Consider the following 57671-nt stretch of genomic DNA (forward strand, 5'->3'; position numbering starts at 1 on the left):
GACACCACGAGAGCGGAACAGCCAGGCGGAATAAGCCCGGCTGTTCACAGCGTCCTCGCTGTGTTTTCTTCAAAGGAACCTCGCCACCGGAAGAATCCGATGGACGGGGTATCAACATATCTGGCGTTGACTTTTGGCACGCTGTTGAGTTCTCAAGGAACGGACGCTTCCTTTGTACACACCCTCTCGGGCTTTCCTCCGGGCGCTTCCCTTCGCTGTCCCAAACTCTATCAGTGTTTTTCCGACCCTCTGACCACCGTCCTGCAGGCATGCAGAAGATGACCCCGAGATAGGATCTGACAAGTTGGGTGCTGCCGGGCAAGGACGCCAGGTGCGTCGCTCAGCCCCGAGCAGGAGTACGACTGTACACGGGCCCGCGGAGTCGGTGCAAATCGATTGGAGATGTGGTCTAGACCTCTAATCGTGAGCTTCGTGCGGAACCGGTACTTCATATGACATACCCTGCTGATCAGTGCGCCGTCCGGAACAGACAGTGACGGTGTCCATATAGATCTCCATCCCCGGGAGGCTTCCCATGACCACCGTGATGTCCCCTCTTGCCGGACGTGCCATCGGACTGGCAGCAGTGCCCGATCCGGTCTTCTCCGGGGCCATGGTCGGCCCGGGCACGGCCATCGACCCCGTGCGTGAACCTTCCGAGGCTGTCGCGCCCGTGGATGGAGTCATCGTCTCGCTGCACCCGCACGCCTTCGTCGTCGTCGACGAGACGGGGCACGGCGTACTCACCCACCTCGGCATCGACACGGTGCAGCTCAACGGTCAGGGGTTCGAGCTGCTCGTGAACAAGGGCGACACCGTCACCCGTGGGCAGAGCGTGGTGCGCTGGGACCCGGCGGCTGTCGAGGCCGCCGGTAAGTCTCCGATCTGCCCGGTCGTGGCGCTTGAGGCCACGGCCGAGGCACTCGCCGAGCTCCGTGAGGACGGCGACGTGAAGTCGGGCGACACTCTCTTCGTCTGGAAGTGACGTCGGCGCCGTCGTACGACGGCAAGTAGGGACAACCACCGCGGCGGCGGGACCCGCCGCACTATCGGAGACGGTGAGATGGAGACAACGCTGCGAGGCGTCGGTGTGAGCCACGGTGTGGCGATCGGCGAGGTTCGGCACATGGGAACGGCGGTTCTCGAACCGCCTGCCAAGCAGATCCCGGCGGAGGACGCGGAGCGCGAACAGGGTCGCGCCCGCAAGGCCGTGGAGGCTGTGGCGGCCGACCTTATGGCGCGCGGCAATCTGGCAGGGGGCGAAGCCCAGGCGGTGCTCGAGGCGCAGGCCATGATGGCCCTGGACCCCGAGCTGATGTCGGACGTGGAGCGACGCATCGCCGTCGGGAGTACGGCGGAGCGTGCCGTGTACGACGCCTTCGCCGCGTACCGCGCCCTGCTCGCCGGGGCCGGTGAGTACCTGGCCGGTCGGGTGGCCGACCTCGATGACGTGCGGAATCGTATCGTCGCTCGCTTGCTCGGGGTACCGATGCCGGGTGTCCCGGACAGCGACGAGCCGTATGTCCTCATTGCTCGGGACCTTGCGCCGGCCGACACCGCTCTTCTGGACCCGACGCTGGTCCTCGGTTTCGTCACCGAGGAGGGCGGGCCGACCAGCCACAGCGCGATTCTGGCTCGTGCTCTCGGGGTGCCGGCCGTGGTGGCGCTGCCCGGTGCGGGCGAGCTGGCCGAGGGCACGGTGATCGCCGTGGACGGGAGCACCGGCGAGATCTTCGTGAACCCCACTGAGGCGAGGAAGACACGGCTTACGGTCGAGGCCGCCGAGCGCAAGGCCGCGCTGGCCGCCTCGACGGGACCGGGTGTCACCTCCGACGGTCACAAGGTGCCGCTGCTGGCCAATGTCGGCGGTCCGGCCGACGTGCCGGCGGCCGTCGAGGCCGGGGCCGAGGGTGTCGGTCTGTTCCGTACCGAGTTCCTGTTCCTCGACGACAGCAAGAACGCTCCGTCGGAGGAGAAGCAGGTCGACGCCTACCGCCAGGTGCTCGAGGCGTTCCCCGAGGGGCGTGTCGTGGTGCGTGTGCTGGACGCGGGTGCGGACAAGCCGCTGGACTTCCTGACGCCGGCCGACGAGCCGAACCCGGCGTTGGGTGTGCGTGGTCTGCGGACACTGCTCGACCACCCAGAGGTGCTGCGCACGCAGCTGACCGCGCTGGCCAAGGCTGCCGAAGGGCTGCCGGTCTACCTCGAGGTCATGGCTCCGATGGTGGCGGACCGTGCCGATGCGAAGGCGTTCGCCGACGCATGTCGTGAGGCGGGGTTGCAGGCGAAGTTCGGCGCGATGGTGGAGATTCCGTCGGCCGCGCTGCGGGCGCGCTCGATTCTGCAGGAAGTCGAGTTCCTGTCCCTGGGGACCAACGACCTCGCGCAGTACACCTTCGCCGCGGACCGTCAGGTGGGTGCGGTGTCCCGGCTGCAGGATCCCTGGCAGCCCGCGCTGCTCGACCTGGTCGCGCTGTCCGCCGAGGCGGCGAGGGCCGAGGGTAAGAGCTGTGGTGTTTGCGGCGAGGCCGCGTCCGACCCGCTGCTCGCATGTGTGCTGACCGGTCTCGGTGTCACCTCTCTTTCCATGGGTGCGGCGTCGATTCCTTATGTCCGGGGTTCGCTGGCGAAGTACACACTGGCGCAGTGTGAGCGGGCCGCGGCGGCCGCCCGGGCTGCGGACAGTGCCGAGGAGGCGCGCAACGCGGCTCAGGCGGTGCTGTCCGGCGAGTAGTGGCCGGGCCGACCGGCCGTCGGCTGGGTCGAGGGGCGCTCAACCTGCGGGTGGAGCGCCCCTCACGCGTTCAGTGGTGGTGTCCCGGCGTCTGCCCCGTGTCGCCGAGGTCCGGCGGCACGCAGTAGTCGACGTCCGATTCCGGGGAGATGAGGTCTCCGGAGTCGATGTCCGTGCAGTAGGCGTCGAAGACCTCTCCGGCAGTGAGGGGTTCGAGGCCTTCTCCGCGCATGCGCCAGCCGTAGATACGGTCCGGGGCACCAGGGGTGCTGGTGCGCATCACGAGGCCGCCTGGGCCCTGGGTTGCGAGGCCGAGGGCCAGGACGGTGGTGAATTCGAGAGCTTCGGCTTCGTCGAGGTGGGTGGCCCCGTCGGTGTCTTCCTCTGTGTGGAGCACCGACACCAGCGCTTCCGGAGTGCCGGTGACACTGCAGACGAGGTGTCGATCTCCCTGCTGGGCCGTTTCGAGGATGCGGACGAGGAAGTGGGAGGCGCGGACGAACGCCGCGCGGCCGATGTCCTCGCCGCAGGAGGCACAGGCACCGAGGCGGGCCAGCAGGGTGCTCGCGTACTCCCAGGTGGCCTGCCGGACGGCTTCGTCCACCAAGGCCGGTACGAGGTCGGCCAAGGGCTGACCGTCGTAGGGGATGGTCGGGCCCGTTGTCGCGAGCTCGGCTGTGAAGCGTGTGCGGCTGGACTGGATGTCCGGGTCGAGGCCCGCGTCCGTGCAGTACTCGGCGTACTCCTGCGGGTCGAAGAGGGCGACCGTGGTGTGGCTGCCCTGGGCGGCGCGGGTTTTGAGGAGGTCTTCGACCTGTCGTAGATAGGCCGTGTGGTCGTTGAAGGTGAAGCTTCGGTAGCGCCGCATGGCGCGGAAGTCGTGCTCGTCGGTCAGCAGACCGATGGTGCCGGCGATTTCGCGGCGCAGGATGCGTCGCATGGTCTGGTGGTCGGTGTGCGCCATGGTTCCCCCTGTGTGCGGTCGATCAATGCTCACTCACAGTAACCGGGGGCACTGACAATGGCGGCCCGGAGAGGCTGTCACGGACGATCCGGGGCGGTTTATGCAGGTCGCGGCGATGGTGGTGTCGAAGGCGGTCCAGCTGATCGGGCCGGTGGCGACGGCCTCCGTGACGGCGAGTGTTCCGAATCCCCCTTGCCGAGCTCGAGGCTGCCGACGTGGGGTGCAGCCGGCCTCGGACTTCGGCGTCGTACTGGGCGAGTCCGAGGCCGCCTACGGCGGTTGACCGGGGCTGGGGTCAGGCGCGTTTGCGGGCCAGGTCCTCGTAGAAGGGGAGCAGGTCGAGGTTGTCGATGGAGCCCGGGTTGACGGCCTTCTCCAATGGGGTGCCCTGGAGGAGGCGCTTCACAGGCACCTCGATGCGTTTTCCGGTGAGGGTGTGCGGGATGCCGGGTACTTCGATGACCTCGTCGGGGATGTGGCGGGGGGAGAGCTGTTCGCGGATCGTCTGCTTGATGCGGTTCAGGAGGGCCTCGTCGAGGACGGTTCCCGGGACCAGGTGCACGAAGAGGGGCATCCAGTAGCCGCCGTCGGGTTGTTCGATGCCGATGACCAGTGATTCCTTGATCTCGGGGAGGCGTTCGACAGCTTCGTAGATGTCGGCCGAACCCATGCGTACGCCCTGACGGTTGAGCGTCGAGTCGGAGCGGCCGTGGATGACGACCGAGCCGCGTGAGGTCACGGTGATCCAGTCTCCGTGGCGCCACACTCCGGGATAGGTGTCGAAGTAGCTGTCGTGGTAGCGGCTGCCGTCCGGGTCGTTCCAGAAGTGGATCGGCATGGACGGCATGGGGTTGGTGACAACGAGCTCGCCGACCTCGTCGATCAGGGGCTTTCCGCTCGGGTCCCAGGCCTGCAGGTCGGTGCCCAGCCCGGGCGCCTGGAGTTCTCCGATGTACACGGGCAGGGTCGGTACGGCTCCTGCGAAGCAGGAGCAGACGTCCGTGCCGCCACTGACGGACGCGATCCACAGGTCGTCGCGGACCTCGTCGTGCAGCCAGCGGAATCCGTCGGGCGGCAGGGGCGAGCCGGTGGTGGCGACGCACCGCAGCGTGGAGAGGTCGTGGTCGCGGCCGGGGTGCACGCCGGCCTTGCGGCAGGCCATGACGTACGCGGCCGAGGTCCCGCAGAGCGTGGCTCGGGTGCGTTCGGCGACCCGCCACTGGGCGCCGGTGTCGGGATAGCCGGGGCTGCCGTCGTAGAGGACGATCGTGGTGCCCGTGAGGAGGCCGGAGACGAGGAAGTTCCACATCATCCAGCCGGTGGAGGTGTACCAGAAGAAGCGGTCCTCGGGGCCGAGGTCGCAGTGCAGGCCGAGCTGCTTGAGGTGCTCGACAAGGATGCCGCCCTGGGACTGGACGATGGCCTTGGGCAGGCCGGTCGTACCCGAGGAATAGAGCACCCACAGAGGGTGGTCGAAGGACACCTGCTCGAAGACGGGCTCGGTGTCGGCGGCCGTCAGGGCCGACCACTCCAGCGCGCCTTCGGGAGCCTCGGTGCCCAGGAGGGGGATGTGGACGACGACGCGCAGGGTGGGCAGTTCGCGGCGCAGTTCGGCGACCGTGTCGCGGCGGTCGTGCTCCTTGCCCCCGTAGCGGTAGCCGTCGACGGTGAACAGGACCACCGGTTCCACCTGCTGGAAGCGGTCCAGGACGCTGCGGGCGCCGAAGTCAGGCGCACAGGACGTCCAGACGCCGCCCACGGCGGCCGTGGCCAGGAGGGCGACCACCGCCTGCGGGATGTTGGGGAGGTAGCCGCTGACGCGGTCTCCGGGGCGTACGCCGAGGGCGCGGAGTTCTGCGGCCAGGGAGCCGACCTGGCGGCGCAGTTCGGACCAGGTCACCGGGCGCGGGTCGTGGGTCTCGTCGACATGGAGGAGGGCGGGTTCGTCCGCACGGGTCTCGGCGGCGCGCAGGGCGTGCTCGGCGTAGTTCAGGGTGGCTCCGGGGAACCACTGGGTGCCGGGCATCGAGCGGTCGCCGAGCACGCGCGCGTAGGGGGTCGAGAAGCGTACGTCGAACCACTCCGTGACGGCTTTCCAGAACGTGTCCAGTTCGTCGACGGACCAGCGGTGGAGTGCGGGGTAACCGCCCTCTGCGGGAGCGCCGTGCTGTTCGGCGGCCCATGCCTGGAACCTGGTGACCTGTGCCTGGGCGATGTGTTCCGGATCGGGCTGCCAGAGCGGCTGGGGGTTCACGGTCGACATGGGGCGGCTCCCGGACTGTGCGCGTCGTGTGCGTCGTCCGCGCACGGGCTGGGGTGTGCGCGTGACGCGGCTGATATGGACGATGCCATGTGATCAACTCCTACACCAGGGTGTGCCCCACATAGTCCGTGTCGTGAAGATGTGGTCCCAGCACGGGTGAACGGCAGTTGAACGACACGCAATCGTGGGGCAGTCAATGGCAGGCTGAGCAGCATGGACGGTCGTGACCTGGTGCGTTCGATGAAGGCGGTCGGTTCGGTGGGATCGGCCCAGGGGTTGCGTACCGTACGCGCCGCGTGGCGCAGGAGGCGTGCCGATGCCTCCGGGCTGCCACCGCGAGGGGCGGAGCGGGCGCGGGTGCCCGGGCCCGTGCGAGAGGTGGAGCCCGGGCCCGGGGGCGGTGTCGTCCGGTTCAGCCGCTCCGAGCTGCGGGTCACCGTCGCCGTGAACGGGGCCGTGTTCTGGGGGTGGGACGGGGCCGGTCCCGAGCCGTCGTACGCGCTCGCCGGCCGCTGCCCGGAGCCGGACCCGCGGGCGGTGCTGGAGCCGGACAAGGACGGCGGCTGGCGGGTCGTGGCCGAGCGGGTGACAGTCGCCGTCTCGCGGCACGGCGCGGTCGAGGTGCTGACGCCCGGAGGGGTGACGCTGCGCCGGGATCTGCCGCCCCGCTGGTGGGAGCCGGTCGGCGGCGGCCGGGCGCGGTGGATGCAGCGCTCGGAGGTGGCTGCCGACGCGCGCTTCTTCGGGCTCGGTGGGCGCGCTTCGGGGCCCCGGCTGCGCGACGGGACGTACCGGCTGTGGAACACCGATCCCGGCCGCCCCTTCGGGCCTGACGACGACCCGCTGTACGTCACGATGCCGGTGCAACTGGTGGTGGCCGACGCGGCCACGCATCTGGCGTTCCACGACACCTCGTGGGACGGCACGGTCACCCTGCGGGAAGGTGAGGAGGGCGCCGGGTCCGGACACGACCGGGCCGGCACGTGCGAGCTGAGGATGGACGGCGGGCCGCTGCGCTGCTGGGTGATGGTGGGCACCCCCGCGCGCGTGCTGCTCGCCTGGGCCTCGCTCACCGGGGCACCGGCGCTGCCGCCGGCCTGGGCGCTCGGTCACCATCACGCGCGGTGGGGCTTCGGCAGTGAGCAGGAAGTGCGACGGATCGTTTCGGGCTATCAGCAGCGCGGTCTGCTCCTCGACGCGGTCCACCTCGACATCGATCACTATGACGCGCACCAGGTGTTCACCGTCGATCAGGATCGCTTCCCCAAGTTGCCGGTGCTCGCCGAGGAGTTGCGTCGGGACGGGATCCGGCTGGTGTCGATCGTCGATCCCGCGGTCAAGGCCGAACCCGGCAATGCCGTGTTCGACGCCGGGACGGACGAGGAAGCGTTCGTACGGGACGGGGCCGGGCGGCTCGTGCGGGGAGTCGTGTGGCCCGGAGAAGCCGTCCATCCGGACTTCACGCACGCGCGCGTGCGGCAGTGGTGGGGGCGCCTCTATCAGGAGCGGCTCGCGCAGGGTTTCTCAGGCTTCTGGCACGACATGAACGAACCCACCTCGTTCGCCGCCTTCGGGGAGTCGACGCTGCCGCGGTCGGCCGGGCACGCGCTGGAGGGGCGGGGCGGGGACCATCGCGAGGCGCACAACGTGTACGCGCTGTGCATGGCCCGGGCGGCATACGAGGGGCTGCGCGAACTGGCCCCCCAGGAGCGCCCCTTCCTCTTCTCGCGCTCCGGCTGGGCGGGGATGCAGCGCTACGGCGGGACGTGGTCGGGCGACGTCGCCACGGGCTGGCCCGGGCTGCGGGCGTCGCTGTCACTGGTGATGGGGCTGGGGCTGTGCGGAGTGCCGTATTCCGGGCCGGACGTGGGCGGCTACGACGGGAGTCCGTCGCCCGAGCTGTATCTGCGGTGGTTCCAACTGGGTTCGTATCTGCCGCTCTTCCGCACCCACGCGAGTCATCGGGCCGGGCGCCGGGAGCCGTGGGAGTTCGGTGCCGACGTGTTGGAGCACGCGCGCGTGGCGCTCGTCGAACGTCGACGGCTGTTGCCGTACTTCGTGACCCTGGCGCATCTGGCCCGACGTACGGGGGCGCCCTATGTGCGGCCGCTGTGGTGGTCGGCGCCCGAGGATCGCTCGCTGCGTGACTGCGAGGACGCGTTTCTGCTGGGCGACTGCCTGTTGGTGGCGCCGGTGCTCGATCCGGGCGCGGACCGGCGAGCGGTGCAGTTGCCACGGGGACGCTGGTACGACACGGCGACGGGGCAGGCCTACGAGGGGCCGGGGCAGGTCCTCGTGGACGCTCCGTTGTCACGGATTCCGGTGCTCGCGCGGGCGGGCGCCGTCATCCCGGTGCGCGGTGCGGACGGCGGGCTGGAACTGGAGGTCTGGGCGCCGGCCCGGGGACGCGTCGGGGGCGGGCTGGTGGTGCCGGACGCGGGCGACGGCTGGGACGAGCCTGAGGTCGAACGCTACGTCGCCCGCTGGGAGGACTCGCAGGTGGTCGTCGAGCGGGAGGGTGAGGACGGCCTGAGCGAGCCGCCTCACCCCGTGCGCGTGCGGGGCCAGGGGACGGGCTGAGGTCAGACGTACCGGCCTTCGAACCATGCCCGCACGACCAGCGTGTGCAGGGGGAAGGCGAGCTCCTCCGGCCTGCGCAGGAGGTGACAGCCCTCCGTCTCGTCCGTGGCCGCGGACGGCGTGAGCCCGTCCGCGGAGCGCTCGGGCAGGATCCCGAACAGCAGGAGGTGCCCGTCGGAGGAGCTCAGCGCGTCGACGAGCCGTACGTCGCGGCTCGCCGCGTCGATGCCCGTCTCCTCCTTGAGTTCGCGGACGAGGGCCTGCCGCCAGTCCTCGCGGTCGTCGATGTAGCCGCCGGGCAACGCTATGCCTCCGCGCGCGGGGGCGATGGTTCGGGTGATGACCACCAGGGCGGTGCCCTGAGTGTCGTACACGGGTTGGAGGGCCACCGCGACGGGGAGCGGATTGCGGTAGGCGACCGTGCTGCAGGCCGGACAGGTGCGGGGCCAGCCGGAGACGCCCTCTCCGTAGAGAGCTCCGCAGGCCGAACAGTGGGAGCCGGGCGCGGAGTTGGGGATGGAGTGCTGAGTTTCGGACACGCGGCGGACTGTATCCGATCACCGGAAGGGCGTCTTCCGGAGGTGGCCTTCTTGCTGTCGGTCAGCGTTCAGTGGCTGCTGGTCAGCGACTTCGCGGACACCGGGAAGTCGAAGTAGGTGTCCGGGTAGGGCTCGGGCTTGTAGGTGTAGTGCCACCACTCCTCGGCGAGATTCACGAAGCCGAGAGCCTCCAGGGTGCTCTTGAGGAGCAGCCGGTTGGCCCGCTGTTCGCCCTGGATGCGGGGATCGAGGGTGTGCGAGAGGGTGTCGAAGCAGTCGAACCCCGTGCCCATGTCGACGGAGTTGTCGGGGAAACGCTCGCTCTTGGGGGCGTAGCAGGGCACCAGGGGCTCTCCCGGAAGGTAGGGCCTGGTCGGCCTGGCTGGGAGCTTCACGATCGTGAGGTCCATGGTGGAGCCGCGGCTGTGGCCGGATTTTTCGGCGATGTAACCGTCCTCGAACAGACGGGTCTTGTCGACGTCCGGGTAGAACTCGCCCTTCATGGCCTGGTCGTCGAGGTCCTTCGCCCAGCGCACGAAGTGGTTCACGGCGCGCTGCGGCCGGTAGCAGTCGTACACCTTGAGGGTGTAGCCCTGGCGCAGGAGTTCAACCTGCGCCTGGTGGAGCGCTTGGGCAGCGGGGCGGGTGAGGATGCAGACCGGCTGCCGGTAGCCGTCGATGCGCTCGCCGACGAAGTTGTGCGGGGTGAAGTAGCGCATCTCCTGGATGATCGTCGGGTCCACGGTTCTGAGGGCCACGAAGTCCTGCGGCGCCTTGGGTTCGGCGCCGGCCCGGGCAGTGCCGGAGGCCGTGGTCACGGCCAGCAGGGCGGCGAACGCGACGACCAGCCTGCGTACTGCGCTCGTGAGTCGTGTCATGTCTCCTGCATCTATCAGGAGTGTGTTCCGCCAGGGAAGCGATCGGATGCAGTTCGCCTCGAAGGAAGCATCACGACGACGGGCCTGCCCATGTGGCGCCCGCCGTGGCACACTTCTGACGTTCCGTCAGATTTGATGTCGGGAGGGAACGTGTCGCGTACGCCTACACCTGTGGTCGCCGGGTTGTTCGCCGGCGATGGAGACGACTTCACGCTGCTCGGAACCCGCTGCCGCGCCTGCGCCTCGGTCTTCTTCCCTCGCGAGGAGTTCCACTGCCGCAATCCCGGGTGCCAGGGCGGCGATCTGGAGGAGGTCCCGCTCTCCCGGCGCGGACGCATCTGGTCGTACACCGACAGCCGATATCGACCTCCGTCACCCTATGTGACCAATTCGGAACTTCCATGGGAGCCGTGCGCGTTGATCGCTGTGGAGCTGGAGGCAGAGCGGATGGTGGTGCTAGGACAGGCGGTTCCCGGAGTCACCGTCGCCGATCTGGCGGTGGGCATGGAGGTGGAAGCCGTGCCCGGCGTGCTCCATGAGGACGCGGAGACGATCTGGACGACCTGGCAGTGGCGGCCGACGGGGGTGACGGTGTGACAGGTGAGGTGGCCGTGCTCGGCGCGGGCATGCACCCGTGGGGTAAATGGGGGCGGGGCTTTGTCGAGTACGGAGTGGTGGCGGCCCGCGCGGCCCTTGCGGACGCCGGGCTGGACTGGCGGGAGGTCGGCTCGGTCGTCGGCGCGAACACCGTGCGGGGCGGCTATCCGGGGTATGTGGCCGGGGCCACGTTCGCGAAGGCACTGGGCTGGCAGGGGGCACGGGTCACGAGCGTGTACGCGGCGTGCGCGTCGGGGGCGCAGGCGGTCAACACTGCGCGCGGACAGATACTTTCGGGCCTCGCGGAGGTGGTGCTCGTGGTCGGCGCCGACGCCGCACCGAAGGGGTTCTTCCGGCCCGCGGGCGGAGACCGGCCCGACGATCCGGACTGGCTGCGCTTCCGGGTCCTCGGAGCGACCAACCCCGTCTACTTCGGGCTGTACGCGCGTCGGCGGATGGCCGTGCACGGTGACACGACGGAGGACTTCGCGCAGGTCAAGGTGAAGAACGCCGCCTTGGGCGCGCTGAATCCCTACGCCCGCTATCGCAAGCGGGTCACCGCCGAGGAGGTCGCCGCCTCGGCCGTGGTCGCCGATCCGCTGCGGTTGCTCGACATCTGCGCGACCTCGGACGGCGGGGCGGCCGTGGTGCTGTCCAGCATGGAGTTCGCGCGCCGGCACGGGGTGGCGGATCCGGTGCGGATCCGGGCCGTGTCCACGGTGACGCCGCGCTACCCCAACACCGTGCTGGACCTGCCGGACATCGCGACGGACTCCGCGGTGGCGGCCGAGCCGACCGGCGAGCCGTTCCGGTTGTCCATCGCGCGGGCGGCCTACGAGGAGGCGGGCATCGGGCCTGAGGATCTCTCCCTGGCCGAGGTGTACGACCTGTCCACCGCTCTGGAGTTGCAGTGGTACGAGGACCTGGGGCTGTGCGGGGAGGGCGAGGGGACGAAGCTGCTACGGGAAGGCGCGACGACCCTGGGCGGACGCATACCGGTCAACGCGAGCGGTGGGCTCGCCTCGTTCGGAGAGGCCGTGCCGGCCCAGGCGATCGCCCAGGTGTGCGAGGTGACCTGGCAGCTGAGAGGGGCTGCGGGTGACCGGCAGGTCGCGGGCGCGCGAGTGGGAATCACGGCGAACCAAGGGCTGTTCGGGCACGGGTCGGCAGTGATCGCGGTGCGGTGAGGGAGGAGCGGCAGGAGTCCGGTCGGCCCACAGAGACGACCAAGGGCCGCAAGGGCTTTCCCATACGCTGTGTGACCATCCCGGAATCCTGCGTGAACGTCTCATGAACTGGGCCTGGGCGTCCTCCGACAGCGCCATCATGCTCCCGTGCGCTCCTGGACGGATACTCTCCGCTTCGCCTTCCAGCCGGTGGTCAATCTGACGACCGGCGGGGTCGCGGGGCTGGAGATACTCGCCCGCCCGGAGACCGGGGACATCCTGGCCGAGGCCCGCCGGGACCCCGAACTCGACGGTCGGCTGGCGGTGTTGGCGGTCCGCTCGGCGGTTCGCAGGGAGACCCTGCTGCCGCTGCACGTCAACGTGTTCGCCGGCACCCTCGCCGACCTCGGCGGACTCACCCCGCTGCACGACGCCGTGCGCCAGGCTGGGCGGCTGCCGTGGGAGGTGACGATCGACGTCGGACCGCCGTACACCCACGTACCGCAACAAGCGCTGTTGGAGGCACTGGCCGGGCTGCGGGAGCAGGGTTTCCGGATCAGTGCGGACGGTGTCGGCGACGGGGACGTACCGCTGCGACTCCTCACCGACATCGCGCCCGACCTGGTGAAACTCGACGCGTCGCTGCTCGCGCGGCCGGCGGCCGTGCGGGCGATGCGGACCCTGTGCGACGAGCTGGGTGCGCTGCTGTGCGTCGAGGGGGTGGAGACCGAACTGCAGTGCGCCGCGGCGCTGTCGGCCGGGGCTCAGCTCGCGCAGGGCGAGCTGTTCGCGCCGCCGTCGAGGCTGCCGGCCGCGGACGTATACGTTCCGCCCCGCTCCCCCGGTGTCGTCGAGGCGCCGCGTTCGGGGCCGACGGTGCGGGAGTTCGTACGGCCCGCCGCGCTGCTGCCCGCCACCGCGTCGGCGAGCCAGGTGCGGGCGCTGCTGACGGGGTCGCCGGACGTGTCCGGGGTGCTCCTCGTGGACCGGGACGGGGCGCCTGTGCGGTCGGTGCACCGGTCCCGCTTCCTGCTGTCCATGTCGGGCCGCTACGGGCATGCCCTGTACGCCGACCGGCCCGCCGCCAAGCTCGGTGACCCGCCCAGGACGGTGGGCGTCGACGCCACGGCGTGGGAGGTCCTGGACGTGGTGGCCGTCGGGGACCGGGACCGTACGTCGGACGACGTGGCCGTCGTCGACCGGTACGGCCGGTGCGTGGGTGTCGTACGGCTCGCGGACCTCGTGCGAGCCCTGGCCGAGAACCGGGTCGAGGAGGCCGCCGGGCTCAATCCGCTGACACGGCTGCCCGGTTCGGACGCGATCACTGCCGAGGTGGACCGGCGGATCGCGAACGGGCGGACCTTCGCGCTCAGTTGGCTGGACGTGGACCACTTCAAGCAGGTCAACGACGGGGCCGGGTTCGCGGCCGGTGACGAGCTGATCCGGTCCGTGGGCCGGGCGCTGCTGCACGCGGTGTCCGGCAGTGCGCGGGTGGGCCACATCGGCGGGGACGATTTCCTGGTGCTCGCGGAGCCGGAGGGGCTGGAACCGCTCGCCGCCTCGGTGCTGGACGTCCCCTGGTCGGCGGGCGGGCGTCCCGTCACGCTGTCCCTGGCCACGGTCCTGTGCGTGCCGGGCAGCGTGACGGACCACCGGGAAGCGGCAGCCTGTCTGGCACCGCTGAAGCAGGCCGCGAAGTCCCTGGACGGGGCGAGTTGGGTGCTGGGCCGCGCCGGGCTGGCCGGGCACGAGATCCGTCGGGGGTCGGGGGCGACGACTGTGCGGGCGGGGTAGGCGGGGCGGATACCGGGCGGGGAGTCGCCGGCGTGGGCGCGGGCGACCGTAGCACGGGGCGGCACGGCCGGTGCCGTGGACACGGGGCGGGCATTGGCAGGCCCGGAGCCGGTCGACGCGGGGGCAGGCACTGGCCGACGCGGGTCAGGCAGCAGTAGGCGGGGAACAAGCACTGGCCGAAGTGACCGGCCACGTGCGCTGTGGGGCAGAGACGATGTCCTCGGCCGTCGGGTACTTCTCGCCCTGCGCTATCCAGAGGCGGCGCATGCACTGCCGATGCGGGCAGATAGGCGTAGGCGGGAGGGCAGGCACTGGCCGGGCAGCCCGCAACCGTAGGCACGAGGGCAGGCACAGGCCCAGCAACCACACACGCCAAGGCGGCGCAGGCCGACACCCGCATGCCGGACCGGAGAGGACGTTGAGGGCCGCCCGTGACCGTCCCTGCGGCCCAGGCGGATTCCCGGCGGCCCTTTCCGCCCCTCCTCCCCGACCCGGAGGGACAGGTCACTGCTCGGGCTCGGCCACAAGCCCCGCAAACGTTGCCGTCGGCGACCTTGACGCTCCCTGGGCGCCGGTGAACACTTCCGGTGTCAGTCGACATCGCCGTACATTCTCGGCGTATTCAGGCACTGCGCCGCGCGGGTCCACCTGAGCCGAGGCCCGTACCCCCACGGGCGATTCGGCTGCGACGGCACGCTCGTCGCGGACGCCGGGCGGGGCGCGGGACTCTCCCTGCCCTCGGCAGTTCGCCAAGGGAACCGCACCCTGCACGGAGGACCGGGGCCGATCGTCCCGGGCCCAGGGCCTAGGAGCCGCCATGAGCAACGGAGACATTTTCGTCGGCGAGGTCATCGGTACCGCGATTCTGATCTTGTTCGGCGCCGGCGTATGCGCCGCCGTCACCCTGAGATATTCCAAGGCCAGGGCCTCGGGGTGGATCGTGATCGCCTTCGGCTGGGGATTCGGCGTGCTGGCGGGTGCGTACACCGCCGCTCCCCTCTCCGGCGGACACCTCAACCCGGCCGTGACGTTCGGCATCGCCGTCGACACCGGTGAATGGAGCAAGGTCTGGGTCTATGTGCTGGGTCAGATGGTCGGCGCCATGCTCGGCGCCGTCCTGTGCTATCTCACGTACTTCGCCCAGTTCCAGGCCAATGTCAGGGAGACGGGCACCACGGAGGGCACGGCGGAGGAGCCGCTGCCGACGCTCGGTATCTTCTCCACCATCCCCGAGATCCGGAACCGGGTCGCCAACCTCGTCACGGAGATCATCGCGACCGTCGCGCTCGTCCTGCCGATCCTCGCCTTCGGGCTGACCACGGGGCTCGGTGAGTCCGGGACCCTCGTGCTGATCGTCTCGCTGCTGGTGGTCGGTATCGGTCTCTCCCTCGGCGGGCCGACCGGCTATGCCATCAACCCGGCGCGCGACCTCGGCCCACGCATCGTGCACACCTTCCTGCCGATCCCGAACAAGGGCACCTCCGACTGGAAGTACGCCTGGATCCCGGTCGTCGGCCCGCTGATCGGCGGAACGCTCGCGGGTCTCATCTACAACGCAGCCTTCTGAGCAGCTTCCGAGCAGTTCCAAGCAGCTCTGCGCAGCATCCTGAATCCCAGCCCAAGGGGTAGCCATGACGGACAACGCCGCCAAGTACGTCGCCGCAATCGACCAGGGCACCACCTCCAGCCGCTGCATCGTCTTCGACCACAACGGCGCGATCGTCGCCGTCGACCAGCGCGAACACCGCCAGATCTTCCCGAAGCCCGGCTGGGTGGAGCACGACGCCACCGAGATCTGGTCCAAGGTGCAGGCGGTGGTCGCCGGGGCGATCGCCAAGGCCGGTCTGCGCGCCGACCAGCTCAGCGCGCTCGGGATCACCAACCAGCGCGAGACGACGGTTCTGTGGGACCGCGCGACCGGCAAGCCCGTGCACAACGCGATCGTCTGGCAGGACACGCGTACGGCCGCGCTGTGCAACCAGCTGGGCGGCTCGGACGGGCAGGACCGTTTCCGCGAGCAGACCGGGCTGCCGCTGGCCAGCTACTTCTCCGGGCCCAAGGCGGCCTGGCTGCTCGACAACGTGCCCGGCCTCAGGGCGCGCGCCGAGCGCGGCGAGATCGCCTTCGGCACCATCGACTCCTGGCTGATCTGGAACCTCACCGGTGGTACGGACGGCGGGCAGCACGTCACCGACGTGACCAACGCCGGGCGGACCATGCTGATGAACCTGGAAAGCCTCCAGTGGGACGCGTCCATCCTGTCCGCGATGAGCGTGCCTGAGGCCGTGCTGCCCGAGATCAGGTCGTCCGCCGAGGTGTACGGCACGGCGGTCGGCCAGCTCGCGGGCGTACCGGTCGCCTCGGCGCTGGGCGACCAGCAGGCGGCGGTGTTCGGGCAGGCCTGCTATGACGTGGGCACGGCGAAGAACACGTACGGCACCGGCAGCTTCCTGCTGCTCAACACCGGCAACCGCCCGGTGCCGTCGAAGAACGGGCTGCTGACGACGATGGGCTACAAGATCGGGAGTGAGGCGCCGGTCTACTGTCTGGAGGGGTCGATTGCCATAACGGGCGCACTGGTTCAGTGGTTCCGCGACCAGCTCGGCATCATCCGTACCGCCGACGAGATCGAGCCCTTGGCGGCGAGCGTCGAGGACAACGGCGGGGCGTACATCGTGCCCGCGTTCTCCGGTCTGTTCGCGCCGTACTGGCGTTCCGACGCGCGCGGTGTCGTCACCGGCCTCACCCGGTACGTCACCAAGGCACACCTCGCGCGCGCGGTGCTGGAGGCGACGAGCTGGCAGACGCGGGAGGTCGTGGACGCCATGTTCCAGGACTCCGGGGTGCAGATCACCACCCTCAAGGTGGACGGCGGCATGACGAAGAACAACCTCCTCATGCAGCACCAGGCAGACGTGCTCGACGTGCCGGTGATCCGGCCCAAAGTGTCCGAGACGACCTGCCTGGGCGCCGCCTATGCGGCGGGCCTCGCCACCGGTGTGTGGAACGACCTGGACGAACTCAAGGCGCACTGGCAGAAGGACGTCGAGTGGACACCCGCCATGGAAGCGTCGGTGCGCGACCGTGAGTACCACAACTGGCACAAGGCCGTGGAGAAGAGCTTCGGCTGGCAGGAGGACGGCGAGAACTGAGGCTCCACGCGCGCGTGGACGACAACAGCGTCCACGTGCGCGTGCGGTGCGCCCATGGACAGCGGCCCGTACCCCGGTCGGCGGGGGTACGGGCCGCGCCCACGTCACGTCGTGACGGCCTGGCGGCGCTCCGCGGCGTACGCCATCGCATGCTCGACCACGCCGATGAGGACTTCCTTGACGGACTCCCGATCGCGGGCGTCGCACAGCAGCAGTGGCACGCCGTCGTCGAGATCGAGGGCCTGGCGTACGTCCTGGGCGGGATAACGGGCCGCTCCCTCGAAGCAGTTGATGCCGACGACGAAAGGTATGGCGCGCCGCTCGAAGTAGTCGACAGCGGCGAAGCAGTCCTCCAGACGGCGGGTGTCGGCGAGGACGACGGCGCCGAGGGCACCCTCGGAGAGCTCGTCCCACATGAACCAGAACCGCTCCTGGCCGGGCGTGCCGAAGAGGTACAGCACCAGGTCCTCGCGCAGGGTGATGCGGCCGAAGTCCATGGCCACGGTGGTGGTGTGCTTGCCCTCCACGCCGCTTGTGTCGTCGACCGGGCGTCCTGCTTCGGTGAGCAGTTCCTCGGTGCGCAGCGGCCTGATCTCGCTGACCGCGCCGACGAGGGTGGTCTTGCCCACGCCGAATCCGCCGGCCACCAGGATCTTGAGCGTGACGGGCTCGACCGGGGGCTTGCCGCGCTCAGAACGCCCGAAGATCATCGATCTCTTCTCCTGCTTGATGGGGTGCGGGCGACGGAGGTCCGTAGCCTCCGCCACCGGGGGTTTCGATGACGAGTACGTCGTCGGGGCCGACGTCCGCCGCGTCGCTTCCGGCGAGTTCGGTGACCGTGCCGTCCGCGTGTTCCACGCGGTTGGCGCCCAGCGCGCCGGGTTCGCCACCCGCCATACCGTACGGCGGGACGCGGCGGTGCTGCGACAGCGTGGAGACCGTCATCGGCTCGTGGAACCGGATGCGCCGCACCGCGCCGTCCCCGCCGCGCCACCTTCCGGCTCCGCCGCTGCCGGGCCGTACGGCGAACTCGTCGAGCTGCACGGGCAGTCGCCACTCCAGGACCTCGGGGTCGGTGAGCCGCGAGTTGGTCATGTGGGTCTGGACAACGGGCGCGCCGGGGAAGCCCTCGCCCGCGCCGGATCCGGAGGCGACGGTCTCGTAGTACTGGTGGCGGTCGTTGCCGAAGGTGACGTTGTTCATGGTGCCGGAGCCCTCGGCCTGCACGCCCAGCGCCGCGTAGAGCGCACCGGTGATGGCCTGGGAGGTCTCCACGTTGCCGGCGACGACCGCCGCGGGCGGCTCGGGCGCGAGCATGGAGCCCGGCGGGACGACGATGTCGAGGGGGCGCAGACAGCCGTCGTTGAGCGGGATGTCGTCGGCGACCAGGGTGCGGAAGACGTACAGGACAGCCGCGTTGACGACCGCGAAGGGCGCGTTGAAGTTGGTGGTCAGCTGCGGTGACGTGCCCGTGAAGTCGACGGTGGCGGAGCGGTTTGCACGGTCCACGCGCACGCTGACGCGGATGACGGCGCCGGAGTCGGTCTCGTAGGCGTACTCACCGTCGTCGAGGGCGTCGATGACCCGGCGGACGGCTTCTTCGGCGTTGTCCTGGACGTGCTTCATGTAGGCCTGTACGACGTCGAGGCCGAAGTTCTCGATCATGCGGGCGACTTCGTCGACGCCCTTCTGGTTGGCGGCGATCTGGGCGCGGAGGTCGGCGAGGTTGGTCTTGGGGTTGCGGGAGGGGTAGGGCGCCTCGGTGAGCAGGCGCAGCGTCTCCTCCTCGCGGTAGCGGCCGTGCTCGGCGAGCAGCCAGTTGTCGAAGAGGATGCCTTCCTCTTCGATGCTGCGGCTGTTCGCGGGCATGGAGCCGGGGGCGATGCCGCCGATCTCGGCGTGGTGGCCGCGGGCGGCGACGTAGAAGAGGATCTCCGGGTCACTCTCCGTGTCCGTCGGATCCTTGATGTCGAACACGGGGGTGATGACCGTGACGTCGGGCAGGTGGGTGCCGCCGTGGTACGGGTCGTTGACCGCGTACGTGTCTCCCGGCCGCATCGCGGAGCCGCGCCGTCGGATGACCTCCTTGACGCTGGTGCCCATCGAGCCCAGGTGGACGGGGATGTGCGGGGCGTTGGCCACCAGGTTTCCGTCCGGGTCGAAGAGCGCGCAGGAGAAGTCCAGCCGCTCCTTGATGTTGACGGACTGGGCGGTGGACTCCAGGCGGGCGCCCATCTGTTCGGCGATGGACATGAAGAGGTTGTTAAAGACCTCGAGCAGAACCGGGTCGGCTTTCGTGTCGAGATCGGAACTCTGCGTAATCGCCGCGCGTTCCATGACCAGATGCCCGTCGTGGGTCGTCGCGGCCCGCCAGCCGTAGTCGACGACGGTCGTCGCACTGGCCTCGGTGATGATCGCGGGGCCGGTGACGGTCTCGCCGGGGGGCAGTTCCTCGCGGCGGTGGAGGGGTACGTCGCGCCAGGCGCCGCCCGTGTGGAGGCGGGCGGTTTCGGGCGCGGCGGTGTGGCCCTGGTAGGTGGCCAGGGCGGAGAGATCGGGGGGTGCGGTGATGCCGGTGGCTTCGACGGAGAGGGCTTCGACGACGATCGGGCGGTCGAGGGTGAAGGAGTACGTGGCGCGATGACGTTCTTCGAAGGCGTGCCTCATCGTGTCGGGTTCGGTGAGCTCGACGATGAGGGGGGTGTCGGTGCCGTCGTAGCGCAGTTGGGCGCGCCGGGTGATCTGGATGCGGCTCTCCTGGACGTCCTCGGCGAGGAGTTCGGCGCGGGCGGCGCTCTCCAGGTCGTCGGCGGTCTTGCGGACGCCGGGCATGGAGGCGGGCTCCAGGGGTGCTTCCACGGACTGTTCGCGCATGGCCGTGGTGTCGGCGAGGCCGATACCGAGGGCGGAGAGGACACCGGCCATGGGCGGCACGAGGACGGTGCGGATGCCGAGCGAGTCGGCGACCATGCAGGCGTGCTGGCCGCCCGCACCACCGAAGGTGGTGAGGGCGTAGCGGGTGACGTCGTGACCCTTCTGGACGGAGATCCGCTTCACCGCGTTGGCGATGTTGGCGACGGCGATCTGCAGGTAACCCTCGGCGACCTGCTCGGGGGTTCGGTCGTCGCCGGTCCGCTCGCGGATTTCGCGCGCGAGGGCGGCGAAGCGGTCGCGGACGAGTGTGTCGTCGAGGGGCTGGTCGCCGTTCGGGCCGAACACCTTGGGGAAGTGGGCGGGTTGGATACGGCCGAGCATGACGTTGGCATCCGTGACGGCGAGTGGGCCGCCGCCCCGGTAGCAGGCGGGGCCCGGGTCCGCGCCCGCCGAGTCCGGCCCTACGCGGTAGCGGGAGCCGTCGAAGTGGAGGATCGAACCGCCGCCGGCCGCGACGGTGTGGATGTCCAGCATCGGGGCGCGCAGCCGCACGCCGGCGATCTGCGTGGTGAAGACGCGTTCGTACTCGCCCGCGAAGTGCGAGACGTCGGTGGAGGTGCCGCCCATGTCGAAGCCGATGACCCGGTCGAAGCCGGCGAGTTGCGACATGCGGGCCATGCCGACGATGCCGCCGGCCGGGCCGGACAGGATGGCGTCCTTGCCGCGGAACTGCCCCGCTTCGGCGAGGCCTCCGTTGGACTGCATGAACATCAGCCGCACGCCGTCGAGTTCACCGGCGACGCGCTGGACGTAGCGGCGCAGCACCGGCGAGAGGTAGGCGTCGACGACCGCGGTGTCCCCGCGCGGGACGAGTTTCATCAGCGGACTGACCTCGCTGGAGAGCGAGATCTGCGGGAAGCCGGTGCGGGCGGCCAGTTCCCCGACGGCCTGTTCGTGGGCCGGGTGGAGGTGGCTGTGCATGCAGACCACGGCGACGGCCCGGATTCCGTCGTCATAGGCCTGCTGAAGGGGACCGGCGAGGGCGTCCAGGTCGGGGGCGCGCAGGACGGCTCCGTCGGCGGCGATCCGTTCGTCGACCTCGACGACCCGCTCGTACAGCAGCTCGGGGAGTTCGATGCGGCGGGCGAAGATGCGGGGGCGATTCTGATACGCGATGCGCAGGGCGTCGCGGAAGCCGCGCGTGACGACCAGCAGGGTCCGTTCGCCCTTGCGTTCCAGGAGGGCGTTGGTGGCGACGGTCGTCCCCATGCGGACGGCCTCGACGGGCTCCTGGGAGCCGTCCAGCAGATGACGGACACCGGCGACCGCCGCGTCGGAGTACCGCGCCGGATTGTCGGACAGCAGTTTGTGTGTGAGCAGACGGCCGTCCGGGCGACGCGCGACGATGTCGGTGAAAGTGCCGCCTCGGTCGACCCAGAACTGCCAGCCCGTCGTCACATCCGTCTCCCCGATCGCACTGCTCGGCACCGTGTCCACAGCCCGGTGGGGGACCTGCTGCGGATGGTCGTCGACGATGGGTCAGATCATAACGGGAGGGCTGTTTCGGCGCCTGGGCCGCACCTGGTGACGGGGCGCCTCAGTGGGGCTCGTCCTCGCCCTTGGCCCGAAGAGGCGAGTGTTCACATAACGCGACGCCTGCGCGAATGGTGAAATTATGGAGAGGTTGCCAAGTAGGCCCCTCCAGGAGCCGAGGAAGAGATGCGCATGCCGAAGGCCGAGCGCCCCACCAGCACCACCAGCACCACCAGCACCACTGACACCACAGAGACCAACGAGTCCCCCTTGGCCATCGAGCCGGGAGGGGCGTCGGGCAAGGTCCAGTCGCTGGAGCGGGCGATCACCCTGTTGCAGGCGACGGCCGACAGCGCGCCGGACGGCGACACGGCGTCGAACCTGGCCGCGCGGTGCGGGCTCAACCGCGCCACGGCCTGGCGGCTGCTGTCCACGCTGGAGCAGCACGGCCTGGTCGAGCGCAGCCCGGTCACCAATCGCTACACGATCGGCTTCGCGGTCGCGCGGATGGCGTCGACCGCCGGCTTCGACGGCCTGATCCGCCGCGCGCACGCCACTTTGCGCCGGGTCAGCGAGCAGACCGGCGAGACCGCCAACCTCGCGGTGGTGCAGCAGCTCGGGCTGACCTATATCGACGAGGTGACGCCGCCGGTGGTACTGGCGGCCCAGTGGCTGGGTCGTCAGGTGCCGATGCACGCCACGTCCACGGGCAAGGCGCTGCTGGCCTGGCTGCCCGAGCAGGAGGCACAGTCACTGCTCGACGGGCCGCTCGACGCGTACACGGACACCACGATCACGGACCGGGCGCGACTGCGGGCCGAGCTTGAGCGGACCAGGGAGCGCGGTTACAGCGTCTGCGTCGGCGAGATGGAGCGGAACCTCTACGGGGTCTCCGCGCCGGTGCTGGGCGGCCTGGGCCGACCGTTCGCCGTGGTCAGCATCTGGGGTCCGCAGGACCGGGTCCCCGAGTCACGGTTCGCGGCGCTCGGGCCGCTCGTGCGGGCGGCGGCGGAGGAGATCGCACAGGCCGCACAGGGAGCACAGGCGCTTTGAGGAGTGATCTACGCGGGAGGAAGTCACGTTCAGTGTGCGCTATCGGCGTTCATTTCGCGCGACGCGTGCCCGCATTGTGAAACTGCGCTCTTGAGGACTTCGCCTTCCCGCGGCTAGGGTCGGAATCCTCCCGTCGCCCCACGCCTCTGCACAGAGAGGAACCAACGCGACCATGAACCAGGACGTCATCATCACCTGCGCCCTCACCGGCGCCGGGGACACCGTGCGCAAGAGCCCGCACGTCCCCGTCACCCCCGAGCAGATCGCCCTCTCCGCGGTGCAGGCCGCGGAGGCCGGTGCCGCCGCGGTCCACATCCATGTACGCGCCCCCGAGACCGGAGCGCCCTCCCGCGACCCTCGCCTGTACCGCGAGGTCGTCGAGCGGATCAAGGAGACCGGGACCGACGTCGTCATCAACCTCACCGCGGGCATGGGCGGCGACCTGGTCATCGACCCGGAGGAACCGCTCAGGCAACTCCCGGGCACCGACCTGGTCGGCGGACTGGAGCGGTTGCCGCACGTCGAAGACCTGCTGCCCGACATCTGCACCCTGGACTGCGGTTCGCTCAACTTCGGCGACGGGTCGAACCTGTATGTCTCCACACCCGACATGCTGCGTACCGGCGCCAAGCGTATCCAGGAGCTGGGCGTACGGCCGGAGTTGGAGATCTTCGACACCGGACACCTGTGGTTCGCCAAGCAGTTGCTCGCCGAGGGGCTGCTGGACGATCCGACCGTGTTCCAGCTGTGCATGGGCATCCCCTGGGGCGCGCCCGCCGACCCGGGAGTGCTCCAGTCGATGGTGAACATGCTGCCCGAGGGCGCCCAGTGGGCCAGCTTCGCGCTGGGCCGCATGCAGATGCCGTGGGTGGCGCAGTCGATGCTGCTCGGCGGCCATGTGCGGGTCGGTCTGGAGGACAACCTCTATCTGGGCAAGGGGGTCAAGGCGACGAACGCCGAGTTGGTGGAGCAAGCCGTGACGATCGTCGAGGCGTTGGGGGCGCGGGTCGCGACACCGGACGAGGCTCGGCTCAAGCTCGGCCTCAGGCCACGGAGTTGAGCTGTGGCTCATCCGTCCCGTTTTTTCAAGGAGCCCTCAGTGACGGAGACTTCCGCCCCCATCCCCTCCCCCGAGGACGCACGCCGCGTGGCCTGCGTGGGCGCCGGAGTGATCGGCGGCGGCTGGGTCGCCCACTTCCTCGCCCGCGGCTATGACGTCAGGGCGTGGGACCCGGCCCCCGACGCCGAGGCACGGTTGCGCCGCCTCGTCGACGCTGCCTGGCCCGCGCTCGAACAGCTCGGTCTCGCCCCCGGCGCCTCCGCCGACCGCCTCACGGTCACGGCGACGCTCGAAGAGGCGGTGGCCGAGGCCCAGTTCGTGCAGGAGAGTGCGCCGGAAAAGCTCGACCTCAAGCGCGACCTGCTGGCCGAGCTGGACGCAGCGACACCCGCCGGCGTCGTCATCGCCTCCTCCACCTCTGGCTATCCGATGACCGACATGCAGACCGAGGCGGTCACGCCCGGCCGGCTGGTCGTCGGCCACCCGTTCAACCCGCCCTATCTGATCCCGCTCGTCGAGGTCGTCGGCGGGGAACGGACGGACCCGGAGGCGGTGCGGTGGGCCTCCCGTTTCTACGAGGCGGCGGGCAAGTCCGTCATCACCCTTGACCGCGAGGTCCCCGGCTTCATCGCCAACCGGCTCCAGGAGGCCCTGTGGCGGGAGGCCCTGCACATGGTCGCGAGCGGTGAGGCGACGGTCCACGACATCGACCGGTCCATCACCGAGGGCCCGGGGCTGCGCTGGGCGATCATGGGTCCGATGCTCACCTTCGCCCTCGCGGGCGGCGAGGGCGGCATGGCCCACATGCTCGACCACTTCGGTCCGTCCCTGAAGTCCCCGTGGACCCGGCTGGCAGCCCCGGAACTGGACAAGGCGCTCTACGACGCCGTGGTCGCCGGCTGCGACGACGCGGCGGACGGCCGTACGATCGCCGACCTGGTCGCCGAACGCGACCGGGGAGTCATAGCGGTCCTGCGCGCCACCGGGCGCCTTCCCGGGGCCGGTGCCACGTGAGCGTGCCCGGGCTGCCGGACGGGCCAGAAATGCCAGGCGTGTCAGATCTCCCGGACCTGCCGGGCCTGCCGCTGTTCCGCGAGACCGTGCGCCCGGAGTGGATCGACTACAACGGGCACATGAGCGAGGCCTTCTACGTCCTGGTCTTCGGTCACGCGACGGACGCGCTGATGGAGCGTACGGGAATGGGGCCCGGGTACCGCGAGAGCACCGGCTGCTCGATGTACACGGTCGAGTCCCACATCCGCTACCTGCGGGACGTACCGGAGGGTGCTCGGCTCGCCGTACGCACCCGCGTGCTCGGCGCGGCCGGGAAGAAGGCGCGCCTCACGCACGAGATGTACGTCACCGCAGGCGTCGCAGGGCCGGAAGCGGAGGACGGGCCGGTCGCCACCACGGAGTTGCTCGCCCTCCACGTCGACCGGACATCGGGCCGGGCGACCCCCTTCCCCGATGCGGTCCGTGAGCGCCTCACGGCGCTGACGGAACCGCCTCCTTCATGGGCCGGGCGCTCGATCACAGCGCCCTGAGGCCGTTGATCACGTCCCGCAGAATGCTCTCGTCCGGCAGTTCGGCAGGAGGCACAGGCCGGTTGACGTGGACGAACTCCCCGGCCACGAGGTCGCCGACCAGTACGCGCACCACGCCGATGGGCAGGTTGAGTTCGGCGGCGAGTTCGGCGACCGACTGCGGGCTGTCACGGCACAGGTCGACGATGTCCACGTGTTCCGGGGACAGCGTGTGGTCGCCTTCCGCGTCGTCCGCCTGGGGTTCCGTGACGACCACCGCGATGAGGTCGAGGCGGTGCTGTCCCGTACTCGTGGTGCGGCCGCGCGTCATGGCATACGGACGGACGACCGGTCCGGCCTCGTCGTCGAACCAGTGGCTTCTTCCCTGACCGTCTGAGCTCATGTCATCCCACTACCCGCCCTGAGGCAGATCGGTGCGCGGAGCGGCACCCAGATGCACACCGACCCGCTTCACCAGGAGCGTCATCTCGTACGCCACCAGGCCTACGTCGGAATCCGCGTCCGAGAGGACCGCGAGGCAACTGCCGTCGCCGGCGGCCGTGACGAACAGGAAGGCGTCGTCGAGCTCGACGACCGTCTGCCGGACGTTGCCCGCCTCGAAGTGGCGGCCCACGCCCTTGGCGAGGCTGTGGAAACCGGAGGCGACGGCGGCCAGGTGCTCGCTGTCCTCCCGGGTCAGGTCTCTGGACACGCCCGTCGGCAGGCCGTCGCCGGAGAGCACGAGGGCCTTGCGGATGCTCGCGACGCGCTCCACGAGGTCGTCGAGGAGCCAGTTGAGCTCGCCGTTCTTGTTGCCCGCGGTGTGGTCGGTCGCCTTCGGTGCGGTCATCGACCGTCCCCCTTCGTTCCTTGTGGTGCTGTGCCGCTGTGGGCGTCGTCGCCCGCGGCGTTCTCCTCGCGGCCGCGCTGCCAGCCGCGCTGGAGCGAGGCCATACGGCTGCGTACCTCGTCGGCGTCCCGCTCGACCGGCTCCGCCGCGTCGTCGGTGCGCCGGCCGGTGCTCTGCTTCAGCTGCGGGGCCAGGTTCGCCTGGCGTACGCGGCGGGGCAGGGGAGCCGTGCCGGAGTCGGTTGGCTGGGGTGCTGCGCCGGGGCGTGTGGCGGGCGCGCTCGGCCCATTCGGCCCACTCGTCCCGCTCAGCCCGCTCAGCCCGCTCGACGTGATCTCGGCGTGCCGGTTGCGCCTGGGGAGGGCGGGGGCCTCGGGCCGTTCGGTGGTCGGAGGCTCGCTGCTCTGGTCGTCGAGGCGGTCGGCCACGTCGGTGCTCCGGCGCAGCGGGTTCGCGCCTCGGCGGCGGGTGGGCAGTGGGGCCGGTCCCAGTGGTGCGGCCGGCTGAGGGCGCGACCGGCTCGGGCCAGTCGGGGCCTCCTCGTCCGGCTCCTCGCGCCGGCCTCGCTGCTCGGTGACCGGGCGTCCGTGGGAGCTGACCAGCTTGGGGGTCAGGCGGCGCGGCATGGGGACCGCGGCGTCGAGGTCGTCGTCGGCCCGGTCCGTAGCGCCCGGCTCGGCGTGCCGGGGGGCCGTCTCCTCGTCCGTGCGGAGGGAGCGGCGCGGGCGGAACAGTCCGCCGCGTTCGCTGTCCTCCTCGTCGAGGGCGCCCGGGAAGTCGCCGAGGGCGTCGAGGTCGACGGGAGCCTCCAGTTCGACCGGGCCGTCCAGGAGCGCCGCCGGCAGGCTGGGCAGCTTCCCCTGCGCCTGGGAGAGCGGTGCGCGGCGGGCCTCCTCCAGCTCGGCCTCCTTGGAGGGCCGGGGCCGGTCGAGGCGGAAGCCGATGCCGTTGGTGTCCGGGACGTCGTCCGTCAGCAGCGTGTCGGGGATGAAGACAACGGCCGTGGTGCCCCCGTAGGGGGACGGCTGGAGGGAGACCCGGACGTGCTGCCGCTGGGCGAGCCGGCTGACCACGAACAGGCCCAGCCGGTCGGTGTCGGACAGTTCGAACTCCGGTGTCTCGGCGAGCCGGAGGTTGGCGTCCAGGAGCGCGTCGGCGGCCATGCCGAGGCCGCGGTCGTGGATCTCCAGGGTGAAGCCGTTGGCGACGCGCTCGCCGAGCACCTGGACGGCGGTGTGCGGCGGGGAGAACACCGTGGCGTTCTCCAGGAGTTCGGCGACGAGGTGCGTGAGGTCTGCGACGGCCGGGCCGGTGACGGCGACCCGGGGCAGTCGGCGGACCTCGATGCGCTCGTAGTCCTCGACCTCGGCGACGGCGGCGCGTACGACGTCCATGAGCTGGACGGGTTTGCGCCACTGCCGGGAGGGGGCGGCACCGGAGAGGATCACCAGGCCCTCGGCGTGCCGGCGCATGCGGGTGGTCAGGTGGTCGAGGCGGAAGAGGTCGGCGAGTTCGTCGGTGTCCTCGGTCCGCCGCTCCATGGCGTCGAGCAGGGTGAGCTGCTTGTGCAGGAGGACCTGGCTGCGGCGGGCGAGGTTCACGAAGACCTCGGACACGCCGGCCCGGAGCTCAGCCTGTTTGACGGCGGCCTCGACGGCGGCGCGTTGCAGGGTGTTGAGGGCCTGGCCGACCTCGCCGATCTCGTTCTTGTCGTACTCCAGGCGCGGGACCTCGGTCTCCACGTCGATCTGTTCGCCCACGGAGAGGCGGCGCATCACGCTGGGCAGCCGGACGCCGGACGCCTCGTGGGCCTCCAGGCGCAGTTGTCGCAGGTCGCGGATGAGGCCGCGGCCGACGCGCACGGACAGGACGAGCGAGAAGAGCAGGGCGGCGAGGCCGAGGAGGCCGGCGACGGCGGCCTTGACGATGACGGCCATGGCGTCGGGGCGGACGCGGTCCTGATAACGGTCGCCGGCCTGGTCGTTGAGCGTGGCGAGCTCGTCGAGGGCGCTGCCCGCGGCGGCGTCCCAGCTCTTGGCGCTCACCGCGCCGGGGGGCGGGCCGGGGTCGGAGGAGATGACGGCCTGTTCCGCCGACCGCAGCGGGGCGGTGGTGGCGTTCTTCCAGAAGCGTTCGTAGCGTTCGCGCTCCGCCGCCGGCAGCACCGGCAGGCTGATGTCGTACATCATGGTGCGCTGCGCGGCGAGGTCGGAGACGTCGCGGATCTCCTCGCGGGAGAGTCTTCCGACCACCAGGGCGGAGCCCAGCAGGGCGTCCTCGCGGGAGAGCAGTTCGCGGGCGCGGGTGATGTTCACCAGGACCCGGGCCTGCTTGTCCAGCTCCACGCTGTCGACGCCGTCCATGGAGGCCAGCAGGGCGTAGCAGGGGTCGACGAGACGGTTGTAGAGGTCGAGGGCCTGGGTCCTGTCGACCGTGCCCTCCTCGACGCTGCGGCGCAGGGAGTCGATGCCATCCAGCGCGTCCAGGATGGTGGTGAGGTGTTCGTCCTCGTCGGCGTCCAGTCCGTCGCGGACGTCGGGGTCCTTGGCGTTCTCCCGGATCTTGACGATGGCGTCGTCGGTAGCGCTGCGTGTGCTGCGCAGCGCGGACAGCGCGTCGGAGGCCCGGGGGTCGGCGAGATAGACGAGGGTCTGCCGGCGTTCCTGCTGGAGGACCCGGACGGTGTCCTCGGTGGGATAGCCGATCTTCTCGACGACGGACGACACGTGGAACAGCTGGGCGACTTCCCGGCCCGTGAGTACCGTGGCGAAGCCCCAGATCGCGATCAGGGACACCAGCGGCACGAGGAGCAGCGCCACGATCTTCCGGCGGATCGATTTCCCGCGAAAGCGCATGGCCTCCCCCAGCTCGACCCCCACCGGCAGGGGTACAGATGTGCGTCAACAAACGGCGCGAGCCTACTACTGACCCACACGCAACTCGAAGACCCGTCCGGAAGATGAACTTCCGCACCGAGGGCGAGACATGGTGAGTTGTCCGCCCATTGGAGGAGATTGCCTCCTGTCTTTCCTCGGCGGCCGCCGACAAGGACGTGATCGGTCCGACTGACCAGTTGGCCGGAATTTTGCGTTCGTTGGGAATCTTGAAGGGGATTCGTTCGTCGTACTTGTTGGGAGTTGGGGGCGGAATCGGCCACAGGAGCCGCAACCCGCACCCGGGCGGCGTAAATCAGCGCAAGCCGGGCAGCCACTGGGGAGCCGGGTCTTCGGACGCGGGGCGAGCGGTCTGCTGGCGGTGGGGAGTGACACGGTGATGGGCACGGCGGAGCGACAAGAGACGCTGCCGGACGGCGGGGCGGCGCGTGCGACGGCGCGGCGGCAACTCGAGGCGCCGGATCACGACATTCCGACGGACAGGGACGGAACGGCTGCGTACCGGAGTGCGGCCGAACCCGTTGAGCGCGGTGGGCGCGGTGGGCGCGGCGCGGCACAAGAGCAGCCCGAATACCGGCCGTTGTGGATCGAGGAGCCCGCGCGGCGGCGCCGGTTGCCCGATCCGGTGCGGACGTCGGCGGTGCGGGCGGTGCTGATCATCGCCGTGACGCTGATCCAGGCGATGGTGGCCTTCCTGTGCACCATGGCCGGTTCCTGGCTGGCGTTCCCCATGGTGATCAGCAGCGTCGTCAGCACCGTGGTGGCCACCTGGGGCGCCCTCGACGTCTGGGTGACCCGCCAGGTGTGGAACCAGCGGCATGGCGTGGTGTCCACGCCCAGCAGCACCGCGCGTGCCCTGCGGCGCGAGCGGCGCAAGGCACGGCGACAGGCGCGGGCCGCCGAGCGGGCCCAGGAGCGAATACGTCGGCAGGGCGGCGCGGGCCAGCTGTCGCACTCCTGAGGACCGGTTCACGGCGGTCCGGCAAACGACTCACGGCGGTCCGGCTCACGGCGGTCCGGCTCACGGCGCACGCCGTCCGGGCCTCCTCCGGGCCCGTGGCGTTCAGAGCGCGGCCGGCTGCGGCCTGCTCCCTCCGCGGACGAGTTCCCGTCGCGCCCGCATGAAGGGGCGCGGCCGGTCCACGGAGAGCACCGCGGTGGTACGCCCGTCCCGTTCGTACAGGGCGAGGAAGCCGCCCTCGGCCGGTGCGCCGTCGGCGAGTTCGCCCTCGGCGATGCGGACGGTGTCCCCGTCCTGTCGACGGCCGGCGAACTGGATGCGGGCGCCGTACTGGTCCGACCAGAAGTACGGCAGTGAGCCCACGGTCTGAAGCGTGCGTCCGGCGAGCAGATTGGCCACGGCGACCCGGGGTTGCTCCGTCGCGGACGTCCAGTGTTCGGCGCGGGTGCCGCCGACGCGGGCGACATCGCCGACGGCGACCACCTGCGGCAGGGCCGTCACACAGCCGTCGTCGCACAGCACACCGTCGTGCAGGGCGAGCGTCGAGCCCGCCAGCCAGGCGGTGTTGGGAGTGGCGCCGATGCCGACGATCACTGTGTCGGCGGGCAGGACCCGGCCGTCGGAGAGTGCGACGCCGGTGACGGCGGCGGTGCCGCGCAGTCCGGCCACCCCGGTGCCCGTGACCAGGTCCACCTCGCCCCGCCGGTGGAGCGCGGCGCACACGGCGGCCATCTCGGCGCCGAGGTGGGGCACGAGCGGGAGCGGAGCGGCCTCGACGACGGTGACGGCGTGGCCGAGGGCGGCGCAGGAGGACGCGGTCTCGGCACCGATGAAGCCGCCGCCGATGACGACGACCTGACGCGGACCGCCGCCGAGTTCGTCGCGCAGGGCACGGGCGTCGTCGAGGGTGCGCAGGGTGTGCACCCCGGTGAGACGGGAGCCCGGGAGGCGGCGGGCCGAGGCCCCGGTGGCGATGACGACGCCGTCGGTGGACACCGTACGGCCGTCGTCGAGCAGCACGGTCCGGCCGCGGGCGTCGAGGCCACGGGCCCGTTTGCCGAGCAGCCACTCGGCGTCGAGCCCGGTGGTCTCCTCATCGTCCGTGAGGGCGAGGTGGTCCTCGCTCGCGCGGCCGGTGAGGAAGTCCTTGGAGAGGGGAGGCCGGTCGTACGGGCGGTGAGGTTCGTCGCCGACGATCACCAGGCGTCCGTCGAAGCCCTGGGAGCGCAGTTCCCGGGCCGCGTACAGACCGGAGAGGGAGGCGCCGACCACGGTCACGGTCCTCATGCGGCGGTACCCTCCTCCGCGGCGACGTGGACATGGATCATGCCGTCGTCGACGCTGACGCGATGGGTGCGGACGGGGCGCCGGGCCGGGAGGCAGGTCGGCTGTCCGGTGCGGAGATCGAATGAAGCCGCGTGCAGCGGGCATTCGACCAGACAGCCCTCCAGCCAGCCCTCGGAGAGGGAGGCGTCCTGGTGGGTGCAGGTGTCGTCGATGGCGTACAGCTCGCCGTCCTCGGTGCGGAACACGGCGATGGGCGGTGTCGTCCCGACGCGGACGGACTCGCCCTCGGGGAGGTCTTCGAAGCGGCAGACGGGAATCACGGGCCCCCCTCTCGGTCCGGGACGCTCGGTCCGGACCTGTGTGGTCCAGGTTGATCAGGGAGTGCGGACCGCCGTTGGTCCGACAGCAGGCAGTGTGGAAGCAAGGAGTTGTGCTCGAGCGAGGAGTTCAGTCGGCGCCGGACCTTTGCCGAACCTTCGTCGAACCTTCGTCGGTCCGACCCGGTCACGCCGATCCGTGCTGTTCGGCCCCCTACCGGGCGCCGGACGCTTCGGTAACATGATGTTTCGTATGACGCATGAGCGAGCGCCATGCGCAACAGAATCCGGGCGGGACGACCGTCGCGTCAAGGGTTTCCCGCAGATGCGGCCCGAACCGGGCCCCAAGGTGGTTGAGAGTTGAGCCATGACCCGCACGCAGAAGCAGTCCGACCGTAGCGAGGAGAAGGCCGCGAACCCGGAGAAGAACGGCAGAGGGGCAGCCAGCGCCGTCCAGTCGGTGGACCGCGCCGTGAGCGTGCTGGAGATCCTGGCCCGGCACGGCGAGGCGGGCGTCACCGAGATCGCCGACGAGCTGGACGTGCACAAGTCCACCGCGTTCCGGCTGCTCGGCGTCCTGGAGAACCGCGGTCTGGTGGCCCAGGCCAAGGACCGCGGCAAGTACTACCTGGGCGCCGGCGTACTACGCCTGGCGGGGGCGGCGGCAGTACGGCTGGACATCTCGCAGGAGGGCGTCCCGGTCTGCCGGGAAGTCGCCGACGAGCTGGGCGAGACGGTGAACATCGCGGTCCTGGACGACGATGCGGCGGTCAACATCATGCAGGCCCGCGGCACCGCGTCCGTGACAGCGCAGAACTGGCTGGGCAGACGCACCCCGTTGCACGCCACCTCCAGCGGCAAGGTGCTCCTCGCGCACATGCCGCCCACCCTGCGCGAGGGCCTGCTCGCGCGCTCTCTGCCGCGCTTCACGGAGCGGACCATCACCGGCACCTCCGTGCTGCGGAGCGAGCTGGAGGCCGTGGTGGAGCAGGGCTACGGCATCGCCGTCGAGGAACTGGAGCTGGGCCTGGCCGCCGTGGCCGCCCCGATCCGCTCGCACGACGGCAAGGTCATCGCCGCCATCAGCGTCTCGGGGCCGGTGTACCGCCTGACCAGCGACCAGCTGCCGGAGCTGGCCAAGCGCGCGGTGGAGGCCGGAGCCGAGCTCTCACGGCGGATGGGATACGGCTTCTAGCCGACTCGGCCACAACGTCCGAACGGCCGCCGAACAGCCACCGCGCGAACGCGAAACCAGCGGCGCGGGACCGGGAATCTCCTGGTCCCGCGCCGTCGTGTGTCCGGCTTGTTTCGCCCCGACCCGTTCCTTTTGCCAAGGGTTAACTCGCACCTCTTGACGGCCCTCGACGGCGTTCCCACTATGTTCCTCATAGCGCAACCCATCGTGCATTGCGCAACAGCAGAGGAGCTTGGTCGTGCCACACGAGGTCCGTGCCGTAGTCGCTGTGAAGAAGGGCGCACCCGTCGAGGTGCAGACGATCATCGTCCCCGACCCGGGTCCCGGAGAGGTGCTCGTCGCCGTGCAGGCCTGCGGGGTCTGTCACACGGACCTGCACTACCGGGAAGGCGCGATCAACGACGACTTCCCGTTCCTGCTGGGCCATGAGGCGGCCGGCACGATCGAGGCGGTCGGGGAAGGGGTCACGGACCTCAAGCCCGGTGACTACGTGGTGCTGGCGTGGCGTGCGCCCTGCGGTTCCTGCCGTTCCTGTCGCCGTGGCCGCCCCTGGTACTGCTTCGACTCCCGCAACGCCACCCAGCCGATGACCCTGCTGGACGGCACCCCGCTCAGCAACGCCCTCGGCATCGGCGCCTTCGCCGAGAAGACCCTGGTCGCGGCGGGCCAGGCGGTGAAGATCGACCCGGCCGCCCGCCCCGAGGCCGCGGGTCTCATCGGCTGCGGCGTGATGGCGGGGTACGGCGCCGCGGTCAACACCGGCAAGGTCGGCCGCGGCGACTCGGTCGCCGTCATCGGCTGCGGCGGCGTCGGCAACGCGGCCATCGCGGGCGCCTGCCTGAACGGTGCCATGAAGGTCATCGCCGTGGACATCGACGACAAGAAGCTCGACCAGGCGGAGAAGTTCGGCGCCACGCACACCGTCAACTCCCGTGGCACGGACCCAGTTGAGGCGGTCCGCGCACTCACCGACGGCCACGGCGTGGACATCGCGATCGACGCGGTGGGCCGCCCGGAGACCTTCAAGCAGGCCTTCTACATGCGCGACCACGCGGGCCTGCTGGTCCAGGTCGGCGTGCCCTCCCCCGAGATGAAGGTCGAGCTCCCGCTGATCGACGTCTTCTCGCGCGGCGGCGCCATCAAGTCGTCCTGGTACGGCGACTGCCTGCCGAGCCGCGACTTCCCGTTCCTGATCGACCAGTACCTGTACGGGCTGCTGGACCTGAACGCCTTCGTCAGCGAGACCATCGCACTCGACCAGGTCGAGGAGGCCTTCGGCAAGATGCACCGCGGTGAGGTGCTCCGCTCGGTGGTGGTCCTGTGAGCGACAAGGACCACGCGGTACGCATCGACCGGGTCGTCACGAAGGGCACCTTCAGCCTGGACGGCGAGACCTTCGACGTCGACAACAACGTCTGGCTGGTCGGCGACGACGAGCAGGTGCTGATCGTCGACGCCGCCCATGACGCCCGTGCGATCCACCAGGCGGTCGCGGGCCGGCATGTCACCGCCATCGCCTGCACCCACGCCCACGACGACCACGTCGACGCGGCGGCCGAGCTCTCCGTCCTGACCGGTGCACCGGTCCTGCTGCACGCCGACGACCACGAGCTCTGGTCCCACACCCACCCCGGCCGCAAACCGGACGGCGAGCTGACCGACGGCCGGATCCTGACCGTGGCCGGCATCGAGGTCCACGTCATCCACAACCCCGGGCACACCTGGGGCAGTTGCTCGCTGTACGCCCCGTTCCTGAACGCCGTGTTCACCGGCGACACGCTCTTCCACGGCGGCCCCGGCGCCACCGGCCGCTCCTACTCGGACCGCCCCACCATCGAGGCGTCCATCCGCAACCGGCTGCTCACCCTGCCCGGCGACACCGCCGTCCACACCGGGCACGGCCAGGACACGACGATCGCCGCCGAGCGGCCCAACGTGCCCGCCGCATAAGCGACTTCCCCGTCCCCCTGCCATCCCCGCCACCGCAAGGAGGGGCATGTCCAGCACGCCCGAAAACCACCCTCACTCCCCCCGTGTGGTCATCGTCGGCGCCGGCATCGTCGGCTGTTCCCTCGCCGACGAACTGACCGCCCGCGGCTGGACCGACGTCACCGTCCTGGAACAGGGCCCGCTGCCCGCCCCCGGCGGCTCCACCTCGCACGCGCCCGGCCTCGTCTTCCAGACCAGCCCGTCGAAGACGCTCGCCGAGTTCGCCAAGTACACCGTCGAGAAGTTCGTCTCCCTCGAAGTGGACGGCCTCCCCTGCTTCAACCAGGTCGGCGGCCTGGAGCTCGCCACCACCCCGGAGCGCCTCGCCGAACTGCACCGCAGGGCCGGTTACGCCGCCGCCTGGGGCATCCGCGGCGAGATCGTCAGTGCCGCCCGCTGCAAGGAGCTCTGGCCGCTGCTCGACGAGTCGGTGGTGCTCGGCGGCTTCCACACCCCCGACGACGGCCTCGCCCGCGCCCTGCTCGCGTCCCGTGCCCAGATGGACCGGGCCACGGAAAGGGGCGCCCGCTTCCTGGAGCGCCACACGGTCACCGGGATCGAGAAGGAAGGCGGCAAGGTCACCGCCGTGGTCACCGACCAGGGCACCTTCCCCGCCGACCACGTCGTCTCCGCGGCCGGATTCTGGGGCCCGGTCATCGGCCGCATGGCGGGCATCGACATCCCCCTGCAGCCGCTCGCGCACCAGTACGCGAAGACCAAGCCGCTCCCCGAACTCCAGGACCACGAGGCGGAGGCCTCCAGGCCGATCCTCCGCTTCCAGGACCGCGACCTCTACTTCCGCGAGCACACCGACCGCTTGGGCATCGGCTCCTACGCTCACCAGCCCCTGCCGGTCGACCCGTTCGCCGTCCTGCCGTACGACGAGGCCCGGGCGCAGAACCTGGACATGCCCTCCTCCTTTCCCTTCACCGAGGAGGACTGGGCGCCGAGCTGGGAGGACTGCCGCTGGCTGGTCCCCGCCCTGCGGGACGCCGAGATCGAGGCCGGCTTCAACGGCGTCTTCTCCTTTACTCCCGACGGCATGCCGGTCGTCGGCGAGTCGCGGCAACTGCGCGGCTTCTGGCTGGCCGAGGCCGTGTGGGTCACCCACTCCGCCGGTGTGGCGAAGGCCGTCGCCGAGTGGATGGTCGACGGACGGCCCGCCCTCGACCTGCACGAGTGCGACCTCACGCGTTTCGAGGAGGCGCAGCGTTCACCGTCGTACATCCGTGAACGCGGTTCACAGCAGTTCGTCGAGGTGTACGACGTCCTCCACCCGCTCCAGCCCATGGAGCAGCCGCGCCCCCTGCGCGTCAGCCCCTTCTACGCCCGTCAGCAGCAGCTGGGCGCGTACTTCCTGGAGGGCGGCGGCTGGGAGCGCCCGCACTGGTACGAGGCGAACGCGCCCCTCGCCGAAGGACTGGAGCTCCCCGAGCGCGACGCCTGGTCGGCCCGGTACTGGTCCCCGATCGCGGCCGCCGAAGCGAAGGCAACCCGCGAAAAGGTCGCCCTCTACGACATGACCCCCCTGCGGCGCCTCGAAGTCACCGGCCCCGGAGCCCTCGACTTCCTGAACCGCATGACCACCAACAACCTCCGCAAGAAGCCCGGCGCAGTCACCTACACCCTCCTCCTCGACGAGACCGGCGGCGTCCGCTCCGACCTAACCATCGCCCGCCTCGCCCCCGACCGCTTCCAGGTCGGCGCCAACTCACCCGGCGACCTCGACTGGCTGGCCCGCTACGCCCCGGCCGACGTCCACCTCAAGGACATCACCTCCGGAACCTGCTGCATCGGCGTCTGGGGCCCCCTCGCCCGGGACCTCGTCCAGCCCCTGACCCGCGACGACTTCTCGCACGAGGCCTTCGGCTACTTCCGCGCGAAGGAGACGTACCTCGGGCACGTCCCGATGACGGCGATGCGCCTGTCGTACGTCGGCGAGCTCGGCTGGGAGCTCTACACCACCGCCGACCTGGGCCTGCGCCTGTGGGACACGCTGTGGGAGGCCGGCCGGGACCTCGGCGTGATCGCGGCCGGCCGCTCGGCCTTCAACTCCCTGCGCCTGGAGAAGGGGTACCGGGCTTGGGGCACCGACATGACCGACGAGCACTCCCCGTACGAGGCGGGCGTCGGCTTCGCGGTCCGGGCCGACAAGGAGTTCGTGGGGCGCGAGGCGCTCACCGACGCGCCCCTCACCCGCAAGCTCACGCCCCTCCTCCTCGACGACCCCGCCGCCGTGGTCCTCGGCAAGGAGCCGGTCTACGTCGACGGCGCCCCCGCCGGCTACGTGACGAGCGCCGCGTACGGCTACACGCTCGGCCGCTGCATCACGTACGCCTGGCTGCCGGCCGGACTCACCACCGGCACCGGCGTGCACATCGAGTACTTCGGCGAGAAGGTCCCGGCGACGGTCGCCGACGAGCCCCTCTTCGACCCGAAGATGACCCGCATCCGCCGATGACGACCGCCGACCACCGCCGACCACCGCTGTCGATGACTGACGCACCCCCAGGAGGCATGCAGTGTCCCCCACTTACGACGTGATCGTCATCGGTCTCGGCGGCATGGGCAGCGCCGCCGCCCACCATCTGTCCGCGCGCGGCGCCCGCGTGCTGGGCCTGGAGAAGTTCGGCCCGGTGCACAACCGGGGCTCCAGCCACGGCGGTTCGCGGATCACCCGGCAGTCGTACTTCGAGGACCCGGCGTACGTGCCGCTGCTGCTGCGCGCCTACGAGCTGTACGAGGACCTGGAGCGGGCCACCGGCCGGGAGATCGCGATCCTCCCCGGCGGCGTGATGGTCGGCCGCCCCGACTCCCGGACCGTCTCCGGCTCGCTGCTCTCCGCCCAGCAGTGGGATCTCCCGCACGAGATGCTGGACGCGAAGGAGATCCGCCGCCGCTTCCCGACGCTCGCGCCCAAGGACGACGAGGTGGCGCTGTTCGAGAAGAAGGCCGGTCTCGTACGGCCCGAGAACACGGTCGCCGCGCATCTCCAGCTCGCCACCCGGCAGGGCGCCGACCTGCACTTCGAAGAGCCGATGACCCGCTGGGAGCCGTACAAGGACGGTGTCCGCGTCCACACGGCCGAGAACACCTACACCGCCTCCCAACTGGTGATCTGCCCGGGCGCGTGGGCGCCGCGGCTGCTCACCGACATCGGGGTGCCGTTCACCATCGAGCGGCAGGTCATGTACTGGTTCCAGCCGACCGGCGGTGTCCAGCGGTTCGTCCCCGAGAACCACCCCATCTACATCTGGGAGGACGCGGCCGGCGTCCAGGTCTACGGCTTCCCGTCCATCGACGGCCCCGATCTCGGCGCCAAGGTCGCCTTCTTCCGCAAGGGCGAGGTCACCACTCCGGAGACCATCGACCGCACGGTCCACGAGGACGAGATCAAGGCGATGGCCGACCACATGGCCGGCTGCATCCCGGATCTGCCCGGCACCTTCCTCAAGGCCGCCACCTGCATGTACTCCAACACCCCGGACGAGCACTTCGTCATCGCCCGGCACCCCGCGCACCCCGAGTCGGTCACCGTGGCCTGCGGGTTCTCCGGGCACGGCTTCAAGTTCGTGCCCGTCGTCGGCGAGATCCTCGCCGACCTCGCCCTGACCGGCACCACCGAGCACCCCATCGGCCTGTTCGACCCCTCCCGCCTCGCCGCCGCGCCCGCCTGAGGAGCCCGCCCGTGACGACGACCCCCGCCCCCGAGAGCCCGCTCTCCGAGGCCCACCAGATCTCCCCCAGCCTGATCGCCACGCTGCCCGGGGACTACTACACCGACCCGGAGATCTTCCGGCAGGAGCAGGAGCACCTGTTCGAGTCGATGTGGTTCTGCGCCGTGCGCAGCGCCGACCTCGCCAAACCGGGCGCCTTCCGCACCGTCCAGATCGGCCGCGAGAACGTGCTCATCACGCGCGGCCGCAAGGGCGAGCTGCGCGCCTTCCTCAACGTCTGCCGCCATCGCGGCGCCCGGCTGTGCATGGAGGAGTCCGGCGAGGTCCGGCGCAACCTCCAGTGCCCGTACCACGCGTGGACGTACGACCTCGACGGCAAGTTGATCGCCGCGCCCAACTTGATCAAGATGCCGGACGTCGACCGGGTCGAGTACGGATTGATCAAGGTGTCGCTGCGCGAATGGCTCGGCTACGCCTGGGTGTGCCTCGCCGACGAACCGCCCTCCTTCGAGGAGACGGTCATGCACGCCGCCGTGGAACGGCTCGGCGACGTGGCGGCGATCGACCACTACGGCACCGAGAACCTCGCGCTCGGCAAGCGGATCGTGTACGACGTGAAGGCGAACTGGAAGCTGATCGTCGAGAACTTCATGGAGTGCTACCACTGCGCGACGATCCACCCCGAACTCACGGATGTACTCCCGGAGTTCGCCGACGGCTACGCGGCCCAGTACTACGTGGGCCACGGCGCCGAGTTCGGCGAGGAGGTCAAGGGCTTCACGGTGGACGGCAGCGAGGGCTTCGCCAAGCTGCCCTCGGTCTCCGAGGACCAGGACCGCCGCTACTACGCCATCACGGTGAAGCCGACGGTGTTCATCAACCTCGTACCGGACCATGTCATCCTGCACCGCATGTTCCCGATGTCCGAGGACCGCACGGTCGTCGAGTGCGACTGGCTGTACGCGCCTCAGGTGGTGGAGTCCGGGGCGGACGTGTCGAAGTCGGTGGAGCTTTTCCACCGGGTGAACGAGCAGGACTTCGAGGCCTGTGAAAGGACGCAGCCCGCGATGGCGTCGCGGGCGTACCGCCGGGGTGGTGTGCTGGTCCCCAACGAGCACCACATCGGGATCTTCCACGAGTGGCTCGTGGCGAAGCTGGGAGGCGGCCATGCCTGACCTGTTCATTGACGGCGAGTGGCGAAGTGCGGTCGACGAACGCACCCGCGAGATCCGCTGCCCCGCCGACGGTTCCCTCGTGGGGGTCGTGGACGAGGCGGGCGGGAAGGACACGGTGGAGGCGATCGCCGCCGCCCGCCGGGCCTTCGACGAGGGGCCGTGGCCGCATACGTCCCCGAACGAGCGCGGTGACCTGCTGCTGCGGGTCGCCGACCTGCTGATCCGGGACAAGGACGCGCTCGCCCGCGCCGAGTCCCTGGACACCGGCAAGCGGCTCGTCGAGAGCGAGTACGACATCGACGACATCGCGAACTGCTTCCGCTACTTCGGGCGGCTGGTGGCGAGCGAGACCGGGCGGGTCATCGACACGGGGACCGAGGGCGTCGACAGCCGGGTGGTGTACGAGCCGGTCGGCGTCTGCGCGCTGATCACGCCGTGGAACTACCCGCTTCTGCAGACGGCCTGGAAGGTCGCCCCGGCGCTCGCGGCCGGCAACACCTTCGTACTGAAGCCGAGCGAACTGACCCCGCACACCGCGATCCACCTGATGCGGCTCCTCGCGGAGGCCGGGCTGCCCGCCGGTGTCGGCAACCTGGTTCTCGGCGCCGGTCCGGAGGCCGGTGCCCCGCTCGGCGACCATCCGGACGTGGACCTCGTCTCCTTCACCGGCGGCCTGCAGACCGGTCGCCGCCTCATGGTGGCCGCGGCCGGGACGGTGAAGAAGGTCGCGCTCGAACTCGGCGGCAAGAATCCCAACATCGTCTTCGCCGACGCGGACTTCGACACGGCCGTGGACATGGCGCTGACGGCCGTGTTCCTGCACTCCGGGCAGGTCTGCTCGGCGGGGGCGCGGCTACTGGTCGAGGACTCCCTGCACGACCGGTTCGTGGACGAGGTGGTACGCCGGGCCTCGGAGATCAGGCTCGGGGGCCCGTTCGACGAACAGGCGCAGACCGGGCCGCTGATCTCGGCAGCACACCGCTCGAAGGTCGAGGCGTACGTCGCCAAGGGCCTGGAGGAGGGGGCGGTGCTGCGCTGCGGGGGCGCGCGGCCGTCCGGGCCGGGCTTCGACGACGGCTTCTACTACCCGCCGACCGTGCTGGACGAGTGCACCCCGGGGATGTCGGTGGTCCAGGAGGAGTCCTTCGGGCCGGTCCTCACCGTCGAACGCTTCACCAGCGAGGACGAGGCGGTGCGCGTCGCGAACGACACCATCTACGGCCTCGCCGGCGCCGTCTGGACGAGCGACGAGGCCAAGGCGGCCCGGGTCGCGGGGCGGCTGCGGCTCGGCACCGTCTGGATCAACGACTACCACCCCTACGTACCGCAGGCGGAGTGGGGCGGATTCAAGCAGTCGGGCTTCGGCCGCGAACTCGGGCCGTCGGGCCTGGCCGAGTACCGCGAGACGAAGCACATCTGGCGCAACACGGCCCCGGCACCGCAGGGTTGGTTCGGCTAACCCATGCGTAACATCCCGCACACGCCCCCCACGTATAACCCCCCTCATTGATCCCGGCACCCGCGCCGAGCCGCTCACCTCCCCTCCTCCGGCCCACCAGGAGTCCGCTCATGACGACAACCGAGCAACCACCGTCCGGTCAAAGAGACGACGCCGAACTCGCCGAGTTCGGATACAAACCCGAACTCAAGCGCACCCTCGGCAACTTCCACACCTTCGCCGCCGGAATCAGCTACATCTCGATCCTCACCGGCACCTTCCAGCTGTTCTACTTCGGCTACGGCAGCGGCGGCCCCGCCTACTGGTGGTCGTGGCCGATGGTCTTCGTCGGCCAGTTCATGGTCGCCCTGTGTTTCGCGGAACTGGCCGCCCGCTATCCCGTGGCGGGCTCGGTCTACAACTGGTCGAAGAAGATAGGCAATCCGCATCTGGGCTGGCTGGCCGGCTGGATGATGTTGATCGCGTCCATCGTGTCCATCTCGGCCGTCGCGCTGGCCTACCAGTTGACGCTCCCGCAGATCTCGTCAACGTTCCAGTTCATAGGTGACGGCACCGGCAAGTACGACGTGGCGACCAACGCGGTCGTCCTCGCCACCGTGTTGATCCTCTTCACGACCCTGGTGAACGCCTTCGGTGTGAAGCTGATGGCCACCATCAACAGCGCGGGCGTGCTCATCGAGCTGATCGCCACCGTCGTCCTCATCGTGATGTTCGCCGTACACATCACGCGGGGACCGCAGGTGGTGACCGAGACGGCGGGCACCGGGGCCGGGCACCAGGCGGGCTACATGGGCGCCTTCCTGGTGGCCTCGCTGGCGTCCGCGTACGTGATGTACGGCTTCGACACGGCCGCCTCGCTCGGCGAGGAGTCCCTCGACCCGTCCCGCAACGCGCCGCGCGCCATCATCCGCGCCATCGTCGCCTCGTTCGTCCTGGGCGGCCTGATCCTGCTGCTCGCGCTGATGAGCGTCTCCAGCCTGAAGGGCGAGCAGCTGTCGACGGACGGCCTGCAGTACATCGTCCTCGACGTGCTCGGATCGACGGCCGGAAAGGCGATGCTGTGGTGCGTGCTGATCGCGGTCACCGTGTGCGCGCTGGCCGTCCACACGGCGGCGATCCGCCTCACCTTCGCGATGGCCCGTGACAACAACCTGCCCGCGTCCTCCCGGCTGGCCAAGGTCAGCCCGCGCTTCCAGACCCCGGTGCTGCCCGCGGTGATCATCGGCATCCTCGCCGTGGCGATCCTCGTCGTGAACATCCGCCAGCCGCAGATCTTCACCGTCGTCACCAGCATCGGCATCATCATGATCTACCTCGCCTACCTCGGCGTCACCGCGCCGATGCTGGTGGCCCGGCTGCGCGGCAAGTGGCAGCCCGCGGGCGACGGAAAGTTCTCGCTGGGCCGCTGGGGGCTGCTCGTCAACATCGTCGCCGTGGTCTGGGGCACGGCCATGACGATCAACCTGATCTGGCCGCGGGCCGAGGTCTACAACGCGGCCGCTCCGTTCCACTGGTACCTGCGCTGGGGCGCGGTGCTGTTCGTCGCGGTCATCATGGGCGGCGGCTTCGCCTACTACTGGTTCGTGCAGCGGCACCGCACCGGCGTCCTCGCCGAGCACCAGCTGCAGCCCACCGCCACCACGACTCCCCTCTCCGCCCCGGCGGCCGACTGAAGGAGGTCAACTACTCATGAGCACCGATGAGTTCGACTATGTGGTGGTCGGCGGCGGCACCGCGGGCAACGTGGTGGCGGCCCGGCTCTCCGAGGATCCCTCGGTCACGGTGTGCGTCCTGGAGGCGGGTCCGAGCGACGTCGGCGACGAGGACGTCCTCAAACTCGAGCGCTGGATGGGTCTGCTGGAGTCCGGCTACGACTGGGACTACCCGGTCGAGCTACAGGCGAGCGGCAACAGCTTCATGCGGCACGCCCGGGCGAAGGTCCTGGGCGGCTGTTCGTCCCACAACTCCTGCATCGCCTTCTGGGCACCGGCCGAGGACCTCGACGACTGGGCCGCCGGAGGCTGCACGGGGTGGAGCGCCGTCGACCTCTTCCCGCTCTACCGGCGGCTGGAGAACAACGACGCTCCCGGCGACCACCACGGCCGCACCGGACCCGTCAAGCTGCGCACGCTGAAGAGCGACGACCCGTGCGGCACGGCCCTGCTGGAGGCGTGCGCGCAGGCGGGAATCCCGACGACGCCCTTCAACACCGGCTCGACGGTGGTCCGGGGCGCCAACTGGTTCCAGATCAACTCCGACGAGAACAACATCCGCCAGTCGTCCTCGGTCGCCTACCTCCACCCGGTCATGGGCAAGCGACCGAATCTGGAGGTACGGACGCGGGTGCGGGCCAAGAAGCTCGTGCTCGACGGCCGACGGTGCGTGGGCGCCGAGTATCTGGACCCCGATCTGATCCACACCCGGACGGTACGGGCCCGCCGCGAGGTGATCGTGTCGTGCGGGGCGATCGACACCCCGAAGCTGCTGATGCTGTCCGGCATCGGACCGGCCGAACACCTGCGCGAGGTCGGCGTCGAGGTCGTCGTCGACTCGGCGGGCGTCGGCGAGAACCTCCAGGACCACCCCGAGGGCGTCATCATGTGGGACGCCAAGCAGCCGATGACCACCTCGTCCAGCCAGTGGTGGGAGGCGGGCATCTTCTACGACACCGAGGAGGGCCTGGACCGTCCCGACCTGATGTTCCACTACGGGTCGGTGCCGTTCGACATGAACACCGCCCGCTGGGGCTATCCGACCTCGGAGAACGCGTTCTGCCTCACGCCGAACGTGACGCGGGCGAAGTCGCGGGGAACGGTTCGCCTGCGCACCCTCGACTACCGGGACAAGCCCAAGGTCGACCCGCGGTACTTCACCCACGAGCACGACGTGCGGGTGATGACGTACGGGCTCAAGCTCGCCCGTCGTATCGCCTCGCAGCCCGCGCTGAGCGGCTGGGCGGGCGCGGAACTGGCCCCGGGTCCGGACGTGCAGACGGACGCCGAACTGCTCGACTACATCCACAAGACCCACAACACCGTCTACCACCCGTCCTGCACTGTGAAGATGGGCGCGGACGACGACCCCTCGGCCCCGCTCGACGCGCGGCTGCGGGTCAAGGGGATCGAGGGACTCAGGGTCGCCGACGGGTCCGTCATGCCGGACCTCGTCGCCGTCAACCCGTGCATCACGACGATGATGATCGGCGAGAAGTGCGCGGACCTGTTGAAGGAGGACGCCTGATCAACAGGTTGATCAGACGTTGATCCGCAGGTTGGTCAACTGGCGGTCGGCGCGGGCCGTTTGAACATCCGCGTCGCCGTGATCTCACTGTGCACCGCTTCACCTTCTCCGGCCGGGGCCTGCTGAGGCAGTCCCGGCCGGAGGTGTTCCTCCACGCTGATGTACTTCAGCCCGGCGCGCAGGTCGGCGTCGTTGCGCAACCTGATGACCAGCGGGAACTCGGCGAGCGCGGTCGTGTCGAACAGGCCGGTGGTGTAGAGGAGCTGGACGCCCAGCGCGTCCGACACGGCCCGCTGGAGCTCCAGCAGGTAGGTGGCGTTGGCGCGCCCGATCGGGTTGTCGAGGAACAGCGTGCCGGCGTGCCGGTGCTTGTCGCGTCCCCGGTCGTTGGACCGAAGCGCGGCCATCGTGCAGTACAGGGCGATGGCGGCCGTCAGCAGCTGCCCACCGGAGAACACGTCGCCCATCTGCCCGACGGGCACGCGTTCGGCACGCAGGACGGCGTCCGGCTTGAGGATCTCGACGGCGACGCCCTTGGGATGGAGCGCCGCGCCGACCCCGCGCAGCAGCAGGGACATGCCGTCGCGCCGCAGGTCGGAGTTCTTCTTGACGGCGGCCCGTGTCGCCTCGTCGATGACCTCGCCGAGCCGCTCGGTGAGGGTGGCCTGGTCGGGCTCCTCGAAGCGGATGCGCAGGAACTCCTGCCCGGACCACTCGCCGAGCCCTTCGGGCAACCGGGAGAGCCGCTGGGCGGACCGCAGGGTCGCGAGCGCCGACTCGACGAGCCCTCGCAGGCGGTCCACGATCGAATCCCGGTTGCGTTCCAGCTGCTCCAACTCGTCGGTGAGAACGCGGAGTCGGGGTGCGAAGGCGTCGGCCCACTTCTGGGCGTGCTCGGGCAGCGCGGAGGCGGGAAGTTCGCGGATCTGCTGCCGGGCGGGAGTGCGGACCTGCTCGTAGCGCGTGGAGTTGGCGTGCCGGACGAGGATGTCGCTCGCCTCGCGCACGGCGGCCTCGGCGGTCGACAGGTCGGCGGCGCAGCCGCGCAGGGACCGGCGAGCCTCGGCGGCGGCCTGCCGGGCCTCCTCCGGGCTGCCGGGATACGGCTCGGTCTCCTCCTGCTCCTCCTCCGATGTGTGCTCGCGCAGCAGGTCGCGGAGCATCGCGGCGATCTCGTCGAAGCCGCCGGCCGCGTCCTCGGCGGCCCGGTGCGCGTCGAGGAGTTCGGCGTGCGCCTGCCGGGCCTGGCTCAACGCCTCGGTGCGTGAGGCGAGTTCGGCCGTGGCCGTGCGCAGCAGCGCCTGGGCGTGCTCGGCGTCGCGCGGCCGCAGTTCCTCCGGCAGGTCGGTGTGCGCCTCGCCGTCCTCGGGCGCGTGCCGCTCGGCCTCGCCGCGCAGCCGCCCGAGCTGCTCGCTCGCGTGGGACATCCGGGTCTCCAGAAGCTGCACCAGCTCGTCGGCCCGCGCGACGGCGGCCTGCCGGGACGGGCCGTCGGAGCCGTCGGGCGACTGGAGCAGCTGCTCCGCGCGCGTGCGGACCTTGTTGCTCAGCCGGTCCAGGTCGGCGCGCGCCGCGCTCTCGTCGCTCTCCGCCCGCGCCTGCTCGGCCCGCAGATCGGCGCCGACGCCGACCTTCTCGTAGAGCTGGGAAGCGGCCCGATAGGCCTCACGGAAGGCCGGCAGGGACGCCGTGGGGTCCGCCGCGTCGTTCTCCGGTACGTCGTCGGGGGCGCCCGCGATCTCGGAGCGCTCGGCGCGCAGCGCACGGGCGGTGCGGCGGGCGTCGTCGGCGGCGCGCTGGGCGGCACGCCGGTCCTCGTCGGCGGCGCGGGCACGGTCCAGCAAGGACTGGGCGCGGGCCTCCGACTCGGTGGCCTCGTCGGCGAGTTCGCGCAGCTTGACCTGCCAGCCGGCCCGCTCCCGCAGCCGGAAGGCGAGCCCGGCGAGGGCGTCGGCGGCGCGCCGCGCCTTCTGGGCCGCCTCCTGCCGCTCGTCCCGCACCTGCGCGGCCTCGGCGGCGGCTTCGTCGGCCTCGGCGCGAACGGTCCGTGCCTCGGCGAGTTCGGCCTCGGACTCCTCGGCGAACGCCCGCGTGTCCCGGGCGGCCTGGGCCAGCTCGACGAGCCGCCCGGCCGGGCAGCCGGTGCGCCAGGAGGCGAGCCTCGCCGACAGCTCCCGGTCCTTGCCGAGCCGGGCCGCGAGCGCCCTGATCTCCTCGTCCCGCTCGGCGGCCCGCGCGCGCAGCGCCTGCCGCTCCTCGTCGGCGGCGTGCTCGTCGTGCATGGCCGGGTTCGGCGGTACCAGGAAGACGGCACCGTTCTCGGAGTCGGGGGCCGGCGTCGGCGCGAGGAGGGCGGCCGCCGTACCGACCGCCACGGCCGACCGTGGCAGCAGCGCGGCGTCGCTCAGCGCCTCGCGGGCACGCGCGTGCGTGGCGGGGTCGGTGATGATCACGCCATCGACCAGTTCCGGCCGGGCTGCCAGCACGCGCGCGTGGTCGGCCGGGTCGACGGCCTGCGCGAGGTAGCGCCAGCCGGGCAGCGCGGGGATGCCGTGCTCGCCGAGGTACTCGACGGTCGCCAGCACGTCCGGGCCGGGCGGCAGCAGTCCGCCGTCACCGAGGGCACCGAGGATGCGGGCGTCGTCGGCGGCGGCCGTACGCAGCTCGAAGAGCTGCCGCTCGGCGGAGGAGACCGCGTCGTCGAGCAGCTCGCGCAGCTCGTCGGCGAAACGGTCCAGGTCCTCGGGGGTGAGTGCCCTTTGGTTGCTGTCGTCCGCGTCCTGTCGGGGCTGCGGAACCACTGAAGAGCGCGTGTCGCCGCCCGTCAGGCTCAGCAGTTCGGCCAGCCGCTCCTCGACAGCGAGGGCCTCGGCGAGGCGGCGCTCGGCCTCGTAGGACCGCTCGGCCGCGGCGGCCGCGTCCTCCGCACGCGCCGCCGTCAGCTCCGCGCGGGACTCGGCCGCGGCGGCTTCGCGTCCGTGCTCGGTGGCCCGGTGCGAGGCCTCGCGTGCGGTGTCCCAGGCGGCCACGGCGGCCTTCTCGGCGTCGCTGGCGGCGAGGGCCGCGCGCGCGGGGTCGGCGTCGGGCGCGCTGTCGTCGAGCCAGCCCGCGCGCACCGCCTCGTCGGTCTCCTGCTCGACCTCGGTCAGCCGCTGGCGCAGATGCCCGGCCTCGCTGCGGGCGCGCTGTGCCTCGGTAGCGGCGGAGGTGGAGTCCCGGTACGCGGAGTCGCTGACCTCCTGGAGGGCGGCGGAGCGCTCCTCCTCCTCGTCGGCGAGGGTCTCGGCGCCCTCCGTGGCCGCGTGCAGGGCCCGTACGAGATCGACGGCGGCCCTGGCCCGGGCGGCCAGCGCGGGCGCCGCGTCCCGCTCGGCCTCCTGGATCGCGGCGGCCACGCGCGCGACCCGGTCGGCGGCGGCGCGGTGGCGCAGCACCGCCTCGGCGGCCTGCCAGGCGGAGTGCAGCGTGCGTGCGTCGGCGAGCTCGCGCTTCTGCGCGGCGGCCGACTTCTCGGCGCCGGCCAGCGCCAACGAGGCGTGCCGGAAGGCGAGTTCGGCGGCGATCAGCGCGCTGCGCTCCCGGGCGGCCTCGGAGTGTGTGACGGCGTACGCGGCGGCGGTGACCCGCTGGGCGAGGTCGCCGGCTCGTACGCGTTCCTGGGCGCCGCGCGCGGACAGCCGCCGCGCCAGGGTCCTCGTACGGCGCTCGGCCCCGGAGTGGATGTCACGCGCGCGAGAGCGGGCCTCGGCCGCCTCGACGATCCGGCCGAGCAGGTCGACCGACCCGGCGGTGAAGTCCCGTTCGGCGATCAGCTCGGCACGTCGCCCCAGCTTGTTGCCAAAGCCGCTGACCAGGTCGGCGAGGCCGTCGGTGTCGCGGGTGTCGGTCACCGCGCGCAGCAGCAGGTCGGTGAAGTCGGAGTCCTTCTTGACCGCGAAGAGGCCGGCGGCCTCGCCCTCGTCGGCGTTCATCTCCCGCTGGTAGCGGAAGAGTTCGGGGTCGAGGCCGAGGTCGCCGAGGTGCTCGATCCACCGGTCGTGGATCTCCTCCCAGTGCACCTCCAGGTGCGGGTACGCCTTGCCCGCCTCGGTGAGGGCGTCCCGGAAGCCCTTCATGGTCCGCCGACGCCCCTGGGCGCCCGACTGGCCCTCGACGGACGGCCGGACGGCCGTGGACTCGGCGACTGGCAGGCTGTCCAGGCTCAGACCGGGCCCGGGGCGGAAGGAGTACCAGGCCTCGGCGAACTTCCGCGGGTCGTTGGAGACCTGACGCCCGCGCCACTCACTCACCTTGCCGACCACGACACACTCGCCGGTCAGCACGTGCTGCCACTCCAGCGCCACGTGACCGCAGTCGTCCGCGAGCAGGAACTTGCGCAGCACGCCGGAGCTCGCGCCGCCGAGGGTGTTGCGGTGGCCCGGCAGCATCACCGAGAAGATCAGCTTCAGGAGGACGGACTTGCCGCCGCCGTTCTCCAGGAAGAGCACACCCGCGGGCGCGGGCCGGCGCGGCGGGCCGACCGGCTCCTCCTCGAAGAACTCCGCCTGGGCGGGCGCGGGGTCGGGCACGGGCTCGCCCACACCGCGCAGGTCGAGCACGGTGTCGGCGTAGCGCGCACCGGCGGGCCCGATGGAGTAGAGGCGGACGCGGGACAGCTCGTACATGGCGGACTCTCGTAAGTCTTCGGCAGTCTTCGGCAGGTGGGGGGTCAGGACTGTGCGGGTGCGTGGAACGGCAACCCGGCGTCGGCCACCAGGTCCAGGTCGTCGGTGTCCTCGGGCGGCAGCAGCGTCGGCGTCCCGTCGGTCACCGGCACGACACCCAGCTCCAGCAACTCGGCCATCGCGGCGATGCCCGCCATGTCCCGCACCTGGAGCTGGTAGCGGGCCGTGGTCCGGTACGTACCGCCGTTGTCGTCCCCGGTCCGCTGCAGGAACCCGGAGTCGGTGAGGAAGGCGACGGCCTTGCCGACGATGCCGGTCGTGGAACCGGCGAGCCGGCGCGCGTCCTTGGTGGCACCGGTCGCGCTGCGTCTGACCCAGATCCGCCAAGCGGCCTCCAGACCGGGCGCGTCGGTGGCCGGGTCGGTGTTCTCGCCCTGCTCCTCGGCACGCTCCTCCAGACGCCGGCACGCCTGCCGTACGAACGCGTCGACCCCGTTGACCGAGACGCGCCCGATGTACCCGTCGTCGGCGAGATCCTCCGGCCGCGGGAACGCCATGGCGGCGACGGCGAGATGCGCCAGCCCGTGCAGGAACCGGTCCCCGCCGTCGGCGGACGTCCGACGCGCGTAGTCGCCCATCCGCACGGCGAACACCGAGTCCTCGGCGGCCGTCACGGCCATCCCCGCACGCGGGGACACCTCCAGCACGACCAGCCCCAGCCCGGCCGCCACGGCGTCGGCGAGCCGCGCGAACGGCGGGTCCTCGCGGTAGCGCCGCAGCAGCTCCGCGTACTCCTGATCACGGGCGGGCTGCAACTTGGGCTGCAGCCCGAAGGCGACGAGCCGCGCCGCGTCGGCGGCGTCGGCGGGCGTGACGGGCGCGGTCGCCGAAGGGGCGGAGGCCTCCGTGTCACTCCACTCGACGTGCTCGGTCACGACTGCAACTCCTCGAACTTGAAAACAACGGCGCGGATTACCCACCCAGGGGCGCGGGGCTCTGACATGTGCGGCTCCGCCGCGTGGGCGCGACCAGCCACGTACGGCCCGCAGTCGGCAATGGACATCAAGCCGCCTCCGTCCGCCCCGCTGCCATCCCCACCGCATCCAGCAAAGCCGTCCCCACAATCAGATCGGCCCCACCGAACTCGGGATCGTCCAACTCCACCCCGTCATCCACGGCGAACAACAACTTCTCCTCGCCCTGCCGATACGCCGTACCGACCGGCGGACTGGCCGCATGGACCGCCAACAACGCGACGAGGTAAGGCAGATCAGGATCCTGCCGCCGAGCCTCGGCAAGCAGCCCCGACAGCCTCCGCGGCGCATCCGCCGGCAGATCCAGCAGCTCCATCGCGGCAGCCAACTGCTCCTCGCTGAACCGACTGTCGTCCGGCGTAGCGATGAGATCCGGCTCCGGCATCTCCGCGCCCAGATGCTCCCGCTCCATCGGCGGCGTCAGCAATATGTCGACAAGGTCACCCACCCGCACCGACACCGGCGTACGCAGCCCCGTCCCGCTCGCGAAGAACGCGTCGGTGACCCGAACCGCCTGCTCCAGGGGCAGCGGCAGTACCGGCGCGAGCAGATGCCCGTACAGATCCGTCCCCGACGTCGTCATCGGCGTGGCGAACGCCTGCCGGTCCTGCTCGGCGCGGAACAGAGGTCCCGCTTCCAGCAGCCGGGACTGCAACTGTGTGTGCCGCCGGATGCAGTCCTTCACGATGTCCACCAGCTCGGCGGCACGCCGCTTCTGCTCCGGGTCCTCGGACTCGTCGCGCGCCTTGCGGATGTTGGTGAGGATCGCGTTCTCGTGGCGGTAGCGGTCGGCCACATGGTCGAGGGCCTCGGCGATCATGTCGGGCACGGTGGTGAGCCAGTCCACCGCCCGGACGTTGCGCCGGGTCGCGTCCAGCGCCCTGCGCAGGGTCTCCGAGTACTGCACCGTGCGGTACCGGGCCTGTTCGGCGGCCAGCTGGGCATCGGCGAGACGACCCCGGCTGATCAGCACCTCCAGCTTGACCTCGGCGGCGATCTGCGCACTGGTGACATCGGTGTCCAGGGCGCCCACGAGGACGTTGACCGCCTCGTCCGTCGTACGGAGATAGACCGAGCCGCCGGGCCCGGGGACCTCCTCGATCAGCTTGAAGTCGTAGTCACGGCGCACATACGTGCCGTCCTGCGCGAAGGTGCCGTATACGGCCCGGAAGCCGCGGTCCACGCTGCCGACGTTGATCAGGTTCTCCAGGACCCAGCGGGCCACCCGCTCGTGCTCGGCGACGGGCCGCTGCGGGGCCTGGGCGGCGATGCGCGGGATGAGCCGGGCGACGATCTGGTCGTGGTCGGCGCCGGTGTCGAAGTCCATGTTCAGAGTGACCAGGTCGATGGCCGCGAGGGCCACCTCCGCCATGCCGTACACCGAGTACTCGCCCGCGAGGTTGGCCTTGCGTGCGTCGAGGTCGTGCAGCGGCGCGGTGCAGGCGAGCGCGCGCAGCCGCCGCGCCAGTCCCTCGTCGGCGGCCGGGCCCGGTGCGGGGCGCGGCCCCGCGCTGAGCTGGGGCGGAACGCTGTCCGTCGATGCAGGCGAAGTCACGGTGCACAGACTAGGTCCTCGGTCTGACAACGACCCAAACGACGCGGATCGCCTCCGGCGGTCGGCAGGCGCCTACCGGTTGTTCTCCGGGTGCGGGCCGGTGGGGGCTTGTCGCGCCCACGATGGGGGTCCCCCCGCTCGAGCGAAGCCGAGAGTGGGGGAGGAGCCGCATATCGATACAGCCCCGCGCCCCTAAAAAGCCCCCTCCTCGCCCACCCGCCGCCGGTAGACCTCGACCACTCGCTCCAGCGAGTCTCCGAGGTACACCGCGAGCAGTTTCTCGGCCTCGCCCTTGTCCCCCGCCTGCAGCGCCCGAAGGATCTGCTGGTTGCGCGCGAGGTACGGCTCGTGCAGCCGGCGCGGGTCGTCCACCACGTGGAAGGCGAGGCGCAGTTCGGCGAAGACGCTGCGCATCAGCTCGCTCGTACGGTCGCTCCCCGCGAGCGCGACCAGTTCCCGGTGGAAGTGGATATTGGCCGTACCCAGCACTTTCCAGTCACCTTCGCGCGCCGCCCGCTGCCCTTCGGCCACGGCCTCCGCAAGCCCGTCCAGGGCGTACGGCGGCTCACCGAGTCCCCGTACGACAGCGCACTCGACGAGGCCGCGGGTGCGGTAGATGTCCTCCACGTCCTCGACGGTCAGCACGCGGACGAAGACGCCCCGGTTCAACTCGTGGACGAGCAGGCGTTCGTGCGTGAGCAGCCGGAACGCCTCGCGCAGCGTGTTGCGGGAAACGCCGAGCGCACCGCCGATGCTGTCCTCCGACAGCCGGGTCCCGGGCAGGAAGAACCCCTCGGCGATACGGCTCCTGAGGATGTCCGAAACCCGTTCTGCCGTGCTCGTGCGGCCCAGGAGGGCTCGGTCGTCGGCCAGTCCCGCAAGCTGCTCTGCCATGCCCGGAATTCAATCGCAGATACAAGAACGAAACAACATGAGTATTGAAGGATCGTTCAACGATCCTCTACCTTGCTACGAACGGCGCCGTCCCCGCTCGACGACGCCACAGCTTCCGCACGGCACGGCTTCCGCACGGCTTCCGCACGGCTTCCGCACGGCACGGCTCACTTCTCACGCGCCCTCCGTCCTCCCTCTGCGAGGTGCCCATGAGCACGACCCCTCCACCGCAAGCCCTCAGCCCCGACGCACAGCCGGCAACGGACGAACGCCCCGACGACGACGGGGCCTTGGCCTGGCTGCGCGCCCTCGGACCGCGTGGCCGCCGCGCCTTCGCGGGTGCGTTCGGCGGCTATGCCCTGGACTCCTACGACTACTTCACGCTGCCGCTGAGCATGGTCGCGCTGGCCGCGTACTTCGGCCTGGACAGCGGCCAGACCGGCCTGTTCACCACCGTCACCCTCGTGGTCTCCGCGATCGGCGGTGCCCTGGCGGGCGTGATGGCCGACCGGATCGGCCGCGTCAAGGCACTGATGACCACGGTGATCACCTACGCAGTCTTCACGGTCGCCTGCGGTTTCGCGCCCAACTACGAGACGCTGCTGGTCTTCCGCGCCCTCCAGGGCCTCGGTTTCGGCGGCGAGTGGGCGGTCGGCGCGATCCTGGTCGCCGAGTACGCGAGCGCCAAGCACCGGGGCCGCACGCTCGGCGCGATCCAGAGTTCCTGGGCCGTCGGCTGGGCGCTCGCCGCGATCATGTACACGCTGGTCTTCTCGTTCGTCGGCGACGACCTGGCCTGGCGGATCATGTTCTGGACCGGCGCGCTGCCCGCGCTGCTGGTCATCTGGATGCGGCGCCGGGTGCAGGACGCGCCGGAGGCGATCGCCGTACGGGAGCGGAGCACCGGGAAGGGCTCGTTCGCGGCGATCTTCAAGCCCGGCATGCTGCGCACGACGTTCTTCGCCGTCCTGCTCTCCACCGGCGTCCAGGGCGGCTACTACACCCTCGCCACCTGGGTGCCCACCTACCTGAAGACCGAGCGCGGCCTGTCCGTCGTCGGCACCGGCGGCTACCTCACGTTCCTGATCTCCGGCGCGTTCCTCGGCTACCTCACCGGTGGCTATCTCACCGACCGGCTGGGCCGCCGTCGCAACATCTGGCTCTTCGCACTGCTGTCGGCCGTGTGCATCCTGGCGTACGCGAACATCCCGAGCGGCTCCAACACCCTGCTCCTGGTGCTCGGTTTCCCGCTCGGGTTCTGCATGTCGGCGATCTTCAGCGGCTTCGGGTCCTTCCTGAGCGAGCTGTACCCGACGGCGATTCGCGGCACGGGGCAGGGCTTCACGTACAACACCGGTCGCGCGGTGGGCGCCGTCTTCCCGACCACGGTCGGCTTCCTGGCCGACAGCTGGGGTGTGGGCGGCGCGCTGGTCTTCGGCGCGATCGGTTACGGGATCGCTGCCCTGGCGCTGCTCGGGCTGCCGGAGACGCGCGGAAAGGAGCTCGCGTGAACCGCACGGAACACCGCCCCCTGACCGTGACCACCGACCTGCCGCTCACCCTCGTCGACGAGCACGCGCACGCGTGGAGCCCGGCAGAAGCACGGACCCGCTTTCGCGCGGGGCTCGCGGGCCCCACCGCCGGGGTCGCGGCGGGCCACACCCAGGTCAACCTGATCTCGGTGCCCGCCGACTGGGCGTACGACATGCTGCTGTTCTGCCAGCGCAACCCCAAGCCCTGCCCGGTGCTCGACGTCACGGACGCCGGCTCCTGGACCACCGTCCTCGCGGACGACGCCGACCTGCGCACCGATCTGCCGCGCTACCGGGTGTGGCGGGACGGGGAGCTGGTGGACGAGCCGACGGACGTGCGCGCGTACTGGCGCGGGGACCTGGTGTCGTTCCTGATCGGCTGCAGCTTCACCTTCGAGTGGGCGCTGTCCGGGGCGGGCGTCCCGATCCGGCACATCGAGCAGGGCCGCAACGTCCCGATGTACGTGACCGGCCGCGAGTGCCGTCCGGCGGGCCGGCTGCACGGCCCGCTGGTGGTGTCCATGCGCCCGGTGCCGCCGGAGCACCTGCCGGCCGCCATCCGGGAGAGCAGCCTGCTCCCGGCGGTGCACGGCAGCCCCGTACACTGCGGCGACCCGTCGGCGTTGGGCATCGACGACCTCGGGAACCCCGACTTCGGAGAGCCGGTGGACGCCGAGCCGGACGACATCCCGGTCTTCTGGGCCTGCGGTGTGACCCCGCAGGCCGCGGTGATGGCCTCGCGCCCGCCGTTCGCCATCACCCACGCACCGGGCCAGATGTTCCTCACCGACGCCCGCGACGAACAGTTCCGCGTGGCCTGAGAAGGAGTAGCGAAGGATCCATGACCTCCATCGATCTGAACGCCGACCTCGGCGAGGGCTTCGGCCGCTGGCGGCTGACCGACGACGAGCGACTGCTGACCGTCGTCACCAGCGCCAACGTGGCCTGCGGCTTCCACGCCGGGGACGCGGCCACCATGCGGCGGGTGTGCGAGCTGGCGGCCGCGCGCGGGGTACGGATCGGCGCCCAGGTCTCCTACCGGGACCTGGCGGGGTTCGGGCGGCGCGCCATGGACGTGCCGCCCGCCGAACTGGCGGCCGAGGTGGCCTACCAGATCGGCGCCCTGGAGGTGTTCGCGCGTGCGGCGGGCTCGCGTGTGTCGTACGTCAAGCCGCACGGCGCGCTCTACAACCGCGTCGTGCACGACGCGGAGCAGGCGGCCGCGGTCGTCGAGGGCGTCCTCCTCGCGGAGGACTCGCTGCCCGTACTGGGGCTGCCGGGTTCGCGCCTGCTGGAACTGGCCGGCAAGGCGGGCCTGCCGACCGTCACCGAGGCGTTCGCGGACCGCGCGTACACCGAGGAGGGCACGCTCGTCCCGCGCGTCCGGGACGGCGCCGTGCTCACCGACCCGGAGGCCGTCGTGGCACGCTCGGTGGACCTGGCCCGTCTCGGCACGGTCACCGCGCACTCCGGGGCGCGCATCGCGGTACGCGCGCGTTCCCTGTGCCTGCACGGGGACACGCCCGGCGCGGTGGAGCTGGCCCACCGCGTCCGGCAGCGGCTGGAGGCGTCGGGCATCCGGGTGGAGGCCTTCGTATGAGGGCGCTGCCCGTCGGCGACGGCGCTCTGCTCGTCGAGGTGGCCTCGGGCGAGGAGGCCCAGGCCCTGCACGCGGAGTTGCTGCGCCGACGTGCGGAGGGCTCGTTGTCGGTCCGCGAGATCGTCCCCGCGGCCCGCACGGTCCTCCTGGACGGCCTCGCCGACCCGGCCCGCCTGGCGTCGGAACTGACCGCCACCCAGCTCCCGCCCACTCCCCCGCGCACGCACGACGTGGTCGAGCTCCCGGTGCGCTACGACGGCCCCGACCTGGCCGACGTCGCCGCCCTCTGGAGTGTCGGTGAGGCGGAGGTGGCCCGTATCCACGCGAGCACCGAGTTCCGCGTCGCCTTCTGCGGGTTCGCCCCCGGCTTCGGCTACCTCGCCGGCCTGCCGTCGCGCTACGACGTCCCGCGCCGGTCCACCCCGCGTACGGCGGTCCCGGCGGGCTCGGTGGGACTGGCGGGCCCGTACACGGGCGTGTACCCGCGCTCGTCGCCGGGTGGCTGGCAGCTGATCGGCACCACGGATGCCGTGCTGTGGGACCACGCGCGCGTGCCGGCCGCGCTGCTGTCGCCGGGCACGCGCGTGCGCTTCGTTCCGGTGGGACCGGTGGGGACGCCATGACGGACCGCGCGCTCTCCGTCGTACGCGCCGGAGCGCTCACCACCGTCCAGGACCGGGGCCGCCCCGGGCACGCCCACCTCGGTGTCCCTCACTCGGGCGCGCTGGACGGCCCGGCGGCCGAGCTCGCCAACCGGCTGGTGGGCAATCGTCCCGAGGCGGCCGTCCTGGAGACCACGCTCAACGGCTGTGCGGTGCGGCCCCGTTCGACGGTCACCGTGGCCGTGGCGGGCGCGCCCTGCCGAGTGACCGTGGACGGCCGCCCGGTCGCCTGGGGCGCGCCGGTGCGCGTGCCCGCGGGCGCGCTCCTGGACGTCGGAGCGGCCGTCTCCGGAGTACGCAGCTATGTGGCCGTCTCCGGCGGAGTCGCCGTGGAGCCGGTCCTCGGCAGCCGCTCCACGGACCTCCTGTCGGGTCTCGGCCCGCCGCCGCTCACGGACGGCGCGGTGCTGCCCCTGGGGAGCCCCGAAGTGCCTCACGCGCGCGTGGACGTCGCCCCGCAGCCGGCGCCCCCGGCCGAACTCCTGCTGCGGGTGACAGTGGGTCCCCGCGACGACTGGTTCACGGCGGAGGCCGTACGGACCTTCACCTCCCGCACCTACCGGGTGTCGTCCGCGAGCAACCGCATCGGGCTGCGCACCGAGGGGCCCGCCCTGGAGCGGGCCCGGTCCGGCGAACTCCCCAGCGAGGGCATGGTGCTGGGGGCCGTCCAGGTCCCGCCCGACGGCAGGCCGGTGGTCTTCCTCGCCGACCACCCGACCACCGGGGGCTATCCGGTGATCGCGGTCGTCCGCACGGCCGACCTCCCGGCCGCCGCACAGGCGGTACCGGGCACGCCGGTGCGCTTCGTGGCCGTACGCCGCCGGTGAACCCCGGGCGGTGTCCGGCTCGCCGGTGAACCCCTAGGCGGCGTCCGGCTGGTGCTCCGTCACCGACAGGGTCGCGAGCGCCGCGGACACCGCCGCAGAGGCCCGCAGGTCGAGCCGGGCGCTCGTCCCGCGCGCGCGGTGCCGCAACTCGTCGGCCGCCAGGGTCAGGAGCTGCGGCAGCAGGTCGGTGTACCGCCGGGCCACCCAGCCGGTGCCGGCGGTGGCGAGCCACCACAGGCTCGCGGACTTGGTGGGCGCCGGGAACTCGGGCTCGGGCGAAGGGGCGGCCCCCGTAGCGAGACCCCGCTCCGCCAGCAGTGCGTGGAACCGCACGGCCAGCTGCCGGTGCCCCCGCTCGCCGGGGTGCAGCCGGTCCGCGCTCCACATCGCGCGGTCCATGAGCCACGCGCCCTCGCAGGCGTGCAGATGCACCGCCCCGTACCGCTCGGACAGCGCGTGCACCACGGCGTTCACCGCCCGCTGCCGCCGGGCCGGCGGGCGGGCCAGGGCGCCCGGCAGCCCGAGCATCGCCCCGGGGTCCGGCAGACAGGCCGTGAGCAGGACCGCGCCCTGCTCGGTGAGGGCCGAGTACACCGTGTTGAGGCGTGCGGCGACGGCCTGGATGTCGAAGGTGCAGCGCAGGGTGTCGTTGACCCCGATGACCACCGATGCGAGGTCGGGCCGCAGCGCCAGCCCGGCGGGCAGCTGCCTCTCCAGCACGTCACGGGTCTGCGACCCGCTCACCGCGAGGTTCGTGAACTCCACGGCCTCCACCGGCTCCGCGAGCTCTTCGCCGAGCCCTGCGGCGAGCAGCGCGGCCCAGCCGCGCCACCCGTCGCCGACGGGATCGCCCACACCTTCGGTCAGCGAGTCGCCGAGGGCCACGAACCGCAGCGGTCTCATGTCACGCCCCCGGGCACAGAGGGCCGTACGGACGTCGCCGCGTCGTGTGCGTCGAGGAACGCGGCGACCGCCGTGTCCCACCCGAAGCACTCCGCACGCGCGCGTGCGGCCTCGCGCCGCTCCTGCACGGGCCGGTCGAGGAGCATGTCCACGGCGTCCGCGAAGGCCCCGCCGTGGTCGGCCGCGACGGCCCCGGCGGAGCCGATCACCTCCGGCAGGGCGGACGAGGCACTGACCACGACGGGC

44 protein-coding genes (1 of these 44 running past the window's edge) are annotated in these 57671 nt (G+C 71.0%); 27 read left to right on the forward strand and 17 right to left on the reverse strand.

Annotation, left to right across the window (positions count from 1 at the left end; genetic code table 11):
- Positions 1–535 precede the first annotated feature (535 nt).
- On the forward strand, positions 536–985 hold the full coding sequence (locus tag AC5P09_RS03040) for a PTS sugar transporter subunit IIA (protein WP_493872315.1): 450 nt from the start codon (positions 536–538) through the stop codon (positions 983–985).
- 78 nt (positions 986–1063) lie between these two features.
- Positions 1064–2734 carry a phosphoenolpyruvate--protein phosphotransferase gene (gene ptsP, locus AC5P09_RS03045; protein ID WP_266443341.1) on the forward strand — a complete coding sequence of 557 codons (1671 nt, stop codon included), beginning with the start codon at positions 1064–1066 and terminating at the stop codon, positions 2732–2734.
- A 70-nt stretch (positions 2735–2804) separates the two neighbouring features.
- On the opposite strand, the gene AC5P09_RS03050 is transcribed toward ptsP, so the two are convergent.
- Together AC5P09_RS03050 and AC5P09_RS03055 are read right to left on the reverse strand one after the other, a co-directional pair.
- Positions 2805–3698 carry a DUF8829 domain-containing protein gene (locus AC5P09_RS03050; protein WP_493872316.1) on the reverse strand — a complete coding sequence of 298 codons (894 nt, stop codon included), beginning with the start codon at positions 3696–3698 and terminating at the stop codon, positions 2805–2807.
- Between the two features lie 295 nt (positions 3699–3993).
- A complete protein-coding gene (locus AC5P09_RS03055) occupies positions 3994–5961 on the reverse strand; it encodes an acetoacetate--CoA ligase (RefSeq protein ID WP_493872317.1) in 1968 nt (655 codons plus the stop codon).
- A gap of 213 nt (positions 5962–6174) precedes the next feature.
- Between AC5P09_RS03055 and AC5P09_RS03060 the strand changes: the two genes are divergently transcribed.
- Positions 6175–8541, forward strand: coding sequence for a glycoside hydrolase family 31 protein (locus AC5P09_RS03060; protein WP_493872318.1), 2367 nt, complete (start codon positions 6175–6177; stop codon positions 8539–8541).
- 2 nt (positions 8542–8543) lie between these two features.
- Here the strand turns inward: AC5P09_RS03060 and AC5P09_RS03065 are convergent, their stop codons facing one another.
- A complete protein-coding gene (locus AC5P09_RS03065) occupies positions 8544–9080 on the reverse strand; it encodes an NUDIX domain-containing protein (protein ID WP_493872319.1) in 537 nt (178 codons plus the stop codon).
- A 68-nt stretch (positions 9081–9148) separates the two neighbouring features.
- Entirely contained in the window at positions 9149–9958 is an 810-nt protein-coding gene (locus AC5P09_RS03070) for a M15 family metallopeptidase (RefSeq protein ID WP_493872320.1), read from the reverse strand.
- A 135-nt stretch (positions 9959–10093) separates the two neighbouring features.
- On the opposite strand from AC5P09_RS03070, the gene AC5P09_RS03075 reads away from it, so the two are divergent.
- The 5 genes from AC5P09_RS03075 to glpK all read left to right on the forward strand — a co-directional run bounded on the left by AC5P09_RS03075 (position 10094) and on the right by glpK (position 16667).
- Positions 10094–10555 (forward strand): Zn-ribbon domain-containing OB-fold protein, encoded by a 462-nt coding sequence (locus tag AC5P09_RS03075; protein WP_493872321.1) that lies wholly within the window; start codon positions 10094–10096, stop codon positions 10553–10555.
- Positions 10552–11742: a lipid-transfer protein gene (locus AC5P09_RS03080; RefSeq protein WP_493872322.1), complete on the forward strand. Its 1191-nt coding sequence runs from the start codon at positions 10552–10554 to the stop codon at positions 11740–11742. The genes AC5P09_RS03075 and AC5P09_RS03080 overlap by 4 nt, the downstream gene beginning before the upstream one ends.
- Positions 11743–11889: 147 nt before the next feature.
- On the forward strand, positions 11890–13515 hold the full coding sequence (locus AC5P09_RS03085) for an EAL domain-containing protein (RefSeq protein WP_493872323.1): 1626 nt from the start codon (positions 11890–11892) through the stop codon (positions 13513–13515).
- 817 nt (positions 13516–14332) lie between these two features.
- Positions 14333–15082, forward strand: a complete 750-nt coding sequence (locus AC5P09_RS03090; RefSeq protein ID WP_493872324.1) for an MIP/aquaporin family protein — start codon at positions 14333–14335, stop codon at positions 15080–15082.
- 64 nt (positions 15083–15146) lie between these two features.
- Complete coding sequence (gene glpK, locus AC5P09_RS03095) at positions 15147–16667, forward strand: glycerol kinase GlpK (protein WP_493872325.1); 1521 nt, start codon at positions 15147–15149, stop codon at positions 16665–16667.
- A gap of 104 nt (positions 16668–16771) precedes the next feature.
- On the opposite strand, the gene AC5P09_RS03100 is transcribed toward glpK, so the two are convergent.
- Positions 16772–17377 carry a GTP-binding protein gene (locus AC5P09_RS03100; RefSeq protein WP_266443316.1) on the reverse strand — a complete coding sequence of 202 codons (606 nt, stop codon included), beginning with the start codon at positions 17375–17377 and terminating at the stop codon, positions 16772–16774.
- Complete coding sequence (locus tag AC5P09_RS03105; protein WP_493872326.1) at positions 17358–21029, reverse strand: hydantoinase B/oxoprolinase family protein; 3672 nt, start codon at positions 21027–21029, stop codon at positions 17358–17360. The genes AC5P09_RS03100 and AC5P09_RS03105 overlap by 20 nt, the downstream gene beginning before the upstream one ends.
- Before the next feature lie 231 nt (positions 21030–21260).
- Between AC5P09_RS03105 and AC5P09_RS03110 the strand changes: the two genes are divergently transcribed.
- The 4 genes from AC5P09_RS03110 to AC5P09_RS03125 all read left to right on the forward strand — a co-directional run bounded on the left by AC5P09_RS03110 (position 21261) and on the right by AC5P09_RS03125 (position 24731).
- Positions 21261–22127, forward strand: a complete 867-nt coding sequence (locus tag AC5P09_RS03110; RefSeq protein ID WP_493872327.1) for an IclR family transcriptional regulator — start codon at positions 21261–21263, stop codon at positions 22125–22127.
- A 172-nt stretch (positions 22128–22299) separates the two neighbouring features.
- A complete protein-coding gene (locus AC5P09_RS03115; protein WP_493872328.1) occupies positions 22300–23187 on the forward strand; it encodes a beta-keto acid cleavage family enzyme in 888 nt (295 codons plus the stop codon).
- 60 nt (positions 23188–23247) lie between these two features.
- Positions 23248–24201 carry a 3-hydroxyacyl-CoA dehydrogenase NAD-binding domain-containing protein gene (locus AC5P09_RS03120; protein ID WP_493872558.1) on the forward strand — a complete coding sequence of 318 codons (954 nt, stop codon included), beginning with the start codon at positions 23248–23250 and terminating at the stop codon, positions 24199–24201.
- Positions 24202–24257: 56 nt separating this feature from the next.
- Positions 24258–24731, forward strand: coding sequence for a thioesterase family protein (locus AC5P09_RS03125; RefSeq protein WP_493872559.1), 474 nt, complete (start codon positions 24258–24260; stop codon positions 24729–24731).
- Here AC5P09_RS03125 and AC5P09_RS03130 read toward each other — a convergent pair.
- From AC5P09_RS03130 to AC5P09_RS03140, 3 genes are read right to left on the reverse strand one after another with little or no spacing between them, the layout of a single operon-like run.
- Entirely contained in the window at positions 24718–25113 is a 396-nt protein-coding gene (locus tag AC5P09_RS03130; protein ID WP_493872329.1) for a DUF742 domain-containing protein, read from the reverse strand. The genes AC5P09_RS03125 and AC5P09_RS03130 overlap by 14 nt on opposite strands.
- Before the next feature lie 9 nt (positions 25114–25122).
- The gene (locus tag AC5P09_RS03135) at positions 25123–25560 is read right to left on the reverse strand and encodes a roadblock/LC7 domain-containing protein (protein ID WP_266443301.1); all 438 of its coding nucleotides are present in this window, start codon (positions 25558–25560) and stop codon (positions 25123–25125) included.
- Positions 25557–28415 carry a nitrate- and nitrite sensing domain-containing protein gene (locus tag AC5P09_RS03140; RefSeq protein WP_493872330.1) on the reverse strand — a complete coding sequence of 953 codons (2859 nt, stop codon included), beginning with the start codon at positions 28413–28415 and terminating at the stop codon, positions 25557–25559. Before AC5P09_RS03140 ends, AC5P09_RS03135 begins: the two co-directional genes overlap by 4 nt.
- Before the next feature lie 418 nt (positions 28416–28833).
- On the opposite strand from AC5P09_RS03140, the gene AC5P09_RS03145 reads away from it, so the two are divergent.
- Complete coding sequence (locus tag AC5P09_RS03145) at positions 28834–29415, forward strand: hypothetical protein (RefSeq protein WP_493872331.1); 582 nt, start codon at positions 28834–28836, stop codon at positions 29413–29415.
- Between the two features lie 102 nt (positions 29416–29517).
- Here the strand turns inward: AC5P09_RS03145 and AC5P09_RS03150 are convergent, their stop codons facing one another.
- On the reverse strand, positions 29518–30702 hold the full coding sequence (locus AC5P09_RS03150; RefSeq protein ID WP_493872332.1) for an NAD(P)/FAD-dependent oxidoreductase: 1185 nt from the start codon (positions 30700–30702) through the stop codon (positions 29518–29520).
- Positions 30699–31022 (reverse strand): bifunctional 3-phenylpropionate/cinnamic acid dioxygenase ferredoxin subunit, encoded by a 324-nt coding sequence (locus AC5P09_RS03155; RefSeq protein WP_493872333.1) that lies wholly within the window; start codon positions 31020–31022, stop codon positions 30699–30701. Before AC5P09_RS03155 ends, AC5P09_RS03150 begins: the two co-directional genes overlap by 4 nt.
- 364 nt (positions 31023–31386) lie before the next feature.
- On the opposite strand from AC5P09_RS03155, the gene AC5P09_RS03160 reads away from it, so the two are divergent.
- From AC5P09_RS03160 to AC5P09_RS03200, 9 genes are all read left to right on the forward strand, one after another.
- Positions 31387–32214 (forward strand): IclR family transcriptional regulator, encoded by an 828-nt coding sequence (locus AC5P09_RS03160; protein ID WP_493872334.1) that lies wholly within the window; start codon positions 31387–31389, stop codon positions 32212–32214.
- 238 nt (positions 32215–32452) lie between these two features.
- A complete protein-coding gene (locus tag AC5P09_RS03165; RefSeq protein ID WP_493872335.1) occupies positions 32453–33538 on the forward strand; it encodes an S-(hydroxymethyl)mycothiol dehydrogenase in 1086 nt (361 codons plus the stop codon).
- Entirely contained in the window at positions 33535–34164 is a 630-nt protein-coding gene (locus AC5P09_RS03170) for an MBL fold metallo-hydrolase (RefSeq protein ID WP_493872336.1), read from the forward strand. Before AC5P09_RS03165 ends, AC5P09_RS03170 begins: the two co-directional genes overlap by 4 nt.
- 46 nt (positions 34165–34210) lie before the next feature.
- Positions 34211–36664 carry a GcvT family protein gene (locus tag AC5P09_RS03175; RefSeq protein ID WP_493872337.1) on the forward strand — a complete coding sequence of 818 codons (2454 nt, stop codon included), beginning with the start codon at positions 34211–34213 and terminating at the stop codon, positions 36662–36664.
- Positions 36665–36725: 61 nt separating this feature from the next.
- Positions 36726–37880 (forward strand): N-methyl-L-tryptophan oxidase, encoded by a 1155-nt coding sequence (gene solA, locus AC5P09_RS03180; RefSeq protein WP_493872338.1) that lies wholly within the window; start codon positions 36726–36728, stop codon positions 37878–37880.
- 11 nt (positions 37881–37891) lie between these two features.
- Positions 37892–39055 carry an aromatic ring-hydroxylating oxygenase subunit alpha gene (locus AC5P09_RS03185; RefSeq protein WP_493872339.1) on the forward strand — a complete coding sequence of 388 codons (1164 nt, stop codon included), beginning with the start codon at positions 37892–37894 and terminating at the stop codon, positions 39053–39055.
- Entirely contained in the window at positions 39048–40514 is a 1467-nt protein-coding gene (locus AC5P09_RS03190; RefSeq protein ID WP_493872340.1) for an aldehyde dehydrogenase family protein, read from the forward strand. Before AC5P09_RS03185 ends, AC5P09_RS03190 begins: the two co-directional genes overlap by 8 nt.
- A gap of 110 nt (positions 40515–40624) precedes the next feature.
- Positions 40625–42187, forward strand: a complete 1563-nt coding sequence (locus AC5P09_RS03195; RefSeq protein WP_493872341.1) for an APC family permease — start codon at positions 40625–40627, stop codon at positions 42185–42187.
- A 16-nt stretch (positions 42188–42203) separates the two neighbouring features.
- Positions 42204–43754 (forward strand): GMC family oxidoreductase, encoded by a 1551-nt coding sequence (locus AC5P09_RS03200; protein WP_493872342.1) that lies wholly within the window; start codon positions 42204–42206, stop codon positions 43752–43754.
- A 35-nt stretch (positions 43755–43789) separates the two neighbouring features.
- On the opposite strand, the gene AC5P09_RS03205 is transcribed toward AC5P09_RS03200, so the two are convergent.
- The 4 genes from AC5P09_RS03205 to AC5P09_RS03220 form a co-directional block, all read right to left on the reverse strand.
- Positions 43790–48418, reverse strand: coding sequence for a hypothetical protein (locus AC5P09_RS03205; RefSeq protein ID WP_493872343.1), 4629 nt, complete (start codon positions 48416–48418; stop codon positions 43790–43792).
- A gap of 44 nt (positions 48419–48462) precedes the next feature.
- Positions 48463–49353 carry a hypothetical protein gene (locus tag AC5P09_RS03210; protein WP_493872344.1) on the reverse strand — a complete coding sequence of 297 codons (891 nt, stop codon included), beginning with the start codon at positions 49351–49353 and terminating at the stop codon, positions 48463–48465.
- 127 nt (positions 49354–49480) lie between these two features.
- Positions 49481–51007, reverse strand: a complete 1527-nt coding sequence (locus AC5P09_RS03215; RefSeq protein WP_266443256.1) for a hypothetical protein — start codon at positions 51005–51007, stop codon at positions 49481–49483.
- Positions 51008–51199: 192 nt separating this feature from the next.
- A complete protein-coding gene (locus AC5P09_RS03220; RefSeq protein ID WP_493872345.1) occupies positions 51200–51901 on the reverse strand; it encodes a GntR family transcriptional regulator in 702 nt (233 codons plus the stop codon).
- A 209-nt stretch (positions 51902–52110) separates the two neighbouring features.
- Here AC5P09_RS03220 and AC5P09_RS03225 point away from each other — a divergent pair, with 209 nt between their 5' ends.
- Genes AC5P09_RS03225 through AC5P09_RS03245 form a run of 5 tightly spaced genes read left to right on the forward strand, consistent with a single transcriptional unit; the run spans position 52111 to position 56522 of the window.
- Positions 52111–53412 (forward strand): MFS transporter, encoded by a 1302-nt coding sequence (locus AC5P09_RS03225; RefSeq protein WP_493872346.1) that lies wholly within the window; start codon positions 52111–52113, stop codon positions 53410–53412.
- Complete coding sequence (locus AC5P09_RS03230) at positions 53409–54254, forward strand: putative hydro-lyase (protein WP_493872347.1); 846 nt, start codon at positions 53409–53411, stop codon at positions 54252–54254. Before AC5P09_RS03225 ends, AC5P09_RS03230 begins: the two co-directional genes overlap by 4 nt.
- A gap of 20 nt (positions 54255–54274) precedes the next feature.
- A complete protein-coding gene (locus AC5P09_RS03235) occupies positions 54275–55033 on the forward strand; it encodes a LamB/YcsF family protein (protein WP_493872348.1) in 759 nt (252 codons plus the stop codon).
- Positions 55030–55656 (forward strand): 5-oxoprolinase subunit B family protein, encoded by a 627-nt coding sequence (locus tag AC5P09_RS03240; protein ID WP_493872349.1) that lies wholly within the window; start codon positions 55030–55032, stop codon positions 55654–55656. Before AC5P09_RS03235 ends, AC5P09_RS03240 begins: the two co-directional genes overlap by 4 nt.
- A complete protein-coding gene (locus AC5P09_RS03245) occupies positions 55653–56522 on the forward strand; it encodes a 5-oxoprolinase subunit C family protein (protein WP_493872350.1) in 870 nt (289 codons plus the stop codon). The genes AC5P09_RS03240 and AC5P09_RS03245 overlap by 4 nt, the downstream gene beginning before the upstream one ends.
- Positions 56523–56555: 33 nt before the next feature.
- Here the strand turns inward: AC5P09_RS03245 and AC5P09_RS03250 are convergent, their stop codons facing one another.
- Together AC5P09_RS03250 and AC5P09_RS03255 are read right to left on the reverse strand one after the other, a co-directional pair.
- Positions 56556–57425, reverse strand: coding sequence for an SGNH/GDSL hydrolase family protein (locus tag AC5P09_RS03250; RefSeq protein WP_493872351.1), 870 nt, complete (start codon positions 57423–57425; stop codon positions 56556–56558).
- On the reverse strand, positions 57422–57671 hold the 3' portion of the coding sequence (locus AC5P09_RS03255) for a glycosyltransferase (RefSeq protein ID WP_493872352.1). 914 nt of this gene lie beyond the right edge of the window; 250 of the gene's 1164 nt are visible here — the last part of the coding sequence; its start codon lies off the right edge, out of view; its stop codon occupies positions 57422–57424. The genes AC5P09_RS03250 and AC5P09_RS03255 overlap by 4 nt, the downstream gene beginning before the upstream one ends.

This window comes from Streptomyces sp. a15 (assembly GCF_059026085.1).

Coding starts and splice junctions, on each gene's coding strand:
- AC5P09_RS03040 (WP_493872315.1), top strand. CDS start 536: ATGACCACCGTGATGTCCCCTCTTGCCGGACGTGCCATCGGACTGGCA.
- ptsP (WP_266443341.1), top strand. CDS start 1,064: ATGGAGACAACGCTGCGAGGCGTCGGTGTGAGCCACGGTGTGGCGATC.
- AC5P09_RS03050 (WP_493872316.1), bottom strand. CDS start 3,698: ATGGCGCACACCGACCACCAGACCATGCGACGCATCCTGCGCCGCGAA.
- AC5P09_RS03055 (WP_493872317.1), bottom strand. CDS start 5,961: ATGTCGACCGTGAACCCCCAGCCGCTCTGGCAGCCCGATCCGGAACAC.
- AC5P09_RS03060 (WP_493872318.1), top strand. CDS start 6,175: ATGGACGGTCGTGACCTGGTGCGTTCGATGAAGGCGGTCGGTTCGGTG.
- AC5P09_RS03070 (WP_493872320.1), bottom strand. CDS start 9,958: ATGACACGACTCACGAGCGCAGTACGCAGGCTGGTCGTCGCGTTCGCC.
- AC5P09_RS03075 (WP_493872321.1), top strand. CDS start 10,094: ATGTCGGGAGGGAACGTGTCGCGTACGCCTACACCTGTGGTCGCCGGG.
- AC5P09_RS03090 (WP_493872324.1), top strand. CDS start 14,333: ATGAGCAACGGAGACATTTTCGTCGGCGAGGTCATCGGTACCGCGATT.
- glpK (WP_493872325.1), top strand. CDS start 15,147: ATGACGGACAACGCCGCCAAGTACGTCGCCGCAATCGACCAGGGCACC.
- AC5P09_RS03100 (WP_266443316.1), bottom strand. CDS start 17,377: ATGATCTTCGGGCGTTCTGAGCGCGGCAAGCCCCCGGTCGAGCCCGTC.
- AC5P09_RS03110 (WP_493872327.1), top strand. CDS start 21,261: ATGCGCATGCCGAAGGCCGAGCGCCCCACCAGCACCACCAGCACCACC.
- AC5P09_RS03115 (WP_493872328.1), top strand. CDS start 22,300: ATGAACCAGGACGTCATCATCACCTGCGCCCTCACCGGCGCCGGGGAC.
- AC5P09_RS03130 (WP_493872329.1), bottom strand. CDS start 25,113: ATGAGCTCAGACGGTCAGGGAAGAAGCCACTGGTTCGACGACGAGGCC.
- AC5P09_RS03135 (WP_266443301.1), bottom strand. CDS start 25,560: ATGACCGCACCGAAGGCGACCGACCACACCGCGGGCAACAAGAACGGC.
- AC5P09_RS03140 (WP_493872330.1), bottom strand. CDS start 28,415: ATGCGCTTTCGCGGGAAATCGATCCGCCGGAAGATCGTGGCGCTGCTC.
- AC5P09_RS03145 (WP_493872331.1), top strand. CDS start 28,834: ATGGGCACGGCGGAGCGACAAGAGACGCTGCCGGACGGCGGGGCGGCG.
- AC5P09_RS03150 (WP_493872332.1), bottom strand. CDS start 30,702: ATGAGGACCGTGACCGTGGTCGGCGCCTCCCTCTCCGGTCTGTACGCG.
- AC5P09_RS03160 (WP_493872334.1), top strand. CDS start 31,387: ATGACCCGCACGCAGAAGCAGTCCGACCGTAGCGAGGAGAAGGCCGCG.
- AC5P09_RS03175 (WP_493872337.1), top strand. CDS start 34,211: ATGTCCAGCACGCCCGAAAACCACCCTCACTCCCCCCGTGTGGTCATC.
- AC5P09_RS03190 (WP_493872340.1), top strand. CDS start 39,048: ATGCCTGACCTGTTCATTGACGGCGAGTGGCGAAGTGCGGTCGACGAA.
- AC5P09_RS03195 (WP_493872341.1), top strand. CDS start 40,625: ATGACGACAACCGAGCAACCACCGTCCGGTCAAAGAGACGACGCCGAA.
- AC5P09_RS03200 (WP_493872342.1), top strand. CDS start 42,204: ATGAGCACCGATGAGTTCGACTATGTGGTGGTCGGCGGCGGCACCGCG.
- AC5P09_RS03205 (WP_493872343.1), bottom strand. CDS start 48,418: ATGTACGAGCTGTCCCGCGTCCGCCTCTACTCCATCGGGCCCGCCGGT.
- AC5P09_RS03220 (WP_493872345.1), bottom strand. CDS start 51,901: ATGGCAGAGCAGCTTGCGGGACTGGCCGACGACCGAGCCCTCCTGGGC.
- AC5P09_RS03225 (WP_493872346.1), top strand. CDS start 52,111: ATGAGCACGACCCCTCCACCGCAAGCCCTCAGCCCCGACGCACAGCCG.
- AC5P09_RS03235 (WP_493872348.1), top strand. CDS start 54,275: ATGACCTCCATCGATCTGAACGCCGACCTCGGCGAGGGCTTCGGCCGC.
- AC5P09_RS03240 (WP_493872349.1), top strand. CDS start 55,030: ATGAGGGCGCTGCCCGTCGGCGACGGCGCTCTGCTCGTCGAGGTGGCC.
- AC5P09_RS03245 (WP_493872350.1), top strand. CDS start 55,653: ATGACGGACCGCGCGCTCTCCGTCGTACGCGCCGGAGCGCTCACCACC.
- AC5P09_RS03250 (WP_493872351.1), bottom strand. CDS start 57,425: ATGAGACCGCTGCGGTTCGTGGCCCTCGGCGACTCGCTGACCGAAGGT.